This is a genomic window from Bacteroides sp. Phil13 (assembly GCF_001940965.1).
GTDB classification, from domain to species: domain Bacteria; phylum Bacteroidota; class Bacteroidia; order Bacteroidales; family Bacteroidaceae; genus Bacteroides; species Bacteroides intestinalis.
Window position 1 is genome coordinate 155,785 of sequence record NZ_MSHA01000081.1, and the last position, 48,132, is coordinate 203,916.

A 48,132-nucleotide genomic window follows, 5' to 3' on the forward strand; every position below is an offset into this window, starting at 1 on the left:
TCGCCTGCCGTATGGGTAGATTTATAGAGCAGAACAACGGAAAGCAATGCCAATATGGTCATCGTAGCAGAGAAATAGTTGATATAGATATACGCCTGATCTCCAATAACATTCCGCAACGGGTCAATCACTGTTTTTCCGGTAAATGCACCAATATTCACCATCATATAAAAGATGGAATAACCGCGTGCGCGGTTTACCTCCGTAGTTTCTTTTGCCACCGAAGCCGAAATGATAGATTTGATAAACGATCCGCCCACCATGATAACAAACAGTACAGGAACGATCATCCAGCGACTATCGCTATCCGGCAGTCCGGTGAAACGGGCTGCTTTGCCATATTCCACTAGTCCGGCAGCTTCCAGCAGGGTAGGGAGAATTCCTAAACCCAGATATCCGACAGACAGCAGCGAAAAAGCAACAATCATGGATTTCCGGAAACCTATTTTATCGGCATAGGCACCCGTGAAGATAGGCAAAAGATAAAGACCACCGGAAAATAAACCGGAAATCATACTCGCTTCAAAGTCGTTGAAGCCTAAAATAGAAGAAAGATAAATGGTGAGAACGATAAAAACGGCATAATACGCCATACGTTCGAACAGTTCGACCGTGTTGCTTACCCAAAAGGCTTTAGTGAACCCTTTAGATACATTTTTGGGTGATTGAGTCATCCTAATATTATGTTGTTAGTGAAAAATTAAACGCAAAAGTACATTTTTATGAAATTATATGCAAATATCTTTTATATTTGCATATTGTAAAAGGGAGAGAACGCTTTGTTTTCTCAATAAGATTCGTATCTTTGTTCTGTAATTATTCAGCATAAAACTATGACAATAGCAGTTGATTTTGACGGAACTATAGTAGAACATCGCTATCCCCGTATCGGTAAAGAAATCCCTTTTGCAACGGACGCCTTAAAGCTGTTGCAGCAAGATCAGCACAGGCTCATCTTATGGAGTGTGCGCGAAGGTGAGCTTCTGGAAGAAGCCGTTGCCTGGTGCAAAGAAAGAGGAGTGGAATTCTATGCTGTCAATCGTGATTATCCCGAAGAAAAGCAGCAGGACTGTGGATTTTCCCGTAAACTGAAAGTAGACCTTTTCATTGACGACCGCAATCTGGGCGGATTGCCCGATTGGGGACTTATCTATCAGATGATTAAAGAACATAAAACGTTCCGGGATATCTATACGCAAGGTAATATTCCTGCGGAACAGGACAAAAAGAAGAAGTGGTGGTTTTAGAAAATACCGTCCGGACTTTACCTAACCTATGAAAGTCCGGAACAGTATCTTCATTGAGAAAAAAAAGTGAGATGAAAAAATGAGTGTATATTACTTATGCTTTTTATGAGTATCTCTGTAACCATAACTATCTCCGTAGCCATATCCGTAACCATATTTCTTTTCCGCCAGATTACCAGCATTCACTACCAAAGATATTTGGTTCAGTTGCCCTGACCGCTGTATCTCTACAATTTCAGACAACACATTCTTGTGCGTATAATTCATGCGGCACACATAGAGTGTGAAATCAGTCACCTTGCTTAGGCTCAGTGTATCACTAACCAATCTTACCGGAGCCGAATCCACAATGATATAATCAAACTGTTCACGAAAATACGCGAATGCTTCTTTCAATCGGGCTCTCTCCAACAGTTCTGCCGGATTAGGAGGGATAGGTCCGGCAGGCGCAACGAATAATTGTTCGTGTACCCCTGATGGGAAGATTATATCTTCCAGCTTTATCTCATTGTCCGAAAGGTAACTGGTCATACCTACATGACTCTTTATTCCGAAGTACTCCGCCAGTCTGGGACGACGGATATCCAGACCTACTACCAGTACCCGGCATCCCAGAAAAGCAAAGGTCAGAGCCAGATTGATGCTGATGAAACTTTTTCCTTCTCCGCTGATAGTGGAGGTCATCAGGATACACTTTTTATCGCCATCTTCGGTTAGAAAGCGCAGATGGCTTCTCATGCGGCGAAAAGATTCTTCCATGATACCGTTTTGTCCTTCTTCAATGCGATCACCTTCTTTGGTATAAGGAATAATCCCCATCACAGGGATTTGTGTACTCTCAACTTCTGCTACCGACCTAATTTTAGTACGGAAAATTCCTCCGAACAAAATAACTCCTGCCGTCATAACACATGCCAGAAACAGACTTCCGGCATAGATCATCATACTTCGCGGAGCTATCGATCTGTCAGCAGATAGGGGAGCATCAATCACTCTTGCTTTGTTCATTGTGGCTGCCAAAGAAATAGTTGCCTGTTCACGCCGTTCAAGTAACATCAGATATAGGTTTGCCTTAATTTGCTGTTGACGGTCTATGTTATTGAACTCCCTTTCCTGCTTCGGCATATTTCCGATACGGGAGTTGAAATAATCGGTTTTACGTAGGATGTCAGTGCGCGCGATGCCGAGTCCGTCTTTTACACCGACCACAGAACTCACCACATTTCTTCTCAGCGCATCAATGCGAATATCCTGATTAACAACCGTCGGATTATCTGCCTTCATGGTGTTCATCAGCCGCTCACGTTCCAGCAGTTCCTTGTTATATTCGTTAATCAGTTGCATCAGCTCCGTATCGGCGATACCCGTATTCACCGGTAGTAGAGAGAAACGGTGTTTATCATCCAATAGATAATTATAAATATAGTTAGTCATATTTAGTTGCATCTCCACATCCAGCAACTTCTTTTCGTACTCATTGTTTGTATTCAGATCCAGAGTCATGTTGGTTTTCAAATCGCTCAGACGTTCTTTTTGTTTGTATTGCTCCAGATGCTTTTCTACAAATCCCAATTCGTTGCTGATACTGTCCAAACGTTCTTCCAAAAAGATGAGTGTATTTCCTGTCACCTTATTCTTATCATCCATTGCATCCCGGTTATAGACTTCGATCAACTTGGCAAGAAAGGATTCCGCACGATCCTTATCCGTATCCTTGAAGGTCAGACTGATGATGGAAGTTTTCTTCGAAGTAGTAGTGACCACCAGCTGACCGGAATAATCGTTCACGGCATCGATAGGGCGGGAAATGCTTATCTTTATGGCTTCGGAAAACTGATGTCCGGGCAGTAATCTTAAAGTACATCGTCCGGCAGGAGTTTCTACAAAAGCAGGGAAACCTGTGAAAATCTCCGTTACACATATATCGTCCAAGGCACTGCTCACGGTATAGCGTTCACCTGCCTTCTCCACTTGTATCAGCAACGTTCCGCTCAATGTATCCATGGATGCTTTATCCATAGAAGCAATGATGGGCGGCATAGTGGTTTCATTATAGAAAAGTCCATCTTTCACCTTGTACTTTGTATGCAGATTCAGCTCATTAATCACTTGTAGCAGGATAGAGCGTGAACGCAATATCTCCATTTCATCTTCAATCTGTGTATTTGCAGAGGTGAGGGAAGAAGGAGCGACTTTCTGAAACAACTCGTCGATGGCCTTATTGCTTCCTTCCGAATCCTTGATGACAACAGAAGCCGTTGCCTGATAGACGGGAGTGGTTACATGTACATAAATGTATGCGCCGGTAAGTGCTACCACAGCAGCTAGCAGAAACCACCGCCAGTGCGCCAACAGTTTGTAGAAAAGTTCAATCAGGTCTATTTCTTGTTCCTGCATTTGATTACTGTCCATATGATTGGTGTTCATATATAGATTGTATTAGTAGTGATTTATACTTTTTATCGTAAAATGTTAACCATTAACCCCGCCAGGGATATGAGAATAGAGGTTATGGAGATCAGAAGATTGGTGGAAGAACCAATGTTGGCACTCTGTTTCTTTGCCTTGTTCGGCTCCACGTAAACGATGTCATTCTGCCGTAGATAAAAGTCGGGGGAATAAATAATGTTTTCATCATTCAGGTTGATGGTGACAAGATTTTGTTTGCCGTCTACAGTGCGGATAATGCGTACATTATCACGCTTCCCGTATATGGTCAGATCACCCGCCATTGCTACAGCTTCAAAAACATTCACCTGTTCGTTATTTACGGTATAGACTCCCGGGCGGCTTACTTCTCCAATTACGGAAATCTTATAGTTTACCAACCGGACAGTCACGATGGGACGCTCTTTCAAGTAACGTTCCAGTTTCCCCACAATCAGTTCAGAGGTTTCCTGAGTAGTCATTCCGCCTACTTTCAAAGTGCCGAGCACAGGAAAAACTATTTCCCCCTGATTATTCACCAGATAGTTTTGCAGGGTAGGTTGTGAAACTAAATTAGTGGAATTAATTCCGGTTTGTGAAGCAGGTACCACTAAATTGAAAGGCAAGGCGGCTTCCGGTTCAGAACAACTGACGGAGATGGTAAGCAAATCTTTAGGCATAATGTGGGCATCATATTCTATAAGAGTGTCCCGGAATTCCTCATTCAGCTTTTGCAAATAGGATACTTGCCTGCTTGATGAACAGGAAGAACAGAGCAGGCACAGAAAAGTTGCTGCACATAAGGCAGATATAGTATTTCTCATCATGTATATCCGGTGTCGAAAGTCCCATACGACACCTATAAATAAAATGAAAGCGTGGGAACTGTTGCCATTATCTGTCAAAGAGGTATCGCCAAACACCCAAGACACAGATAATGAGGCAACAGCCCACGCCCTACTATACATTTAGATATACAGCGAGCATGAGCGTTTTGTTGCCTATTATTCTCGTGTCTTTTTGAAATTGGCGATTTCCTTTGACAAGAATAATATGGTAAACGCTTCTAACTATTTAATATGTAACGCCTTAGGAGTATATCAGAATAACCCTAAAGATGTCGCAAAGTTAATGAATAATTTATAAAAGCCAATAACATCGGAAAAAATTCTCTCTCGTATATATAATATCTCATGTAAGTCTAAAGGATATATCAGTTATTATTAAAAGATAATGCTACTTACACCCGGGTGTAAGCAACACTATTCTTTAAAGAAGCGATGGCTGCGTATAAAAGAAAAGGAGCGCATCAATATAACTTTGATGCACTCCTTGCTATGGGTAAAAAGTAATTCTTCTTTTAGAACTTGAAGAAATTCTTTGCGTTATAGTAGCTGATATCTTCAATCATCTGGTTCACGCGGTCCATTTCAGAAGCCGGAATTTCACCATTTTCAATATCACGGCCAACAAGATTACACAATGTACGGCGGAAATATTCATGACGCGGATAGGAGAGGAATGAACGAGAGTCCGTCAACATACCTACGAAACGGCTCAACAGACCCAGTACGGAAAGAGCATTCATCTGTTTCTCCATACCGTCTTTCTGATCGAGGAACCACCAGCCGGAACCAAACTGTATCTTACCCGGAATCGTGCCATCCTGGAAGTTGCCCAACATAGTGGCAATAACTTCATTAGCGCACGGATTGAGGTTATAAAGAATAGTCTTCGTCAACTTGCCTTTGGAATTCAAGCGGTCGAGGAATTTAGACATTGCCTTAGCAGTAGTAAATTCACCGATAGAATCAAAACCGGTATCAGCACCAAGCAACTTGAACATCTTACTGTTATTGTTACGGATAGCGCCATAGTGGAATTGTTGTGTCCAGCCTTTTTCCCAGTCCATTTCACCGAAGATAACCAGCATAGCTGATTTGAATTTCAGGATTTCTTCCTTAGCCAGTTCCGTTCCACCATATACCTTATTAAATATAGCTTTGATTTCAGCATCTGTATAGTCTTCTGCATAGAATTCTTCAATACCATGGTCGGACAATTTACAACCTTGTTCAGCGAAGAAGTCATGACGCTTGCGCAAGGCAGCTATCATATCATCGAAATTAGAGATAGCAACACCGCTTACTTCAGCCAGTTTCTCAACGTATGCACGGAAGTCAGCAGGAACTTCTACAGCCATTGCCTTGTCAGGACGCCATGTCGGCAACATCTTGATTTCAAAACCACTTTCGCGTGTTTGAATATGATATTCCAGAGAATCAATAGGATCATCCGTAGTACAAACAGCTTCCACATGATAACGGCGCATCATGCCACGAGCAGAGTATTCCGGTTGAGCCAGCTTCTCATTACACTCGTCATAAATCTCACGGGCAGTCTTCGGGCTCAGGATCTTATCGATACCGAACGCTGTCTTCAACTCCAGGTGTGTCCAGTGATACAAAGGATTACGGAAAGTATAAGGAACGGTTTCAGCCCACTTTTCAAATTTTTCCCAGTCGGAAGTATCCTTACCTGTGCAGAAACGTTCGTCTACACCATTGGTACGCATAGCACGCCATTTATAATGGTCGCCGCCCAACCAGATTTCAGTCAATGACTTAAACTGATAGTCGTCTGCTACCATTTTAGGGATTAAGTGACAGTGATAATCGATAATCGGCATCTTGGCCGCATGTTCATGATACAACTTCTGTGCGGTTTCTGTCTGCAACAAGAAGTTTTCATCCATAAATTTTTTCATTCTACTGTGTTTTTAGTATATAAAAATATTACTTTCTCTTTTCTATACCTATATAGTATTGATTGTAAAGCTAATAGGCAAGATATTGGTTTTTGCTTTTATTAACCGTTATCGAACACAAAAGTAGAAAATTTACTTGGAGAAACAAAATAATTCGTATCTTTGCCGCAAATATTTATAATATTTAAGTTTTAGACATTGAACCTTTAGTGCCTTAAAACGAATGAGACAAAGAATATGGAAAACAAGAACTACACCATTAAAGACATTGCCCGCATGGCGGGTGTTTCTGCCGGAACTGTGGACCGCGTGTTGCACAATCGGGGAGATGTTTCTGTTGCCAGCAGGGAGAAGGTTCAAAAAGTGCTTGATGAGATAGACTATCATCCTAATATGTTTGCCATTGGTCTGGCAGCCAAGAAGCGCTACCGTGTTCTGTGTATTATACCTTATTATGTGGAACATGACTATTGGCATTCCGTTGCAGAAGGTATCAACCGTGCCGCACAAGAGTTGCGTCCTTTTAATGTAAGCGTGGACTTTTTGTGCTACCATCATGCCGACCGGCTTTCTTATGAAAAAGCCTGCGCGAAGCTCCGCAAAGAAATAGTGGATGCCGTATTGATCGCCCCCAATTTCCGTGAAGAGACAATATCGCTGACATCTTATCTGGAAGGGAAAAAGATACCTTACGCATTTGTCGACTTTAATATAGAAGACACCCATGCACTCTGCTACATCGGCCAGGACTCCCAAACAAGCGGGTATATGGCTGCTAAAATCCTGATGCGCAAGTACAAGGAAGGACAGGAACTGATACTATTTCTTAATAATAAAAAGAATAGTCCGGCAGAAATACAGATGCAACGACGCATGGACGGTTTCATGAATTTTATTGCACAGGAACATGAGAATCTGGTGGTTCACGATGTAGTACTGAATAAAGAAGATGATGAAGCCAACCGCCGGACATTGGAAGATTTCTTTGCCGCACATTCCAAGGCAGTATTAGGAGCCGTTTTTAACTCACGTGTCTACCAGGTGGCAGGATATCTACAGGAAACAGGACACCATTTGGAAGGATTGGTTGGATATGACCTTCTGCCCAAAAACGTGGAATACCTGAAATCCGGTGAAGTAAATTATCTCATTGGACAACGCCCGGGACTGCAAGGATACTGCGGTGTAAAAGCTCTGTGCGACCATGTCGTATTCAAACGTCCGGTGACCGGTGTAAAGTATATGCCTATCGACATCCTGATGAAAGAAAACATCAATTTCTATTTTGAATTTGAATAAACATCATAATATCAATCATTTAAAAAACGTTTTTTAAGCATGAAAGCATTAAACAAACAGACCGCTTCCAAGGCTCAGCGCCCGGAACGTATCATTCAATTCGGTGAAGGAAACTTCTTACGTGCATTTATCGACTGGATCATTTATAACATGAACGAAAAGGCTGATTTCAATAGCAGTGTTGTAGTAGTTCAACCTATCGAGAAAGGTATGGTAGACATGCTGAATGCACAGGATGATCTTTATCACGTAAACCTGCAAGGATTGGATAAAGGAGAAACTGTCAATAGCCTGACAATGATCGACGTTATCAGCCGTGCACTGAATCCTTACACTCAGAACGATGAATTCATGAAGTTGGCTGAGCAACCGGAAATGCGTTTTGTAATCTCCAACACAACGGAAGCCGGTATCGCTTTCGATCCCTCCTGCAAACTGGCTGACGCTCCGGCTTCTTCTTATCCGGGCAAACTGACCCAACTACTGTATCATCGTTTCAAGACATTCAACGGTGATAAGGGCAAAGGTCTGATTATCTTTCCTTGCGAACTTATCTTCCTGAACGGTCACAAGCTGAAAGAAACCATCTACCAATATATCGAATTATGGCAATTGGGTGATGAATTCAAGACTTGGTTTGAAGAAGCATGTGGTGTATACGCTACGCTTGTTGACCGTATTGTTCCGGGATTCCCGCGCAAGGATATTGCAGCAATTAAGGAAAAATTACAGTATGATGATAATTTGGTGGTACAGGCTGAAATTTTCCACCTTTGGGTCATCGAAGCTCCACAGGAGATTGCCAAAGAATTCCCTGCTGACAAGGCTGGTCTGAATGTATTATTCGTTCCTTCTGAAGCACCGTATCACGAAAGAAAAGTAACGTTGCTGAATGGCCCTCACACTGTTCTTTCTCCGGTAGCTTACTTGTCGGGCGTAAACATTGTGCGTGATGCTTGTCAACATCCGGTTATTGGTCAGTACATCAATAAGGTAATGTTCGATGAGTTGATGGAAACATTGAACTTGCCGAAAGATGAGTTGAAGAAGTTTGCGGAAGATGTATTGGAGCGTTTCAACAATCCGTTTGTTGACCATGCCGTTACCAGCATTATGCTGAACTCTTTCCCGAAATATGAAACTCGTGACCTGCCTGGTTTGAAGACTTATCTGCAACGCAAAGGTGAATTGCCTAAGGGGCTGGTTCTCGGTTTGGCCGCTATCATCACATATTATAAAGGTGGTGTTCGTGAAGACGGTGCTGAGATCACCCCGAACGATGCTCCGGAAATCATGCAATTGCTGAAAGACCTGTGGGCAACAGATGATACTCAGAAAGTAGCCGAAGGCGTACTTGCTGCAACTTCTATCTGGGGCGAAGATTTGAATAACATCCCGGGACTTACCGCTGCTGTAAAAGCTAATCTGGATTCTATTCAGGAAAAAGGAATGTTGGAAACAGTAAAGGGAATTCTTTAATTAATCTACAAGTATCACAAAGGAGATAGGGCGGGGCGGAGGCTTCGCCCTATTTTTTTATGTTAAAGAACAGAACTGTGCATTTCATACTCAAATAAATTCTCTTTGTCACTTCTTTTGGGTATATTTAGAGCGTTAACTATTAAAAATCAAATGACTATGGGAAAGACATTACGTACTGTTCTCGTGGGGTTCTTATTCCCTTTATGTGTTTATAGTCAAACCTTGAACACATCTTATAATCTCCCTCGCTCAGGAGACAAACTAATGAAATGTCAGATAACCACTATTCAACCCAATAAAGGTACAAGGGGAAACATATTCATTTATTTATAATGGAGAACAACCGTTGCCATATAAAACATCCTTCGCTATGGATTATTGGGGATTTTACAATGGCGCAGAAAATATATCTTCACTTACCGGTTACCGCCACACACTTATACCCTCTATTGAAGGATTAGGAATTAATCAAAACGCACTTATAATTCAGGGACAGGAGCTACCAGCACAAACAGCTGTCAGGAATGCGAGTCGTAAATATATAACGGCTAATATGCTAAAAAAAATAACATACCCGACGGGAGGTAGTGTAGAATTCGAATTTGAACCTCATACTTTTACTAATGCCAAAGTCATTTCAAAAGAAGATTTAGAAAAGTATGCTCCTAAATTGGCATATTTAAATACGGTGAATAACAATAATGCAGAGTTTTCCACTCCATTTGTAACTTTCAATATTCCATTTGCACAAACTGTAACCATAAATGTAACAGTCCGTTTTGATGATTATTCAGCGAGTCAAGTCGAAGGTTCAGGAACAATTATCAGGCAGGTTGGTTCTACCGGAGGAGGTATTCTAAAATCATGTGACATCACAAAATGTAACTGATGAACATTCATATCATGTTGTTGAATCATTTACATTGGAAGCTGGGGATTATGTAATGTCATCTACTTTAGCGTCAACAGTTCCCAATCAAGGTTACACCGCCCGTAATGTTAGCGCTGCAACATTAACTTACAAATCACAAATATTCAATGTAGATATAGACACTTTGGAACATATTGGTGCCGGAGTGAGAATAAAAACTATTACCCAAAGGAATAATACAGGAGAAATCTTAGAGAGAACCAAATATCTTTACAAATTGGATAATCATAAAAGTTCCGGTCTGTTGATGATTCCTATTAACTTTGTGACTGATCATAATATCCGTCATGGTCTGGATAATTGTCCTATACATAGCATAGTAGACCATCAATTTCGCAGATATGATGCACAAACAGATGCTACACTTTGCTATTTTCCAGAGAACTACAGTGGACGCTTAATCAGGAAAAGTACATATGATGCAAATAATAAACTCGTAAAAGAAGAAATTAATGAATACTCCATTGCCAATAAGGCTAAAGAATTAGTCAATATAAAAGTCATAGACAATTATGTTGGTCCTGTAAATCATTGCCTTTCAATTGAAGCACATCCTTATTATAATCCATACATATATAATGGACGTTTTTTTATAACTTTATATCCATACATTGCTTATGACATCCAGTTAACTCAACAAACAGAAACTGAGTATTTCAATTCAGTACCAATAAGCAAAGAAAAACTTTATACATATAATCAACGTAATCAAATATCAACCTGTCAAACAAGTACCAGTCGTTCCGACTACATTCAGGAGACATATAAATATGCTGCCGATTCTTCTTTCTATAAAGATCACTTGGACTATAATGTACTTACTGCAATAATGGGATATAAACGTACATCAGGCAGTTCAACAGCCATTTTAGAAAATAAGTATGGAAATGCATTTACTAAATTCACATTGCTTTCAAGTACGGAGTCAAGCAATATATCACCCAAAAGACGTACTGTTTCATATAAGTATGATAGTAAATGGAATCCTGTCGAAGTAACCTATCAAGACAGTTCGTCGGTTGTTTATTTATGGGGATATAAATATTCCCGGATTATTGCAAAAATTACTAATATTACATATGCCAAAGTACTGTCTCGATTAGGAGAAAGTTCGTTGAATACTCTGTGTAGCTCAAATATCCCCAATAGTACTTCACTCTATAATTTGCAAAATATATTTTCTGATTGTGAAGTTACCACATGGCTTTATAATCCATTATACGGAGTTAGTGAAGTAAGGTCACCCAATGGATTAAAAACATTCTATGAGTATGATGCTATAGGCAGAGTTTCTGAGATAACACCACTTCTTCTCCATTAAACTGTCTTAATTACATGGTTAATGACAACGGAGCTTTGGTGTCCAGCAATCAGTATTACGCCGCAGGACAGTTATATGTAACCAAAAGTACTGATGAAGATAATAACGTTGGGTATACTTTTACAGATAAGTCGGGACATACCATATTAACACGACAAATCTCAGGAAGTCAAATTCTTGATACATATTATGTGTATGATGGACTTGATAATTTACGATACGTTCTTCAACCGATGTATCAGACAAATGCCAATCTGAATATGTATGCTTTCCAATATAAATATATGGGAAGACAATTGTGCATAGAGAAAAAGATGCCGGGAGCAGAAGCTATTAAATATGTATATGATAAGTTGGACAGACTCATATTCTCGCAAGATGGCAATCAACGGTTACAAAACGAATGGACTTTCTATTTGTATGATAGGTTGAATCGTCTTACAATACAAGGCATTTGTATGGAAATAGACCGGCTAAATTTAATTCCCGATGTAGTAGTAACTTGCTACAGAGAAAATAGCAATACAGGTTTGGGGGGAAGTGGATATTATTCTACATTTATACCGATTGATAAGGTCAAAGAAATACATATTGTGAATTATTACGACGATTATAAGTTTTGTTCATTAACAGGATTTTCCGGTGTACCACATTTCTCAATGGGCAGCAATGCCAAAGGCTATCTAACCGGTAATGTCGCTACTATTTTGGAAGATGGTAAGAAACTATATTCCGCTAATTATTACGATGTCAAAGGCAGAATGACAAAAAAGGTCTCAAGCAATCATATGAATGAATATGAAGTGGATAATATTACTTATTCTTTTACTGATAAACCATTAACAGCAAGTCATACACATACAGCAATAAATGCAACAGAATTATATACTTATGTTTATGATCATGCAGAACGCCTGCAAGAAGTAAGACACAAATTAAATGAGAATAGTGAAGTAAAGCTTGCTATCAATACCTATGATAAGTTAGGGAGATTAAAAACCAAAACACATCATGGCACTTCAGGACATAAGCTGACTTATGAATATAATATACGTAATTGGTTGACCCAAATCAGCGGAAGACTTTTCGAACAAAATCTTTATTATAACACAGGGAGTGGAAGTCAATGTTATAATGGCAATATTGGAAGTATGACTTGGAAGAGTGGGGAAGACGGTATACGTGGTTATAAGTTTACTTATGATAATATGAGTCGCATGAGAAATGCTATTTATGGCGAAGGAACAAGTATCACTCCTCCTACAGGAAAAAATTTCTCAGAGAATGTGATCGGTTATGATTATAATGGAAACATTACCGGTCTACAAAGATATGGTAAGGTAAGTGGAAGTACTTATGGAAAGATTGATGATTTATCCATAACGTATGTGGGCAATCAACTTAATAATGTGACCGATGCCGCAACAGATCCTCTTTATAATGGTGCATTTAACTTCGTTGATGGCAATAAAACTTCTATTCAGGAGTACAAATATGACTCTAATGGTAATTTAGAACAAGATTATAATAAGAAAATAGCTAAGATTCAATATAATAGTTTAAATTTGCCAAGTACACTACAATTTGCAAATGGTAATAGCACGAATTACTTATATGGTGCTGATGGTATGAAACGACGAGTAACCCATAAAACAGCAATTGCCAATATTTCCGTACCAATGGGACAGATAAAGGAATTGGCAAGTAGTCAGATTTCTCAGACTAATACTACTGACTATTGTAGTAATGTGATCTATGAAAATGGAGTTCTAAGCATGATTCTCACTGAAGAAGGTTATGTGACGTTAAGTGGAGATGCTCCTATTTATCATTATTACTTGAAAGATCATCAAGGCAATAATCGGGTTGTCATAAATCAGGCAAGTACGGTTGAGCAGATTAACCATTATTATCCTTTTGGCGGTTTGTTTGAGGTAAATACTACTACTTCAGGTATTCAGTCTTATAAATATAATGGGAAGGAATTGGATAGAATACATGGGGTTGATTGGTATGATTATGAGGCGAGAATGTATGATGGGGCATTAGGGCGATTTACGACGGTGGATCCATTGACGGAGAAGTATTATTCAACAAATCTTTATGCTTATTGCAAAAATAACCCTATTAACAGAATTGATCCAGACGGAAAGGATGATTATCTTTTAGAACCTAGAGGTAGATTGCATAATTGTACCCCTTATGCACAAAGAGGGAAAAGTGGCGTTGATAAACTCCATAGTTATTCAGGAAATAGCAAAAGCCCTATGGGGAAAAGTATTACAGTAAAATCCGGTTTACTCTCTCAAATGTTAGAAGTACAAAAGAAAGAAGAAGGATATAGTACTTATGGTAGCACTCGAAATATAGAGGATGCTGCAGAAGTTTTCAAATTTGCCGCAGATAACAGTAAGGCTGAATGGAAGTTCGATGTATACAATGATGATGGTGCATTTACAGCTGTTGTTGCTACGGATCAGAAAGAAAACAATGTTCAAAATGGAGATTACGCTCAAAAAGAATTGTCTGTAAATGGTACAAAAGTAGTAAATATTCATTCTCATCCTGATCCTAATGGTACTAAGGGAGGCTCTGATAAAGATATGGAGAATGCCAAGCGAAGTTCTGCAAGAAATGGTGTGTATTTTAAAGCTAACCAAACTTTATATGAATATAATGGTACCCAATCGAACATTAGAGAGATACCCATTCAAAGTGCAGTTGACCTTTTAAGGCAGTTAGGTATTTATTAAAAAGATATTGATCATGGATAGAACAAAAGCTATATTAATTTGTCTGTCGTGCATTCTTTGGGGCTGCACTTATAGGTCGAATGATTTCTATCAGAGGGCTATTAATTATGTCATTCCCCTTGTAGATAGCGGATATATCGTTGATGACTATATTCATCTATATGAGTTGGCAACGAACGATTCAAATAGTGTCTACGAAATCTCTGGCATGAATAGTCCGTTCAGTAGACCGGAATACCCGTCTAAAATAATAAGAGAGAAAGGTAAATACTTTTGTTTTACAGAATTGGATGAGCCAGAATTATCTGCAGAGCAAGTATATAAGTTAACTAATCAATACAATGCAACTTTTGAAAGTTCAAACTTAGATTTCTGGCTTCTAGGTATTTCCAAATATAAAAAAGATAGAGTATTAATCAAAGATAGTACAGTACGTGTTAGACTAATTGAGTATTCCGATCTTTGGCCTTATCTTTCAGGAGGTAAACCGAACGATAACGCTCTTTTCATGTGTTTGTCTTCTCACAACTTGGTGCTTTCGAGATCAGATACTTTAATTCCTGATAGTCTGATTTTTTATATACAAGAGGTTTCAGGCGAAATTGATATCTATAATAGAACCGATTCTGCATTTGTTTTCTTTCCTGATAACCAAGGGAGAACCTATACAGTCGTAAATGGAATTGATATACTTGAACTTTTTATACAAGAATCATTTCCTGTAGAAGTCGCTCCTCATGATTCTCAAACATTGCACTATGTAAGCAAAAAGAATAAGTCTTTTTTTCAGAATCTATCAACTAATCATACGTGGGATGCCTTATACAGGCTATTTTCTGATTCAACATTCTGCTTTTTGAAAGCAAATGGTGAAAATGTATCTATTCGTTTATTACACAATGATTTTCGTATTTCTAGTAAGATTATGGATGATTCTGGAAAAGTTTTAGATGAACTTTGGAATGAAAGAGTATTTAATAAGGAAGAACGCTTGCAAAGATTTTTTAGCTATTAAGAGAAAGTAGAAGAGTGATGATTGAGAGATTACAAAGATATGGCAAACTTAATGGCAATAATAGCGAGAATAATGCAGTGTTTATTCTTTGAGAGCATGAATAATCCTATTTTCTTTAAGTCACTACCCCAACAAGAACCATGGTATAAATTATATAATTTGCTTCGTGATTCAACTTTTTACTTTCAAAATGAAAAAGGAAAGTATATAAAATATTCTATTCCTTTTGGTGATACCTATTGGCTTTTTGGTGTAAAGGATAGTCTAGGACATAATTTGTATGATCTCTATAAAAGAGGGGTAAAAGAGAATTTGAAGAATATAGAAAGTTTTGATGAATGGGATTCTAATTGATATCATACAGGTATTCAGAAAACGTCATGGAGATTTGGGAAGCTTGATTACAATTGAATATTCATTAGTTATTGATTCTGTTGATGTGTCCGGACGTTATATTCCCGAATTATCAGGTATCCATTTTTTATATAGTCGAGACAGTTTAATCAACAGACAAACAAATGAAAAATATTACAATCAAAAGTTCGTAAAAAAATAGAAAGCATACACTAAAAGCTACTAATTGTGACTAAAGAATACATCTGAAGGAGGTTATCAGGGAATTCAGCGATCAATAAAAAGTTGGCTCAGGTTACTCTCACTACTCTCACTATTAAAGTAGCTTATTGATAATTAGACTATTAAGTGTGGGTGAGAGTAAAAATCCGGCGTGAGAGTAAACCGCTTACTCTCACTTTCTGAATTTGCATTTTTATGGATTAACTTATTATTTTACAATGAAATACCCAGTATTTAGTATCTATATTGAGGCTGTCTGTAATCTGGTGTTTTTTTAGACTTTTCTCCCCGCGTAAACGATGAATATGTCACATTGCTATGATTTACTTGAGAAACTTGAATGAGGGATTAATAGGTTTTACATGAGAGATTGTATTATTCTGTCTTAAGGAAGATCCTGTTCAGCCTTAGGAATTATCAGCTATCAACCTTGGTTAACAGGCCTATCAACCTTGGTTAACAGGCTCGTCAACCAAGGTTGATAGAGTTGTTAACCAAGGTTGACACCTTTTCAGAGTTACTGCAAATACACAAAATCAATGAGGTAAAGTAAAGTGAAGCCTAGTTGCTATTCAGTTAGCATCAAAGCTTCTGCCGCAGAATGAATGGGCCAACTATTCCGCCGTACGCAAAATGAACGTCGTAGCTCCAATGGTAACAATGGCTCCGTCTTCAATGCGAATGCGATCTTTATTTCCTAGTATTTCATTATTCAGGAAAGTTCCGGTCAGACTGGGAGCATCCTGCAGAGTATAAACAAGCACGCCTTGCTTATTGCGCTTCACGTTAATAATGCAGTGACGACGATCCATACTCATATCCGAAGTTTCAATGGGAGTATTGATATTAGTACCAACACAACGACGCCCAATCACATTATTGCCCTCCTGCAAAGGTAACACTTGCTTAAATCCGAATACATTCTCAATCACCGTAATGCTACCGAAAGCATCCTTGAATTCTTCTTCGTCAGGACGTTCTTCTTTTTGAGGAGCACGCATTTTGGTTTTTCCCAGACGAATACTAAATTGCTTACCACAATGCTCACAAACGAAAACCAAAGATTGGCCTTCGCTATATTTTGTTTCATCAAATAAAAGATAGTTCTCACATTTAGGGCAACGGATACGCTTCATGACAATTACAAATTAAAGAATTAAAAATTAAAGCAAAGTAAATGCTTCCTACTTCTTCAAAACCCAAGCATTCTTATATGTTTCATCCTGGCGAATTCTAGCCAATGCTTGATAGGCCTCTACTTCCGTCCCGCAAGATTCAATGCTAACACGCATTTTACCATCACCGACAATCGCTTTTGCACCCTTAAAACCTTTAGAAATCAACTGAGCAGCCATTGTTTCTGCATCTTGTTCAGTTCCAACGCTGGCAATGATAATATGATAAGGTCTTTTAGGAGTTGCAATAACCGGTTTAGCTGTAGCAGGCTGTACATTCTGCTTGGGAGCTTCAGTCGTTGTAGCTGAATGGGAGGCTTCTTCCTTCACTTTTGTTTCAGAAGCAACAGCTGGTGTTTTGCCAACCTTAACTTCTCTGACAGCAACAGGAGCTACAACTTTCTTAGTTCCGGCTTGTTTATCTGTTGCAGATTTGCGTGTAGGAGTATTCTGCTTTACAACAATCGGTGTAATGGCCAGAGATTGTTTTTCTATTTTTTCAAATAATTCATCCGGAAGTAATTTTGCATAGTTTTCCTCTATCACTTCTGTATTTTCTATCGGAGTAGAAAAAAAGAAAGAAAGCACTATAGCAGCTACTACTGCAGCAGCATTTGTCAGATATGCACGATTAATTTTGATTGCGAAAGTACGCTTTTCTTCCTTAACAACAGTAGGCATTGAATAAGAAACAGCCTTTTCTGCCTGTGGCTTTCCCAAAGCAGATAATTCCTTCATTTCAAATGCATCCAAGCCGTATAAATAGGGAGTTGTGATTTTATTATCGTATGGTGCGAAGTCGAAAGTGTTATGAATCGTATAACGTACTTCGCCAACATTGGGCAAATCAACCTTACCTTCTTCGTGTAAAACAGAAATCAATTCATTCACTTTACGTTCTACCATCTTGGTAGCATCAGAAAAGTTGGTTCCATATACAGACATATAAGATTGAACCAGCAAACCGTCATTCATCTTCAGTTGTGGGTTAAAACCGATGATACGGGTAGGAGGCAGGAAAATATTCTCTTCTTTCACTCTCGTAGACGGAGCATAATGAGCAACAAATCCTCCCAAACCCGGAACAATGACGCAGTCATTTTCCAATAACAAAGTTTCTATATGTTGTGCCAATTCAATCATGGTACAAAAGTAACGGAAATCTCGGATATAAGCCAGTTTCAGGGCATTTTTCTTTCAACAACTTATCAACAATATGGAATAACACAATGCTTTCTTTGAATAAAAGCCAGCTAATTCGTTAATACCTACACGAAAATACTATATTCTACCTTGGAGCATTAATGCACAAATAATAGACAATTCAACAATAAACTCATAAAACTAACGTTTATTGGCATAAGAAAGCTATTTTTGCAACCGATCAATCTATAAAATATAAAAATATACGATGAAGATTAAAACGCTGATATTTGCTTTTACTATTATATTATTGACGTCGTGCAAAACGACGACTAATAACATCACCTATTTTCAGGATTTGAATAACCAATCGGCAGTTACTACAGGAAAAGCTGTGAATTATACTCCGCGTATAGCTCCCGATGACCAATTATCCATAACTGTATCAGGTATGGACCCTAATGCAGTCGCCACATTCAACATACCACTTGCCAGCTATCTGGCACCTGGAGAAACAAATGTGACCTCCACACCTGTACTTCATACATATCTGGTCAATTCACATGGAGAAATTGACTTTCCAGTATTAGGTAAACTTCAAGTTGGTGGAATGACACGTAGCGAACTTACCGATATGATGACTAAAAGGATTTCTGCCTATGTAAAATCTCCAATTGTTACAATACAAATACGGAACTTTAAAGTCTCTGTATTAGGAGAAGTAAACAAACCAGGAACCGTAAATGTACCTAATGAGCGCTTATCTATACTTGATGCTCTTGGCATGGCAGGTGACTTGACAATTTATGGAAATCGCACCAATGTGCTACTAATTCGCGATAATAATGGACTAAAAGAATATCATCGTTTTGACCTTACTTCTGCAGAAATGCTAACATCTCCTTATTACTATTTGCAGCAAAATGATGTTCTCTATGTAGAACCAAACAAAGCACGAAAAGGAAATGCGAAATATAGTCAAAATGGGCAGTTTAACGTATCATTGGCTTCAACTATAATTAGCGCTTTATCTGTATTAGCATCACTAGGTATCGCATTGTTAGTAAAATAACCTCTTTTGTTTATGAATGACGAAAATATACATATTGGAAAGCTATTAAAACAGTTTCTTTGCTATTGGAAGATCTACATACCCATTGGAATTATCTGTCTGATTACCGCTATATGCTTTCTGATAGTCACACCTAAAGAATATGAATTTACTGCTCGGATGCGACTAATTGGCAACAACCATGGTATGATGTCTGAGTTGAAAATGTTAAAAACCAGTGGTATTAGTGCATTACTTGGGGGTAGTACTTCAGGCATTAGTATAGAAGATGAGATTATTGTACTAACATCACGTACTAACATGACCAAAGCCATTCTTCAAACTAATTACCAAATGGAGATACGGCAACAACGTGGTTTGAAGAAAGTATTACTTTATGGAAAAGATGTCCCCTTTACCGTTCTTTTTCCTGAACAGTTTTTAGATACTATCAGTGAACCGGTAAAGATAAAAATGACATTATCAAATGGAATGATGCAGTCAGCAAAAATTCAATCAGAGCTATTTGAAACCATGAAAGTGCAAGATCAATCTTTACCTTGTCGCTTACAGCTTCCGGTTGGTACAATAATGCTTGCTCCCAATAGTGAGATTTCAACTTTTGACAAACAAACATTCAATATAAAGATCACTCCGTTGCAAAAAGTTTATGAAGATCTATATAAAAAGATAACAGCTGGGGCAGAAGAAACTATTTCTGATATCATATTATTGAGTTTTGACAACGAAAACAAACAGCGTGGACGTGATTTTCTGAATGAATTAATGTCTGTTTTCAATCAATACTCAAGAAATGTAAAAGTACAAGAAGCGGAACTTAACGCCCAATTTGTAAGAAGTCGCTTGGATACAATCACTACGGAACTTGCCTATCTGGAACATAAAATTGAAACTTACAAGAAACTGAATAACATTCCAGAACCCACACTGTATGCCAAGGTTGCCATGACAGGAAAACAAGAATTAGAAAGTGTGATTTTAGAAATTGAAGCACGTATAAAAATGATGGATTATGTAGTGGAATATATGCAAAATCCAGAAAATGAATATGCTTCTATTCCTGCCTTTGAGGGAATAGGAGAGAAATCTATCGCTTTGTATAATCAATTAGTACTTGACCGTGAACGTCTACTACTTGCTTCTGAAAAAGGGAATCCAGCCTTATTGCTTGCCGATAAACAATTGGCAGAACAACGTAAAATGTTGTTGGAAACAATCGCTGCAACTCGAAATAGCATCAAAGCCAGTCTAAATGAACTCAACAAGAAAAATCATATATTCAACAGTCAACTGAGTGAACTGCCCACACAGGAACGAGAATATATTGAGATGAAACGCCAACAGAAAATCAAGGAAACGATTTACCTGTTCCTCATGCAAAAATTACAAGAAAAGAGTTTGATAAACTCTCCAGATGAACAAGCTGGAAGAATAGTGGATGCTGCTTATTGTTCGGCAAAACCCGTTTTTCCCAAGAAATTGATTGTATTGGCAATAGCTTTTATAATAGCTTGCATCCTTTCCTTAATTAGTATTTATTTGAAAGTATTCGTTTTTACAAAAAGATAATCTCATGCTTTCACAGCTAGTCTGCTCAAAAAACAATTTATTCTTTGCCTTTCTTGTGGCAGGCTACATCTTTGGTGTCATCTTATATGATTTCATAGAATTTAAATATACTGATGAATTAATGGCACTTTTCCTATGTTTATTTGCAGGCATTGTGGTTTGGGAAAGAAAAGCATGGAAAGAGCTGATTCCTGTGACGATTGTTGTTTTCATCTTCTTTTTTTATACCATTTATTCATTTATAATACAGAGTAATATTCCGAAAGCCATTCTTACAGATTTACTCATTCAGATAAAACCTTTTCTCGGATTTTATTGTGCCTACCTAATTGCTCCACAGCTTTCATCTTCTCAAAAATACTTTATCAGCATTCTTTGTTTAATAGTAGGAGGATTATTGATTATTGTTGGGTTATCAGGTCAAATTGATTTCGTGTTTGGACATCCTTCCCGTTTTGCAACTGCGGCTATTGCTACCGCTTTTTTATTTCTTTATTGCAGCACTTATAAATGGAGTGATATCCTTATATTCCTATTTTTGCTAACCATAGGCTTTTTCTCTACCCGAGCTAAATTTTACGGTTTTTGGGTAGTGGCTATCAGCCTTATAGTATTTACTAAATTAGGCGGCCAGATGCGCTTAAACTGGAAAAGTATTGCAGCAGGTATCCTTATATGTCTACTCGCCATTTGGTTTGCCAAAGAGAAAATAATAATTTATTATGTCGATGGAATGATGAATTCCCGCGAAATGTGGAGTCGGCCTGCCATGTTATTTACATCTGGACAAATTTTTTATGACTATTTCCCATTTGGATGTGGACTAGGAAGTTTTGGTACTTTTGCATCAGCTGAATATTATTCTCCTATTTACGAAATGTATGGACTTAACCATATATGGGGGTTATCAAAGAATATGCCTATTTTTATTTGCGATGCTTTTTATCCGGAATTAGCCCAGTTTGGAATAATTGGAGCTATATTATACTTTTTTTTCTGGTATACAATTATCCGGAAATCAGCTTCCCAAAACATACAAAAGAGTACCTGTATCTGGATGATCTTTATATTCTTTCTTATTGAGGGTATAGCAGACTCCACTTTTACACATAATCGCGGATTATTTATTTTGATAATATTAGCCCTCATGATAATAAGAAAAGATGAAGTTGAACAGCGAAACATATAAAAAAGGTGCCATTCATTCATCTTTCTTTAGTGTGCTGGCTAAAGGGGTGGCATTTATGCAACATTTACTGATTGCTTATTATTTTGGTGCCAATACCGGAACTGACTTATATTTCTATTTATTTAATCTGGTAATAATGATAGGAGGAATGATACAGACAATTACAACTTCAATCCTCATACCACAATCTATGCTATTACGACATTCTATTTCTACAAAAGCTGAAATGAAATATCTGAATGCTTTTATGTATAGCTTTATCTTTATTATTTTCTTACTCATATTTCTTGTAAGTCTTGGAGGAGATAAAGTACCGGAATTAATAACCAATTTCCCAACAGATGAGATAAAAAAATACATATCTATTTATTATGCATCTCTTATATTGATGATACTTATGGCCACCAATCTGTATCTGACAGAAATATTAGTTTCATTCAAATTTTTTTCTTTACCTTTAGTTTGCAATTTGTTACTGAATGGAGGAATTATCTTTGCTTTACTATTATTTAATAATACAATAGGTGTCGTATCTATGATATATGGAAGCTGTATAGCCAGTGTAATTAATATAATAATACTAATTATTCTCATGAGGAGGAAGTTACAGTGGAAGTTCTTTTTAGTTGATTTTTCTGTTATTTCCTCCCAATGGAAATCCATAACTGGACTAGCTATTAATCAGGGAGTGGTCATTTTTTCTTCTACTTTTCCTATGTATTTGTTATCCTATTATCAACCGGGAGTCATAACCATAATCAATTATGCACAAAAATTCATCCAGGCTCCTTTAGCATGGATACAACAATTTACAGCAGTACTACAAATAAAACTCAATAATTTAAAAAGCAATAGGAAAGAAAATGAAATCTACCAATCAGCTTCTCAGATAGCAATTCGCTTATTCTTACTCACTTTGTTTACATCACTAGTAATATTCTTATTACGTGATTTCATTGCCGAAACTCTTTTTGGATTAGGGAAAATGCCTATCGAAGCAGGAAATAAACTATCTCATCTTATCGGTTTACTAACATTCAGTATGCCTTTTACAGCTATGAGTTTAGCCTATATGAAAGTATTTTTCACGCAGGGATATATTCGGCAATATATTAGTATTATGGTATTTGTAAATATCATATCTTGTATAATGTATGCCGTCTCCATTTATTATTGGCAAGAAAACGGATATGCTTTTGTATACATATTCATCGAAATGCTTACCACATTGATAATATGGCTCTATTTACAGAAACGATTAGAGAAGAAAATACATCATTTATAATTTGAGAATATATGAACTATATTGTTTTTGATAATTTCCATGATAATAATGGATATATAGTCGAAGCACTGAGAAAAAAGGGAGTCGACATAGAAGAAATATATTCTCCAGATAGCAAATATAAATGGATTGCATGGCTAAAAGGAGTATTGAATGCTATTCTAAAGTCTTCTTCTGGCGACACATTAATATTTTGGTATGATTTTCAGGGTATTATCTTTTGGGGGGTATGTAAACTACTTTGGACAGAAAGAAGAATCATAATTCTGAATCTCTTATTGAAAAACAAACCGACTTTCAAAAATAAAATTGTATCATACTTATATAAATCAGCATTACAAGCAAATAATGTAGAAGCCACAGTAACATCCCTAGAATATGGTGAAGCACTAAATAGTCAACTAAGAATTAAAAGTTCATATATGCTTTTGCATGATGTCTATCCTTTTGACGAAAAGGAAGAAACAGAATATAAAAACTATGGAACCAAAGTATTTTGTGGAGGAAATAATGGTAGAGATTGGGAGTTAGCTATAAAAATTGGTCAAAGTATGCCGAATGTACAATTTACTTTGGTTATGCCCACTTTTATTCAAAAATATTATTCAAAAATTAAAATATCCGATAATATACACATTTTGGGGAATGTATCATTGGTTGAGTTTAATAAATTGCTACAAGAGTCATCCATTGTAATGCTTCCACTTAATACTGATGCACCTGCAGGACTCATTGTTATATTCCAGGCTGCATCGCAACAGAAAACAGTCATAACAACATCCACTCCAGTAACCAAGGAATATATTGATAACAAAACAGGAGTACTTTGTGAAAACAATATTGACCAATTTAGAAAAGAGATAGAGTATCATTTGCAACACCCTGACATTGCTAAAGCGAAAGGAAAAGCGTTGTATAACAAACTAAGATCAGAGTGCTCAAAAGAACTATATACCAGTAAACTTTATAATATTTTACTTCATAATGAAAACCGTATCGGTCATACTTGCATCCTATAATGGCGAAAAATATATAAAAGAGCAAATAGATTCTATCCTTGCCCAAACTTACCCTATTTATGAAATACTAATAGGAGATGACGGAAGTGCGGATAATACGATGAGCATTTTAAATGATTATGCATGTAAATATGGGAATATTAAAATCATATCATCGAATGGCAAGCATGGAGTCAATTATAATTTTAAGCGATTAATGGATACTGCATCTGGCAACTATATCGCTATATCAGATCAAGATGACATATGGTTTCCTGAGAAAATAGAAATAATGATGAGAGAAATAGGAACTCATGTACTTGCCTATAGTGATGCTATACCTTTCTCTGGAATGCTCATTCCTTATAATAAAGAGCAAAGTGTTGAATTTGACTCATATATACCAGAAAATAGTATTGAAGATATCATGTTTAATAATGTAGTATCAGGACACCGAATGTTGGTAAAGAAGGAATTTATCAATGAAATTCATGAATGGAACTTTGATGTTTACTACGATTGGTGGTTAGCTATTTCAGCGTCATATCGCAATAGTATAATCTACATTCCTTGCCCTTTAGTTTTTTGGCGAAGACACGATCACTCTATGACACTTCTTAGCCCCAAGAGAGAGAAAAAAATATTTAAGGTGTTTAAATTTATAAGAAGAAGACATTCATATTTTCAATCTTTGCTAAAGCTATTCAATGATTTAGGTATTGAAAATGAGAAGCAGCTTATAATATATAAATTAGCCCATAAATTTGCCTCAAGATCTGTATGCATTAATCTATATGGTTGTTTTTACTATTGCATTAAGATAAAATCAAGACTATCATATAGTACCTTTATAAAACCACTAAAAATGTGGTCTAAATGAATATATAAGCTATGAAGATTCTACTTGTCAATAAATTCCTTTATCTTCGAGGCGGAGATTGCATTCATACCCTGAATCTTGGCCAGATGTTGCGCAAAATGGGACATACCGTTCGCTTCTATGCTATGGATCATTCAAAAAACATAGAAAATGAGAATAGATTTTTTTATGCAAAAGAAATTAATTTTTCTTCTACTAAGCTATCTGGTAAATTTGAAGCTACCAGACGTATCTTATGGGGAACAGGAATAGAAAATGGGTTCCAAAAATTATTGAAAGATTTTCATCCAGATATAGTACATTTAAATAATATTCATTCTTATCTTTCACCTCTGATCGCCAAACTTGCACAGAAACAGGGCATTAAAGTGATCTGGACACTTCATGATTACAAATTGATATGTCCAACCTATAATTGTCTTTGCAAAGGAAAAATTTGTGAGGCCTGCTTCAGTAATAAAACGAATATAATACTTCGTAAATGTATGAAGAATAATCTTTTAGCAAGTGTATTAGCATGGGGAGAAGCCGTAAATTGGAATAAGAATAAACTTTCTGCATGGACAGATATATTTATTTGTCCCAGTCACTTTATGGCAAAGAAAATGCAGCAAGGAGGTTATCCAGCAGATAAATTGCAAGTTATTAGTAACTTTATAGGGGAAGAACAAGCAGAATATATAAAAAATACAACTTATCCCGCACAAGAGAAGGCTTATGCATATATAGGACGGCTTTCAAGAGAAAAAGGAATTGATTCGCTTTTAAAGGCTGCATCCCAACTACCTTATAGACTATATATTGCAGGTACCGGTCCATTAGAAGTAGAGTTGAAGAAGAAATATACTACAAATAATATTGTATTCCTTGGACACTTGACAATGGAAGATACTATAAATCTTCTAAGAAAAGTGTGCTTTACTGTTATTCCATCAATTTGGTATGAAAATAATCCCCTCAGCGTAATTGAATCTCTATGCTGTGGTACTCCTGTATTAGGTCGAGATATTGGAGGAATACCTGAATTATTAGAATCAGATAACTGTAACCTTCTTTTTACACAAGATGAAGAATTGCCGGCACTTATCACTAAAATGTTTGATACGGTTGTCTCTAATAATCGAAATGAATTATCTGCCACTTCACTACGACGTTTTTCTAGTGAGCAATATTATCGAAAGTGGCTTAAGATTGTAGAATAAGAAATAATGTTTTCGTAAATTAATAAATAGTATATATACATGAAATCTGCTATAAGTTTGCCTACTGATATGTGTATCATCGTTACATACCGCTGCCCGATGCAGTGCCAGATGTGTAATATATGGCAAAATCCTACAGATCAGCACCAGGAGATAACTCCTATGGAAATGGAAAGACTTCCTAAAGTTAAGTTTATTAATATAACAGGAGGAGAACCATTTGTCCGGGAAGATCTTGAAGAGATTGTAGAAGTCGCATTCCGCAAATCTCCCCGTGTTGTTATATCTACTTCGGGATGGTTTGAAGAACGAATCATTCGTTTGGCCGAGAAATTTCCTAAAATAGGAATACGTATTAGTATCGAAGGGCTGTCTCTAAAAAATGATGAGCTCCGGGGGAGGAAAGGAGGTTTTGATAAGGGGCTCCGCACCTTATTACGTCTTAAAGAAATGGGAGTGAAAGATATAGGTTTCGGCATTACGGTATCTAATTCTAATTCCGCCGATATGCTTTCTCTATATAGATTGTCACGTTCGTTGGGAATGGAGTTCGCAACTGCCGCCTTACATAATTCATATTATTTTCATAAAACAGATAACACAATTACTAACCAAACAGAAGTTTGTGGAAATTTCAGTAAACTGATAGAATGGCAACTAAAAGAGAAGCATCCCAAATCTTGGTTCCGTGCATATTTTAACTGGGGGCTAATCAATTATGTAAAAGGGCAACCACGATTACTCCCTTGCGAAGCTGGATTGGTTAACTTCTTTGTAGATCCGTACGGTGATGTTTATCCCTGTAACGGACTGGAAAGCAAATACTGGAAAGAAAGTATGGGAAATATCCGAACTATGACCTCCTTTGAAGAACTATGGAGAAGTGAACAGGCTGAACACATCAGAAGTTGTGTGCGTAATTGCCCTAAAAATTGCTGGATGGTAGGCACTGCTGCCCCTGTCATGAAGAAATACGTGGCAATTCCCATGAAATGGGTAATAAATCAAAAAATACAATCGTTATTGGGACATCCCATAAACTTGGAGAATAAAGAAAAATGAAAATTGTTGTCACAGGTACCAGAGGTATTCCCGGCATACAGGGTGGGGTAGAGACACATTGTCAGGAACTCTATCCCTTGATTGCGGATGAACAACACGAGATCATCGTCATTCGTCGTCCCAACTATGCTGTGGATCGTTCTGTACAAATCTATAAACAAGTTGCTATTAAAGATATCAGCGCGCCCCGCAGCAAACACCTGGAAGCTTTTGTTCATACCTTTAAAGCTGTGATTTATGCTCGCAAAGTGAAAGCTGACATCGTTCATATTCATGCTGTGGGACCAGCTCTGATGACTCCTGTCGCGCGTTTGTTGGGTATGAAAGTCGTGATAACACATCATGGTCCCGATTATGACCGTGATAAATGGGGACGTTTTGCCAAGTGGATACTATGTATGGGAGAAAGAGCAGGAGTCTATTATGCCAATCATATAATTGTAATATCAGAACATATACGGCAAATAATATATCATCAGTATTCAGCAAAAAGAAACGTCACGCTGATACACAATGGAGTAAATGTACCAACGCGTGTAATTGGTACAGAATATCTTGAAAGTTTAGATTTGACAGAATATGGATATGTTTTGGCTGTAGGACGTTTTGTGAAAGAAAAAAACTTAGACCAACTGGTTGAAGCTTTCACGCAACTTTCTTCACCTTCTATGAAATTAGTAATAGCCGGAGATGCCGACTTTCAAGATGAATATGCTCAAAAGCTAAAAGAAGTATGTTGGAAACAGAAAAATATTTGCCTGACAGGTTTTATAAAAGGAGATAAACTAGCACAATTATATACATATGCAAAAGTATTTGTATTGCCATCCACCCACGAAGGTCTACCTATTGCATTGCTTGAAGCGATGAGCTATGGTTGCCCGGTACTGGCAAGTGATATTCCTGCCAACAAAGAAATAGGACTGCCTGATGAATGTTATTTCAGAAATGGCGATTTTAGTAATTTGCTTCACACCCTAAAAGAAAAGATAGAAATATCTCAGAGCAAACGGATTACTTATGATCTATCATCTTATAGTTGGCATCACATTGCTCAACAGACTAAAGAAATCTATGATTCTTTAATTGTCTAAAACAATATAGGCAAAAGTTTACCGTTCTATAATTCAAAGTACGCTATATTTTAAGAATGAATATACAGTCTCCATTATATAATTTTCCGCTGCAACGGAAAGGTAACCAATTTATAAAAAGAACTCTCGATATTATATTTGCATCGATAGTTTTGATTCTTATATATCCACTGGCTTATATCATTATTGGGTGTTGCATCAAAATAATGATGCCTGGTAAAATAATCTTTTCACAAAAAAGACATGGACAATATGGGAAAGTATTTACCTGTTATAAATTCCGTTCTATGTTGCCAAATGGTGAAGCTGATATACAGCAGGCATCTCATGAAGATCCGCGTATCACTCCTCTTGGGCGTTTCTTACGTATCACCAGTCTTGATGAATTACCTCAATTTTGGAATGTTCTCAAAGGAGATATGTCTATAGTAGGACCACGTCCTCATATGCTGATACACACGGAGCAATATTGCAATATTATTCCTGAATACAACAAAAGGCTTATGGTTAAACCGGGAATAACGGGCTGGGCACAGATACACAACTTGCGTGGTGAAACGGAAAAGTTGGACAAGATGAAGAAAAGAGTGGAATATGATATATGGTATATTGAGCATTGGTCATTCTTATTAGACCTAAGAATAATGCTGAGCACAGCGAAAATCATATTTCGATAAGCCTATGCGTAAAGTCTGCTACATACTCACAATCCTGTTTTGTTTCTCTGCATCCTCCGTGATGACAGCACAAAATGGCCTGAAACAACAGAATGTTTCATCTTTCGTTGAATATGGAGCATCTGTCCACACGGGCGATAATACTCCTTTATGGCAAGTAAGTAATCAGCATGGGCTTTCCTCTATCGACAATAATACTTACTTAAGAGGTGGTGCTTTCTATACAGATACAATCCGCCAATGGAGGTTGGAAGGTGGACTGGATATGGCAGTGGCTGCAGGATTTACATCTACCTTTGTTTTGCAACAGGCATACGCAGATATTCGATACAAATGGATAGGATTACTTATTGGTAGTAAAGAGATTAATTCCCCTTTATTAAACCGAGAATTAAGTAGCGGAGGATTACTCTGGTCAGGAAATGCAAGACCCATTCCGCAAGTATGGATAGGCCTTCCTGAATATGTACAGATACTGCCACGCCTTGCCTTGAAAGCAGAAATATCATACGGATGGTTTACTGACAATAAATACCAAGAAGAAAAGGTTGGAGAAGATTTCTGGTATACCAAGAGTATCAAATACCATCACAAGAGTGGATTTCTCCGCATCGGTGTACCACAAGGTAAATGGCAACTGGATTTAGGTATGAGCCTGGATGTACAATTTGGCGGTTACAAAAGTGCCGGAATAGATGCAGGAGATTTGGGAAATAGTTGGAAAGATTATTTCAAAGTATTTATCCCGACTCATGGAGATGACAGTAGTCCGGAGGGTGAACAGATAGCTTATCAAGGTAATTTTATGGGCAGTGAGCATATCCGGATGACCTATCGTCACAATGATTTCTCAATTAGTGCCTATATGGAAAACTATTATGATGATTTCAGCGGAATGGGTAAGCTCAATGGATTTGACGGATTGTGGGGAGTCGAGTATAAATCCAATCATAAGCAAGCTATCAATGGTTTCGTTCTGGAATATTATCAAACTACCAACCAAAGTGGTCCGATGCATGGGTTAGACTTCAGTGAGGTAAAGAAGACAGGGGGAGCCGATGACTACTATAATAATGATTGGTATCCCGGTTGGGTACATTGGGGGATGAGCATGGCCAATCCGTTGATAGCTTCTCCTATTTACAACAAAGATGGCGATATGACCTTCAAATATAATCGTGTACGAGCTATGCATTTAGGCTGGAGTGGAGACATCAGCAGTGAATGGACATACCTCGCAAAACTGTCATATAACAAAACTTGGGGAACTCCTTTCAAACCTATACCTGATATATTAGAAAATTTTTCTACTTTTGCATCAATTATCTATACTCCTCGTAAATGGAAGGGATGGAGGTTCAATGCTTCTATCGCTTTTGATACCGGAGAGATATATGGCGACAATTTAGGTTGCCAGTTGAAAGTACGAAAAATATTCTAAAGAAATGAATTACATACAGACGGAAATTGATGGCGTATGGTTGATTGAGCCAAAAGTGTTTCGCGACGAACGCGGGTATTTTATGGAAGCCTTTAAAGAGGAAGATTTTAAAGCGCACATAGGTGATGTACATTTCGTTCAGGACAATGAATCGAAATCCTCTTTCGGCGTGTTACGCGGACTACACTATCAAAAAGGAGAATACTGCCAGTCGAAACTGGTACGTGTCATTAAAGGAAAAGTTCTGGATGTGGCAGTAGACCTGCGGCGGACATCCCCGACGTTCGGCAAATATGTCAGCGTGGAACTGAGTGAAGAGAACCAACGCCAGTTCTTCATTCCCCGTGGTTTTGCACACGGTTTTCTGGTATTAAGCGACGAAGCTATTTTTACGTATAAAGTGGATAATGTGTACGCTCCACAGGCAGAAGCATCCATCCGCTTCAATGATGAAACGATAGGCATTGACTGGCCGGTTGCCGAAGAACATTTACTATTATCTCCTAAAGATAAAGCTGCTCCTCTTTTTAAGGATGCAGTATATTTTGAATAAAGAGTATGAAGATAGCTATTGTCGGTACAGGATATGTCGGTCTGGTGACTGGAACCTGTTTTGCAGAAATTGGTGTCAACGTTATTTGCGTAGACACGAACAGTGAGAAAATCGAAGCACTGAAGAAAGGTATCATTCCTATCTATGAGAGTGGTCTGGAAGAAATGGTAAACCGGAATGTGAAAGCCGGACGCCTACACTTCACAACTTCGCTGGAAAGTTGCCTGAATGAAGTGGACGTCATTTTCAGTGCCGTTGGTACTCCTCCTGATGAAGATGGAAGCGCTGACCTTAGTTATGTACTTGAAGTTGCCCGTACTATTGGCCGGAATATGCAAAAGTACATATTGGTAGTTACCAAAAGCACAGTTCCCGTTGGCACAGCTAAAAAAGTACGCGCTGCTATTCAGGAAGAATTGGATAAACGAAGCATTAACATTCAATTCGATGTAGCTTCTAATCCGGAATTTCTAAAAGAAGGTAACGCCATTAATGACTTCATGAGTCCCGACCGAGTAGTAGTAGGAGTAGAGTCCGAACGTGCAAAAAAGCTGATGAGCAAGCTTTACAAGCCGTTTTTGCTGAATAATTTCCGTGTTATATTTATGGATATTCCATCTGCCGAGATGACTAAATATGCAGCTAATTCAATGCTCGCCACCCGCATCAGTTTTATGAATGACATAGCTAATCTTTGCGAACTGGTAGGTGCGGATGTGAACATGGTGCGTAGCGGTATTGGTTCGGATACCCGTATTGGTCGTAAGTTTCTCTATCCCGGTATTGGTTATGGAGGTTCTTGCTTCCCAAAAGATGTGAAAGCACTCATTAAAACCGCTGAACAAAATGGCTACCAAATGCGTGTGTTGCATGCAGTAGAAGAAGTAAACGAACTGCAAAAAAGTATCCTTTTTGATAAGCTTTGCAAGCATTTCGACAATGACCTGAAAGGTAAAACAATTGCTTTGTGGGGGCTGGCTTTTAAACCGGAAACTGATGATATGCGTGAGGCACCTTCACTGGTCTTGATAGATAAATTACTTAAAGTCGGATGTAAAGTGCGCGCTTACGATCCTGCTGCAATGGACGAATGCCGCCGCCGGATAGGAGAGAGCATTTACTATGCAAGAGACATGTATGATGCCGTACTTGATGCTGATGCTTTGATGCTGGTTACTGAATGGAAGGAGTTCCGGTTACCGTCCTGGGCAGTTATCAAAAAAACAATGGAACGAGCTGTAGTGCTGGACGGGCGCAACATCTATGATAAAAAAGAAATGGAAGAGCAAGGATTTATTTATTATTGCATCGGACATTAAGAACATAAAACAGAGGGAGTTATGATAAAGTGGGGTACTATTTCTATAGTGCTCGTTATTGTGCTGACATCTTGCAATAACGTCAAAAGTGGAGAGACTTCCAGCAAGGAAGATCTGACCGCAAAGGAAATGTTGCAAGGTATCTGGATAGATGACGAGACGGATATGCCGTTAATGCGTATTAGCGGTGATACGATTTATTATGTCGACCCTCAAAATATTCCAGTTTATTTCAAGGTACTTCGCGACACAATATATGTACGAGGTAATACCCCTATAGCTTATAAAATAGACCGGCAGACAGAATACAGTTTCTGGTTCCATTCGCTTTCTGATGAAATCGTGAAATTGCATAAGTCAGAAAACCCGGAAGATACACTGTCATTCTCCAGTCAGAAAGCGGAAGCCATTCCCACTATCTCTGAAGTGGTGCAAAAGGATAGTGTGGTAATGTATAAAGGAACACGTTATCGGGGATACGTCTATATTAATCCTTCCAAGATGAAGGTAATCAGGACTACCTATTCAGATGAAGGAATTGGTATCGATAATGTATACTACGACAATGTGATTCATATCTGTGTCTATGAAGGCAAGAATTTACTGTACGGTCAAGATATAACCAAGAAAATGTTCCATACTGTCTTCCCGGAAGAAGTACTCAGCCAAATGATCCTTACTGATATGGATTTCATGGGAGTGAATGGAAAAGGCTATCACTATGAAGCTACGCTCCGTATTCCGGAAAGCTCCGTTTACCACCTTGTGGACCTGACTATTGATGCTAATAAAGAGCTACATATAAAAATGGTGGAGTAATAAAACTTCACCATTATTTCTTTTCAGGAGCTCTACCATTTCTTCCTTTTGGAGTTCCGCCTTTCTTCTTATTCCCAGCACCTTTATTTGTATTTCTGCCTCCCTTGGACGAGCGGAAGTTTCTCTTGCCTCTGCCATCATAACTACGTGGTTTGTATTCAGGTGCTTCGCCTAACTCCTCGGGTACAGCTATCTTATAAATCTCTTTCTCCAGGAAATTCTCTATTTGCTTGAAATTGCTTTGCTCCTTTTCGTTGATGAAAGTCAAAGCAACACCATCATTATTAGCACGTGCTGTACGGCCAATACGGTGAACGTAATCTTCGCTATCATGGGGAACATCGTAGTTGATCACAAGACGGATATCATCAATATCAATACCACGTGCCACAATGTCTGTAGCGACCAGAATGTTTACACGTCCGGCTTTAAATTCATGCATCACCTCCTCACGTTGAGCCTGTTCCAGATCTGAATGCATTTCACCCACATTCAACTTCATCATTTTTAGAGCTTTCGTCACCTCTTTTACCTTCAGTTTGGATGAAGCAAATATAATAACGCGTTCCGGTGTCTGCTCAGCAAAAAGGCTGCGAATGATACCCAATTTCTGATTCTCGTAACAAACATACGCTGCCTGTACGATCTTTTCAGCAGGACGGGAAACGGCAAGCTTAACTTCGGCAGGATTGTTGAGGATAGTGTTAGCGAGTTGCTGGATCTTGGCAGGCATGGTGGCAGAAAACATGATTGTTTGCCGTTCCTTGGGCAAGTATTTCACTATCTGCATAATGTCGTCATAGAATCCCATATCGAGCATACGGTCGGCTTCATCAAGAATGAAATAGGAAACACGCGAAAGATCAACATAGCCCAAGCTAAGATGAGCAATCAAGCGTCCCGGAGTAGCGATTACAACATCAGCTCCCAGCATCAACCCTTTTTTCTGTTGTTCAAAAAGTACTCCGTCATTACCACCATAGACAGCTACACTACTGACAGGCATAAAATAAGAAAAACCTTCCATCTGCTGGTCTATCTGCTGTGCCAACTCACGCGTAGGCGACATAACAATACAGTTGATAGCATCTTCCGGATGGTTACCCTCCGATAGTTTATTCAATACAGGCAGCAGATAAGCGGCTGTCTTACCAGTTCCGGTCTGTGCTACGGCTATCAAATCTCTGCCTTCAAGTATAACGGGGATGGATTTCTCTTGTATAGGTGTGCACTCGTCGAAGCGCATGGCTTCCAGTGCATCAAGCACCTGATCATTCAGTTGTAGTTCGGAAAACTTCATGTTTCTTTTTATTTAGCCGCAAAGATAGGAAATAAAGTGATTAACACAAAAGAATGAAGCGACTTTGCAATCCATTCCTTTAATAGCCCGGATGCTGCTCCCATCCCAGATTCATCTGTCTGATTTTCTCTGGGATAGGGAAGACGGTAGTATATCCGTTTTCCTCATCAGGCAGTTGCGGACGACTGCTGTAAGTACGGGTAAATTGTCTGAAACGAATTAGGTCCTGGCGTCTCCAACCTTCCCATGCAAATTCCAACTGACGTTCAGCAAGAAGATTTTCTAAAGTAGCAACACGTTCCGGTGCTCCTACACGAGTACGCACTTGGTTCAGTTCTTCATCTCCATCACGCCCGTCACGAACCTTAGCCTCACTCTTCATCAATAACACATCTGCATAACGGAATAAGACAATATCATTTTCCATCAGTTTACCATCTTTCATTGCTTTATCATCAATCTCATATTTCTTCATTCGGGCGCCGGCAGTCTTTTCGTAAGGTTCATCGGATATATCTAACTTTACTTTCCACGGCTCGTAAACCAAAACAGTTCCATCATCCAATTTTACAACGTTACCTTTCAAATCGTAGACTATACCTGCATAATAGCAGAAATCAAAACGAGGGTCTTGTAGATCGGTATCATATCCAAAGGTCTGCAGGGCTTCAATGGTAGCACTCGATCCGTTTTCACCGGATAACCCTAATGCTTTGGCATGATTATAATGGCGTGAACGGAAAAGATATTGCATCTGATTGGCGTACAGCGTTTTGCTCATAGGTATAGTAAAGATATTCTCAACGGAACTCTCATTGTATACAGCAAAATTAGCTGTATAATCCGGCTCGAGGCGATAGCCAAACGCTGTAATCTTATCACAATAAGTTTCTGCAGTCTGCCAGGCATTTAATGTAGTGCCATCTACTTCGAAAAAGATATTCTTTCCATCAGGACGAACACCATCTGTCCAGTTATTGTCTGTGTAAATTTCGGCATTCAGTGCCAACTTTGCCAGCAAAAAGTATGCAACAGGACGTGTCAAACGTCCGTAATAATTGCCGGAACGGTTGCTGAACTGGGCGGGCAGGAGTGGAGAGGCCTCTTGTAATTCCCTGACTACAAAGTCGAATACATTCTTACGCTCGCTCAACACTATATCTTTTGAAGCAACATTGGAGTGTAAAACCAGTGGTATACGTCCAAACAGATCCATCAGATAGTAATAGTACATTGCACGAAAAGCACGTACCTCGGCGCGATAGCCGGGGAGTTCCGCATCAGAGTGGGTTAGAGCATAGGTTTCTATATGTTCCAGAGAGTTGTTACTAAGCATAATTACCTTATAAAGATATTCCCAGGTGGCCTGTATTGCATCATTGTTTACACCCCATTTATGTAGAAATAATCCTTGCCAGAAACCACCATCATACCAGTCGCCACCTCGGGTAGGCATAATGGCTTCATCAGTGGTAAAAGTATTCAGGTCATAGATACCACGGCCGGTTCCTTGCAATCCCTGGCTATCAGCATTTCCACCTATGTAATTGTAGAGGGATGCCACTGCATTGAGATAGAGTTCAGAGATATTACTATAACCTTCCTCTTCGGGCAGTGCATCACGAGACTTTTCTTTCAGAAAACCGTCGCACGAAGCCATTCCCCAGCAAAGGGCAACTAAAATACAAAACGAACAAAATATAGAATTACGTTTCATGGCTTTAAGGTTTAGAAGTTTACACTAAGTCCGATAGTATATATGCGGTATAGAGGATAATTGCGTTTATCATCTATTCCCAGAGTAGCATTTACAGACGAACTGTTTATCATAGGCGTTAAGCCTGAGTAACCTGAAATTGTCGCCAGATTGTTAACAGTCAGGGACAGCCGGAGCGACTGCAAGTAACGGGTATTCTTCAACGGAACATTCCAGCCTAACGTAACATAATCGAAGTTAATGTAATCGCCATCTTCCAACCAGTAATCCGTAGCTGTCTGGTCTTTAATGTTCTGTGCAGGCGCTTTTTTCATGACGTTATAATCGGGGAAACTGTTCATATTCATATAAGTCAATGAGGTACCATTGTACACTTTATGGCCGAATGCACCGTTTATCTGTAGCGATATATCAAAATCTTTATAACGGAAACTGATATTGGAACCAAGTATCGTCTTTGGCACAGCCTGTCCTGCCACATAACGGTCTTCACCATCTTCCAGACTGACACCACCGCCATTCAGATCGGCAATCTGATAGGTATATCCACCATTTCCATCGGATACCAGCCCTGTACAATGGGGCAGATAGAATGCACCCAGAGGCTGACCCACAATCTGATAAACAATATGATTGTATCCACCGTGGAATCCAGCACCATCCAGTCCGGCGAGGCTCTTATATTCTGTAGCTGAAATATGTTCGCCCTGGTAGTTTCCGTCAAGAGAAAGTAATTTGTTTTGCTGGAAAGTCAGATTGGCATTGATATTCAGTTCCATGTCTTTGGTCTTCAGCGGAGTAATGCCGATAGATAGCTCTGTTCCATAATTACGCATAGAACCAATGTTTGCCAGTAAAGTATTATAAGTAAAAGGTGGTACACTCACGTTATAAAGATAAAGCATGTCCTTCGTCTTGGAATTGTAATAATTGGCAGTCAGCAGCAATCGGTTACCCAGCAAAGCTACTTCTATACCGGCATTGAATGTCTGCTTCACTTCCCACTTCAAATCCGGATTCGTATTCCTCAACTTATCCATTGTGACTACAGGTGTAGAACCTACCGGTGCAATACCATTAGGTCGCATCAAATTCAACGTAGTATATGAATCAATGCCGTTTTGATTGCCCGCCAAACCATATCCTGCACGGATTTTCAGATTATCGATAAAAGAAAGTTTTTCCATAAACTTCTCTTTACTAACTACCCATGCAACAGATACAGCCGGGAAAAATCCCCATTTATGATTACTGCCAAACTTGGAAGACGCATCCCCACGGGCATTCACCGTAAGGATATATCGATCATCATATGTATAATTCACGCGCCCCATAAAAGAAACCAAACGAGGGTCTTCGTAGTAGGAATTAGTTCCATCCCACGGACGAATGGCACCTCCCTGAAGATTATCATAACCTAATTTGTCATTACTGAAATTTGTAACTGTAGTATAAAATCCGGAATATTTGTCTTTCTGTATCTCTGCCAGTCCTAAAACATCAAAGAAGTGTTTCCTCCATTCTTTTTTATAAGACAGCATCAGGTTGCCCAGCAATGATTCCATTTTCTTGTCTCCTCTGTATGCCTGCCCTTGTGCCCAGACAGCAACTGGCAGATACTGCGCATTTTCTACTACATTATATGTATAGGAACCGAAAAAAGTCAGTTTCCATGCTTCGGCCAGATTGAATGTCAACCGGGCATGCGTACTGATATGCGATGTAGCATTCTTGTCTTTCACATCCATCCATGCCAACGGATGTGATAACTGGCTGGCATGAGCATATCCATCCCAGTTACCGGTCTCCGGATTCTTGTGATTCGGGAAAGTAGGATTATACGAAGCAGCAGAATAGAATACTTTGTGCAGATTCACCAGATTACGTTCCTTTTGTACGGAACCAAACATACCAAGATCACATTTAAGGAAATTATCGAATACATACTGTGTCATATTCATATTCGATGTGAAGTTCTGCAACTTTTCATTGACAATCACTCCTTCACGATTCATTAGAGCGAGTGAAACACGATAATTGGAAGTATTCGTTCCTCCCGAAAACGCAATATGATGATTATGCTGTAATCCCGTTTGCTCAATCTCTTTCTGGAAATCTGTATTGTTTCCCATATCCAAAATAGAGATGCCACGCTCCTGGGCCAATGTCCGGAATTCATTTCCATTGAGCATCCTCACTGTTTTATAACTCGAGGCAATGCCGAAACTTCCATTATAGTTAACGCTTGTACGCCCACTGACACCTTTTTTTGTAGTAATCTCAATCACACCCGATGCTCCGCGCGAACCGTATTGTGCAGTTTCCGAAGCATCCTTCAGGATAACAAAGCTTTCAATATCCGCCGGATAAATAGATGTAAGCATACTCAGGTCACCAAAAACTCCGTCTACAATAATTAACGGGTCATTTCCAGTAGTCAGGGAGGTAGTGCCACGCAGACGGACAGCGTCCAGCGCAGCAGGTCCATTCGAACCTTTCAGAATCGTCAATCCCGGTACCCGTCCACGGATGGCATCCAGCGGATTGGTAATCTGGTCTTTATTCATCTGATTTTCAGTAATTCTTTCCACCAGGCCAGAAAGATTTTTACGAAGTCCGGTGGCATATCCAACAGTGGTTATCGAATCAGGGAGGGGAACATGAAGTTTTGTTTGTGCGACAGCAGGTAAGCCGACTGCAACTAAAAGTAAAGAGAGACAGAATAGGTTCCTTATTCTCTTCATAGTATTCAAATTTAAGAGATTCCGCAAATATATATGTCACTATATGAAACAAATATATTTGCGGAATAGTTCAACTCATTTCGGCAAATCGATATATGAGTCTTTAAAGCCTAAGAAATAGAGTACCCCATCCAAACCAATCGTGTTAATAGATTGCTTTGCATTGGCAACCACTTTCGGTTTGGCATGGAAAGCAATGCCCAATCCAGCAACACCCAGCATCGGAAGATCATTCGCTCCGTCACCCACAGCAATGGTCTGAGCAATGTCTACCTTCTCTACCTGTGCAATGAGGCGCAACAATTCAGCTTTTCGCTTACCGTCTACCACATCTCCCAGATAACGGCCGGTCAACTTACCGTCCACTATTTCCAATTCATTGGCATATACATAATCAATGCCATATTTCTTTTGAAGATATTGCCCGAAATAAGTGAAACCACCGGAAAGAATGGCTATCTTGTAACCATACTTTTTCAATACATACATCAGGCGATCTACACCTTCCGTAATGGGCAGATTTTCTGCTATTTCCTGCATGACAGATTCATCCAGGCCTTTCAACAGAGCTACACGCTCACGGAAACTTTCAGTAAAATCTATCTCACCACGCATAGCACGCTCAGTGATGGCTTTCACCTCATTGCCCACACCAGCGCGTATAGCCAATTCGTCAATTACTTCCGTTTCAATCAGAGTCGAATCCATATCGAAACAGATCAGTCGGCGCATCCGGCGATACATATTATCAAGCTGGAAAGAGAAATCCATTTCCAGTTCGCTCGCCAGCTTCATTAACTCTTCCTGCATAGCAATACGGTCTTTCGGAGTTCCCCGGACAGAAAACTCTATGCAGGCACGTGTACGCGAATCACATTCATCCAATGGAATACGCCCCGTCAGGCGTTTGATGGCATCGATATTCATCCCCTGTTCAGCAAGAATACGGGTAACGGCAGAGATCTGGCGGGCAGATAATTTACGCCCCAGCAGAGTAAGGATATAGCGGTTCTTTCCCTGCATATTCACCCAATCTTCATATTCCTTTACTGAAATAGGATAGAAGCGAATCGTCACTCCCAAAGAAGACGCTTTGAAAAGCAACTCTTTCATAATGAATCCTGAATGTTGTTCCTCTGTCTTGCATAAGATACCTAATGACAGTGTATTATGGATGTCGGCCTGACCAATGTCAAGAATAGTAGCGTCGTATTTAGCTAAAATTTCTGTAACAGATGCAGTCAATCCCGGACGATCTTCGCCCGTGACCCGGATAAGTATAAGTTCTGTGCTCAATGGTTGCATAAAAGTTGTTTATCTAAATTAATGAATAACACGATGCAAAAGTAGGCAAAATTTCTTTTGCGCCATTCATTAAACAGTAATAGTTCTGAAAGGTTCCCTCTTTCAGCCTAATGCTAATGAGAAAAACACACCATATCTATTCATCAAATGCATCATATATATCATGCTGAGAGATATCCTGAAATGCAAAACATGTTATATAACATGAAAAAGTTAACCGTTTACTTGATTTTCAATAATAATGTTGTACCTTTGTCCCCGATTTAGAACAAATGGTTCTATAATCTTAGTAAACGTTGATCGTATATTTGTTTGTTAAGACGTTATTTCATCGTCCGACAAACACTTATAAATCAACTAGTATTAACCAAAACCGCCTTACATGAAGCATGTAAAATGGATTTTTGTTGTATTACTAATTAGTTCCTTGACTTCTTTCGTAGAAAAAGACAAACCTACCGGAGGTTTAAATGTGGGTGACATAGCCCCTGATTTTAAAATCAAAGCTATGTCGACTGAGCAACAACCGACTCAAAATCTGTCAAAGATGAAGGGAAAATATGTGTTACTCAGTTTCTGGGCAAGTTACGACGCGCAATCCCGGATGCAAAACGCAAGTTTAAGCAATGCACTTCGTTCAACTTCTCAAAACAATAATGTGGAAATGGTTTCCGTATCATTCGATGAATATCAATCTATCTTTGAGGAAACCATTCGTAAGGACCAAATAGTTACGCCCACCTGTTTCGTGGAAACTAAAGGCGAGTCGTCCGGCATCTTTAAAAAATACCGTTTAGGCCGGGGATTTACTAACTATTTACTGGATGATAATGGTGTGATTATAGCCAAAAACATCTCTGCTGCAGAACTTTCAGCTTACTTGAATTAAGCTTTCACTGCACATTGCCATGAAAGATTTAAAGAACATGTAAGACGAAAGTGGGGTTGCTTCTAAATACACATACGATGAGAATGCATCGCTAAAGTTATGAAGAAGCAAAGACAAAAGAGGAAATGGATACAACAAAAAAGCCCCTCCTGCACTTGTGGTAACACAAGGAGCAGGAGGGGCTTCTTATTTTTATTCATTCGGTTATTCCTTATTTCGGTGCTTTCTGATACAAGTAGAATGCTATGAAAGCATAGAGTATATTCGGTATCCATACGGCAACTACCGGAGGTACATTACCATTTACAGCAAAAGTAGAAGCGATCGTTTGGAAAAGGATATATGAGAAACTTAATGCCAAACCTATACCCAAATGCAATCCCATTCCACCCTTGGTCTTTTTCGAAGAAAGAGAAACTCCGATCAGCGTAAGGATAAACGATGCAAACGACATGGCAATGCGCTTATGATATTCAAGTTCAAACTCCTTGATATTGGCAAATCCACGCTGCCGCTGCCTGCTAATATATTCACTTAATTCGGGACTGGTCATCATTTCCTGTTGATTTTTCATAATAAGGAAATCAGCAGGCTCCATGAAAAGGATACTGTCAATACGATCACCCTTAACTATATTTTCTTTCATGCCGTCCATCTCGCGTATCATGTAATCCTTAATGGTCCATTTATGAACAGATGCTGTATCATAAGTAATGGAACGAGCCGTAAGATGAGACACCAACTGCTTATCTTTAAATTTATCCAATGAAAAGCGATATCCTGTCTTACTATAATCTTCAAAACGTTCAATATAGGCAATCACCCCCGAATCCACTTCCAGCTGAATATTCCGGGCAGTATTTGATTTACGTTGCTTATAGTACTTATCCTCAAAATTGATACGTGTCACACTACCCTTAGGTATTACATAAGAGCCTAAGCAAAAAGTTACTACCGCAATAATGGCAGCCGATACCATATAAGGCCGGAGCATCCGCTTAAAACTCATTCCGGTAGAAAACATCGCAATAATCTCCGAGTTCTCGGCCAGTTTTGAAGTAAAGAATATAACCGAAATAAACACAAACAGCGGACTGAACAGATTGGCAAAGTAAGGAACAAAGTTCAGATAATAATCAAAAACTATGGCTTTCCATGGCGCTTCGTGTGACATGAACTTGTCCATCTTCTCATTAAAGTCGAATACCACTGCAATAGAGATAATCAATGCAATGGCAAACACATAAGTTCCGAGGAACTTCTTGATAATGTAGAAGTCGAGCCGCTTCAACCACTTCCAGTTATCCGGCAACTTTATACCTTTTATTTTCCAGTTCAGTTTTCTCATAACCTTGTCGATACGCGTTTTACCATCATCGGTTTCCATGTAGAGAAGTCACCGGCAATGATGTGCTTGCGAGCTTCACCCACCAGCCACAGATAAAAAGCTAAATTATGGATAGATGCAATTTGCATAGCCAGCAATTCTTGTGCATGGAACAGATGGCGCAGATACGCTTTACTATATAAGGTATCTACAGCAGAAGCTCCGTCTGCCTCAATAGGAGAGAAGTCCGTTTCCCATTTCTTATTGCGCATATTGATAATACCGTCTTTGGTAAACAACATACCATTCCGTCCGTTTCGGGTTGGCATCACGCAGTCGAACATATCTACACCACGCTCTATACCTTCCAGGATATTTACCGGTGTACCTACACCCATCAGATAACGGGGTTTATCTTTCGGCAGAATCTCGTTCACCAACTCAATCATCTCATACATCTTGTCTACCGGTTCACCTACCGCCAAACCACCGATAGCATTACCATCCGCACCCTTCGATGCGATGAATTCCGCAGATTCCTTGCGAAGATCAGGATATACACATCCTTGAACAATGGGGAAGAGCGACTGTTGGTATCCATATTTTGGTTCTGTCTCATTGAAACGCTGAATACAACGGTCCAGCCAACGGTGCGTCAGTCCTAATGACTTTTTGGCATACGCATAATCCGAATCTCCCGGAGGGCACTCGTCAAAAGCCATCATAATATCTGCACCAATCGTACGTTCGATGTCCATTACCTTTTCGGGAGTGAAGATATGCTTACTACCATCAATATGTGAACGGAATTCTGCACCTTCTTCCCGTAATTTACGAATACCCGACAATGAAAAGACTTGGAAACCACCACTATCCGTCAACATCGGACGGTCAAAGCCGTTGAACTTATGAAGTCCTCCGGCTTTTTCCAATACATCCAATCCCGGACGCAGATACAGATGATAGGTATTTCCTAATATGATCTGCGCCTCGATATCTTCTTTCAGTTCGGTTACATGCACACCTTTCACCGTTCCTACGGTACCTACCGGCATAAATATAGGTGTTGCTATCTGCCCGTGATCGGTGGTTATCAATCCTGCACGCGCGTTACTTTTACTGTCTGTATATTGTAAGTCGAATGTCATTCTGCTTTCTTTTCTGTCTTTTCTTTCTTTACGGACAGGTCAATGGCATCGGCTACCTTTTCATTGGTCAGCGCAATGGCAAATACTTCTTTCACATCTTTCACGTAGTGGAAAGTCAATCCCTTGAGGTAGATTTCCTGTATTTCGTCAATATTCTTACGATTCTCTTCACTCAAGATAATGTTCTTGATGCCGGCACGTTTGGCAGCCAGAATCTTTTCCTTAATACCTCCTACGGGAAGCACCTTACCACGAAGTGTTATTTCTCCTGTCATAGCAAGATTTGCTTTTACCTTACGTTGGGTGAGGGCAGAAGCAAGAGATGTGGCCATCGTAATACCGGCTGAAGGTCCATCCTTAGGAATAGCACCTTCCGGTACATGTACATGAATATTCCAATTATCAAAGATTTCTTCATCCAGATTTAACAAAGAAGCATGTGCCTTGATATATTCCAAAGCCAGCATTGCAGATTCCTTCATGACGTCGCCCAGATTTCCGGTCAATGTCAGACGTCCGCCTTTTCCACGACTTAAACTGGTTTCTACAAACAAGATTTCTCCGCCTACGGCAGTCCATGCCAGTCCGGTGACTACACCAGCGTAATCATTACCCTGATATTTATCACGGGTATACTCCGGTGCTCCGAGGAATTCATATAAATCTCCCGGCTTAATCTCCTGTTTGGCAAAATAACCATCTGTAGCATACTGACGTGCTGATTTACGAAGTATCTTACCTATTTTCTTCTCCAGTTCACGTACGCCGCTTTCACGAGTATACGACTCGATAATTGCCTCCAGCGTATTCTTCGGTATCTTGATATCATTCTTCTTCATACCGTTAGCTTCCAGTTCTTTCGGAACCAAATGGCGGCGGGCAATCTCTATTTTCTCTTCGGTGATATAACCACTTACCTCAATCAACTCCATACGGTCGAGCAAAGGTCCGGGAATAGTATTCAGGTTATTTGCAGTAGCTATGAACATCACTTTAGACAAATCATAATCTACATCCAGGAAGTTATCATGGAATGTTGTATTCTGTTCCGGATCGAGTACTTCAAGCAGGGCAGAAGAGGGATCCCCCTGACGGTCTGAGCTAACTTTGTCAATTTCGTCCAAGATAAACACCGGATTTGATGAACCTGCCTTGATCAGACTCTTGATAATACGTCCCGGCATAGCACCGATATATGTCTTGCGGTGTCCACGGATTTCAGCTTCATCATGCACACCACCCAATGACATACGAATGTACTTACGCTTCAAGGCAGCAGCGATAGAACGTCCCAAAGAAGTTTTACCCACTCCCGGAGGGCCGTACAAGCAGATAATAGGCGACTTCATGTCACCTTTCAACTTCAATACAGCCAAGTGCTCCAAAATACGTTCTTTCACCTTCTCCAAGCCATAATGATCTTTATTTAAAGTCTTTTCGGCATTGATCAGATTGAAATTATCCGTAGTATATATTCCCCATGGCAAACTCAACATAGTTTGCAGATAATTAAGTTGCACACTGTAATCAGGGGATTGCGGATGTGTACGCTCCAATTTATCCACCTCTTTCATAAAGGTGTCTCTCACTTCTACACTCCATTTAGTAGTGAGTGCTTTGCGGCGCAGCTCTTCAATTTCCTGTTCCTGGCCACCGCCACCCAATTCATCCTGAATGGTTTTAATTTGCTGTTGCAGGAAGTATTCACGTTGTTGTTGGTCAATATCTTCTCGTGCACGCATCTGTATGGACTCCTTAATCTCGGCAAGCTGCACTTCCCGGTTCAGTATCTCTAATAGACGGTAAGTACGTGCCCGCAATGAGTCAATACGTAGCAACTCAATCTTTTCATCTTTCTTCAATGGAAGATTCGTGCAAATAAAATCTACCAGGAACATAGGATTAGTAATGTTCTTGATAGCAAATGCAGAATCCTGCGGGAACATATCAGATGATTTGATATATCTTATAGTCAGATCCTTACAAGCTTCCACCAAAGCATGGAACTCTTTATCATTCTTATCGGGAATATCTTCTTCCAGTGCCCTTACTCGTCCTTTCAAATACGGAGTTGTATCTACAATTTCTTCCAACTCCATACGTTTGACGCCTTGCAGGATAATCGTTGTTGTCTGATCAGGCATCTCCAGGATACGGATAATCTTACCGATCGTACCAATGGTATGCAAATCTTCCAACATTGGCATTTCGGTTTCAGCCACTTTCTGACAGACTACTCCGATATATGCACTCTTCTTTTCTGCTTCACGCACTAATTTCATGGAAGTCTTTCTCCCGACAGATACCGGCATAAACACGCCTGGAAATAAAACCATATTCCGTAAAGGCAATATCGGAAGTATCTCATTCACTTCAATATCCATCAATTGTTCCTCATTCCCCTCAAAATCAGCAATTACTGAGAAAGAGTTTCCTTCTTCTCTCGTCTCCATATCTTTTAGGTAAAGTCTTTTCTTCATTTTGTTCTTTTTAAGTTTATGTCACACTGACAGGGCTTACAAAGCGCCTGCAAAGTTAATCTATTCTTCATTAATATAAAGCACCTTTTCTATAAAAAGACAAAAACAGTGCCAAATTAGTCGTAATATTCCCGACTTTGCCTATTTTTGCCCTCAAATAATAACTATAAACGATGCCAAATCCTTATTTTCAGTTTAAACAATTTACTATATGGCATGATAAATGTGCCATGAAAGTAGGTACAGATGGAGTTCTTTTGGGTGCCTGGGCAGAAGCTGGAAACCCTCAACAAATTCTCGATATTGGTACCGGCACAGGATTGATAGCTTTAATGTTAGCTCAACGTAATCCGCTTTCACAAGTTACAGCTATAGAAATAGATGAAGCCGCGGCAACTCAGGCAGAAGAAAACATAGCGCGTTCTCCATGGGCAAATAGGATAAAAGTTATCTGTAATGATTTCAGTTTATTTCAAACAGATAATAAATATCATCTGATAGTTTCTAACCCTCCTTATTTTGTTGATGCTTTAAATTGCCCTGACAAGCAACGCAATATGGCACGTCACACCTGCGAACTGAATTACGAGTTACTTTTCCGGCGTTCGGCACACTTTCTTGAAGATCAGGGGAGGATATGTATCATCATTCCTACTGAAGCAGAGAAGTTAGTAATTGATACAGCTTGGAAATACAAATTATACCCTTCACGACGCCTTCATGTTTTTACCAAGCCAGGCAAGCCTAGCAGGAGAGTACTTATCGCATTCGGACATCAGGAACAAAAATGTATGGAGGAAACTTTATGTATTGAGGTGGAACGCAATCAATTTACACCGGAATACATTGCGTTGACAAGAGAGTTTTATTTAAAGATGTGATTATATTACTTCTCTTTTTTTTCATAAAACAGTAAACCTACTCGATTTATATGGTCTCCAATTGGAGTACCGATATTCTTATTATAGTCAATAACATCTACTTTATACAGCAACCCCAAATCTTCTATTTGAATATTTATATCCATCAATTGATTGAAAGAAATATCATTCCCCACTATAGCAAGATCTATATCCGATCCTTCTCCATAGTTACCTTTAGCTCGTGAACCGAAAATTACAGCCTTTTCTATATTAGCATGCTTCTCAAGCACACTACAAATATCAGCAATGACAATATCACTTAATCCGTACATAGTTATTCCGGATAAATATTATTTTCTATATTTGATTTCTCTTGAGTTAACCTAATGTTCAATTGCTTTAATAGTACAGCGTATTCTTCAAATATATTTTTTACTATTTCGATAGCTTCACCCTCATTATAAGTATGCGAGGTTGTTACTCTTGCTTTAGCCATTCTCCGCCAAGCATCATGATTGGAAATCAAACCATCTTCAAAGGCTTTTTGAAGGGCACCGTTAGGACCTTGCATAAACTCATACCCTTTGTATTTTAAAAAATCTTGTAATACCTTCCATGCCAGTTCAAAAGTATATTCAAATCGCTGTATAAGTCCCTCTTGCTCCAATTCTGATAAATCCTCCGGGGATTTGTCGGACTCAGTGATTTCAAGTACTCTTTTACAAGCTTTTTGAAAGCTATCATAACGCTGCAACCAACGAACATCTTGATTCTCCTCCATGATATTACATTTTTAGACACTTATCCATTCGCAGTAAATATAGAAATAATATACACTTTAGAGAAATATATTACTTCACTTTTTATAATAAAATGATAAGATTAATAGAAAAAGTGCCCAGTTGTTTAAAAAAAAAGAAGGTGTCATTTATAACACCTTCTTTCACCTTACTGTCGGGGTAGCGGGATTCGAACCCACGACCCCCTGCTCCCAAAGCAGGTGCGCTAACCGGACTGCGCTACACCCCGAATGCCTTATTTCTTAAAAGCGAGTGCAAAGGTA

39 protein-coding genes and 1 tRNA gene (1 of these 40 only partly in view) are annotated in these 48,132 nt (G+C 39.0%); 24 read left to right on the plus strand and 16 right to left on the minus strand.

What is annotated here, in order from left to right; genetic code table 11:
* On the minus strand, positions 1–674 hold the beginning of the coding sequence (locus BWI44_RS15435; protein WP_118294724.1) for an MFS transporter. The gene continues 715 nt to the left of window position 1, outside the view; only the first 674 of its 1,389 coding nucleotides appear in the window; it begins with the start codon at positions 672–674; its stop codon lies off the left edge, out of view.
* Positions 675–833: 159 nt separating this feature from the next.
* Between BWI44_RS15435 and BWI44_RS15440 the strand changes: the two genes are divergently transcribed.
* Positions 834–1,247, plus strand: coding sequence for a BT0820 family HAD-type phosphatase (locus tag BWI44_RS15440; RefSeq protein WP_195209426.1), 414 nt, complete (start codon positions 834–836; stop codon positions 1,245–1,247).
* Between the two features lie 90 nt (positions 1,248–1,337).
* Here the strand turns inward: BWI44_RS15440 and BWI44_RS15445 are convergent, their stop codons facing one another.
* From BWI44_RS15445 to uxaC, 3 genes are all read right to left on the minus strand, one after another.
* Entirely contained in the window at positions 1,338–3,674 is a 2,337-nt protein-coding gene (locus tag BWI44_RS15445; protein WP_195209425.1) for a GumC family protein, read from the minus strand.
* A 32-nt stretch (positions 3,675–3,706) separates the two neighbouring features.
* A complete protein-coding gene (locus BWI44_RS15450) occupies positions 3,707–4,411 on the minus strand; it encodes a polysaccharide biosynthesis/export family protein (protein ID WP_007662638.1) in 705 nt (234 codons plus the stop codon).
* A 623-nt stretch (positions 4,412–5,034) separates the two neighbouring features.
* Positions 5,035–6,441: a glucuronate isomerase gene (uxaC, locus tag BWI44_RS15455; protein WP_007662636.1), complete on the minus strand. Its 1,407-nt coding sequence runs from the start codon at positions 6,439–6,441 to the stop codon at positions 5,035–5,037.
* 237 nt (positions 6,442–6,678) lie between these two features.
* Here uxaC and BWI44_RS15460 point away from each other — a divergent pair, with 237 nt between their 5' ends.
* From BWI44_RS15460 to BWI44_RS15490, 7 genes are all read left to right on the plus strand, one after another.
* Positions 6,679–7,740: a LacI family DNA-binding transcriptional regulator gene (locus tag BWI44_RS15460; protein ID WP_195209424.1), complete on the plus strand. Its 1,062-nt coding sequence runs from the start codon at positions 6,679–6,681 to the stop codon at positions 7,738–7,740.
* 39 nt (positions 7,741–7,779) lie between these two features.
* A complete protein-coding gene (locus tag BWI44_RS15465; RefSeq protein WP_195209423.1) occupies positions 7,780–9,219 on the plus strand; it encodes a tagaturonate reductase in 1,440 nt (479 codons plus the stop codon).
* 373 nt (positions 9,220–9,592) lie between these two features.
* Complete coding sequence (locus tag BWI44_RS15470; protein ID WP_118422614.1) at positions 9,593–10,111, plus strand: hypothetical protein; 519 nt, start codon at positions 9,593–9,595, stop codon at positions 10,109–10,111.
* Positions 10,089–11,474 carry a hypothetical protein gene (locus BWI44_RS15475; RefSeq protein WP_195209422.1) on the plus strand — a complete coding sequence of 462 codons (1,386 nt, stop codon included), beginning with the start codon at positions 10,089–10,091 and terminating at the stop codon, positions 11,472–11,474. Before BWI44_RS15470 ends, BWI44_RS15475 begins: the two co-directional genes overlap by 23 nt.
* Before the next feature lie 14 nt (positions 11,475–11,488).
* Positions 11,489–14,227, plus strand: coding sequence for a JAB-like toxin 1 domain-containing protein (locus BWI44_RS15480; protein ID WP_195209421.1), 2,739 nt, complete (start codon positions 11,489–11,491; stop codon positions 14,225–14,227).
* Between the two features lie 13 nt (positions 14,228–14,240).
* Positions 14,241–15,242, plus strand: a complete 1,002-nt coding sequence (locus tag BWI44_RS15485) for an Imm65 family immunity protein (RefSeq protein WP_195209420.1) — start codon at positions 14,241–14,243, stop codon at positions 15,240–15,242.
* Between the two features lie 39 nt (positions 15,243–15,281).
* Positions 15,282–15,596, plus strand: a complete 315-nt coding sequence (locus tag BWI44_RS15490) for an Imm65 family immunity protein (RefSeq protein ID WP_118422611.1) — start codon at positions 15,282–15,284, stop codon at positions 15,594–15,596.
* 836 nt (positions 15,597–16,432) lie between these two features.
* On the opposite strand, the gene BWI44_RS15495 is transcribed toward BWI44_RS15490, so the two are convergent.
* Positions 16,433–16,954 carry an FHA domain-containing protein gene (locus BWI44_RS15495; protein WP_007662631.1) on the minus strand — a complete coding sequence of 174 codons (522 nt, stop codon included), beginning with the start codon at positions 16,952–16,954 and terminating at the stop codon, positions 16,433–16,435.
* 48 nt (positions 16,955–17,002) lie between these two features.
* On the minus strand, positions 17,003–18,136 hold the full coding sequence (locus BWI44_RS15500) for an HU domain-containing protein (RefSeq protein ID WP_195209419.1): 1,134 nt from the start codon (positions 18,134–18,136) through the stop codon (positions 17,003–17,005).
* Positions 18,137–18,404: 268 nt separating this feature from the next.
* On the opposite strand from BWI44_RS15500, the gene BWI44_RS15505 reads away from it, so the two are divergent.
* The 14 genes from BWI44_RS15505 to BWI44_RS15570 all read left to right on the plus strand — a co-directional run bounded on the left by BWI44_RS15505 (position 18,405) and on the right by BWI44_RS15570 (position 33,296).
* On the plus strand, positions 18,405–19,208 hold the full coding sequence (locus tag BWI44_RS15505; RefSeq protein ID WP_007662622.1) for a polysaccharide biosynthesis/export family protein: 804 nt from the start codon (positions 18,405–18,407) through the stop codon (positions 19,206–19,208).
* 12 nt (positions 19,209–19,220) lie between these two features.
* Positions 19,221–20,777 carry a GumC family protein gene (locus BWI44_RS15510; RefSeq protein WP_021967696.1) on the plus strand — a complete coding sequence of 519 codons (1,557 nt, stop codon included), beginning with the start codon at positions 19,221–19,223 and terminating at the stop codon, positions 20,775–20,777.
* A 4-nt stretch (positions 20,778–20,781) separates the two neighbouring features.
* Positions 20,782–21,966: a hypothetical protein gene (locus tag BWI44_RS15515; RefSeq protein ID WP_007662619.1), complete on the plus strand. Its 1,185-nt coding sequence runs from the start codon at positions 20,782–20,784 to the stop codon at positions 21,964–21,966.
* On the plus strand, positions 21,941–23,251 hold the full coding sequence (locus BWI44_RS15520; protein ID WP_195209417.1) for a lipid II flippase MurJ: 1,311 nt from the start codon (positions 21,941–21,943) through the stop codon (positions 23,249–23,251). Before BWI44_RS15515 ends, BWI44_RS15520 begins: the two co-directional genes overlap by 26 nt.
* A gap of 11 nt (positions 23,252–23,262) precedes the next feature.
* Positions 23,263–24,270, plus strand: coding sequence for a glycosyltransferase (locus tag BWI44_RS15525; RefSeq protein WP_195209416.1), 1,008 nt, complete (start codon positions 23,263–23,265; stop codon positions 24,268–24,270).
* Positions 24,236–25,129 carry a glycosyltransferase gene (locus tag BWI44_RS15530; protein ID WP_007662616.1) on the plus strand — a complete coding sequence of 298 codons (894 nt, stop codon included), beginning with the start codon at positions 24,236–24,238 and terminating at the stop codon, positions 25,127–25,129. The genes BWI44_RS15525 and BWI44_RS15530 overlap by 35 nt, the downstream gene beginning before the upstream one ends.
* Before the next feature lie 11 nt (positions 25,130–25,140).
* Positions 25,141–26,331, plus strand: a complete 1,191-nt coding sequence (locus BWI44_RS15535) for a glycosyltransferase (RefSeq protein WP_195209415.1) — start codon at positions 25,141–25,143, stop codon at positions 26,329–26,331.
* A 39-nt stretch (positions 26,332–26,370) separates the two neighbouring features.
* Positions 26,371–27,393, plus strand: coding sequence for a radical SAM protein (locus BWI44_RS15540; protein ID WP_195209414.1), 1,023 nt, complete (start codon positions 26,371–26,373; stop codon positions 27,391–27,393).
* Positions 27,390–28,487 (plus strand): glycosyltransferase family 4 protein, encoded by a 1,098-nt coding sequence (locus BWI44_RS15545; protein WP_195209413.1) that lies wholly within the window; start codon positions 27,390–27,392, stop codon positions 28,485–28,487. Before BWI44_RS15540 ends, BWI44_RS15545 begins: the two co-directional genes overlap by 4 nt.
* Before the next feature lie 56 nt (positions 28,488–28,543).
* Positions 28,544–29,164: an exopolysaccharide biosynthesis polyprenyl glycosylphosphotransferase gene (locus BWI44_RS15550; RefSeq protein WP_007662612.1), complete on the plus strand. Its 621-nt coding sequence runs from the start codon at positions 28,544–28,546 to the stop codon at positions 29,162–29,164.
* A 61-nt stretch (positions 29,165–29,225) separates the two neighbouring features.
* Positions 29,226–30,605, plus strand: a complete 1,380-nt coding sequence (locus tag BWI44_RS15555; RefSeq protein WP_195209463.1) for a capsule assembly Wzi family protein — start codon at positions 29,226–29,228, stop codon at positions 30,603–30,605.
* Positions 30,606–30,609: 4 nt separating this feature from the next.
* Positions 30,610–31,158, plus strand: a complete 549-nt coding sequence (gene rfbC, locus BWI44_RS15560) for a dTDP-4-dehydrorhamnose 3,5-epimerase (protein ID WP_007662608.1) — start codon at positions 30,610–30,612, stop codon at positions 31,156–31,158.
* A 5-nt stretch (positions 31,159–31,163) separates the two neighbouring features.
* Positions 31,164–32,477 carry a UDP-glucose dehydrogenase family protein gene (locus BWI44_RS15565; protein WP_007662606.1) on the plus strand — a complete coding sequence of 438 codons (1,314 nt, stop codon included), beginning with the start codon at positions 31,164–31,166 and terminating at the stop codon, positions 32,475–32,477.
* Positions 32,478–32,498: 21 nt separating this feature from the next.
* The gene (locus tag BWI44_RS15570) at positions 32,499–33,296 is read left to right on the plus strand and encodes a DUF4738 domain-containing protein (protein ID WP_118216915.1); all 798 of its coding nucleotides are present in this window, start codon (positions 32,499–32,501) and stop codon (positions 33,294–33,296) included.
* 13 nt (positions 33,297–33,309) lie between these two features.
* Here BWI44_RS15570 and BWI44_RS15575 read toward each other — a convergent pair whose 3' ends face one another.
* The 4 genes from BWI44_RS15575 to serB form a co-directional block, all read right to left on the minus strand.
* Complete coding sequence (locus BWI44_RS15575; protein WP_007662596.1) at positions 33,310–34,596, minus strand: DEAD/DEAH box helicase; 1,287 nt, start codon at positions 34,594–34,596, stop codon at positions 33,310–33,312.
* A gap of 79 nt (positions 34,597–34,675) precedes the next feature.
* Positions 34,676–36,313 carry a RagB/SusD family nutrient uptake outer membrane protein gene (locus BWI44_RS15580; RefSeq protein WP_394368919.1) on the minus strand — a complete coding sequence of 546 codons (1,638 nt, stop codon included), beginning with the start codon at positions 36,311–36,313 and terminating at the stop codon, positions 34,676–34,678.
* Positions 36,314–36,324: 11 nt separating this feature from the next.
* Positions 36,325–39,057, minus strand: coding sequence for a SusC/RagA family TonB-linked outer membrane protein (locus BWI44_RS15585; RefSeq protein ID WP_286814969.1), 2,733 nt, complete (start codon positions 39,055–39,057; stop codon positions 36,325–36,327).
* A gap of 75 nt (positions 39,058–39,132) precedes the next feature.
* Positions 39,133–40,362: a phosphoserine phosphatase SerB gene (gene serB, locus BWI44_RS15590; RefSeq protein WP_007662590.1), complete on the minus strand. Its 1,230-nt coding sequence runs from the start codon at positions 40,360–40,362 to the stop codon at positions 39,133–39,135.
* A 382-nt stretch (positions 40,363–40,744) separates the two neighbouring features.
* On the opposite strand from serB, the gene BWI44_RS15595 reads away from it, so the two are divergent.
* Positions 40,745–41,251, plus strand: a complete 507-nt coding sequence (locus tag BWI44_RS15595; protein WP_007662588.1) for a redoxin domain-containing protein — start codon at positions 40,745–40,747, stop codon at positions 41,249–41,251.
* A 211-nt stretch (positions 41,252–41,462) separates the two neighbouring features.
* Here BWI44_RS15595 and BWI44_RS15600 read toward each other — a convergent pair whose 3' ends face one another.
* The 3 genes from BWI44_RS15600 to lon are packed head-to-tail and all read right to left on the minus strand — an operon-like array spanning position 41,463 to position 46,206.
* Positions 41,463–42,599 carry an LptF/LptG family permease gene (locus BWI44_RS15600; RefSeq protein ID WP_007662587.1) on the minus strand — a complete coding sequence of 379 codons (1,137 nt, stop codon included), beginning with the start codon at positions 42,597–42,599 and terminating at the stop codon, positions 41,463–41,465.
* The gene (gene tgt, locus BWI44_RS15605; RefSeq protein WP_007662586.1) at positions 42,596–43,726 is read right to left on the minus strand and encodes a tRNA guanosine(34) transglycosylase Tgt; all 1,131 of its coding nucleotides are present in this window, start codon (positions 43,724–43,726) and stop codon (positions 42,596–42,598) included. Before tgt ends, BWI44_RS15600 begins: the two co-directional genes overlap by 4 nt.
* Entirely contained in the window at positions 43,723–46,206 is a 2,484-nt protein-coding gene (lon, locus tag BWI44_RS15610; RefSeq protein WP_195209412.1) for an endopeptidase La, read from the minus strand. Before lon ends, tgt begins: the two co-directional genes overlap by 4 nt.
* A 173-nt stretch (positions 46,207–46,379) precedes the next feature.
* Here lon and BWI44_RS15615 point away from each other — a divergent pair, with 173 nt between their 5' ends.
* Positions 46,380–47,087 (plus strand): tRNA1(Val) (adenine(37)-N6)-methyltransferase, encoded by a 708-nt coding sequence (locus tag BWI44_RS15615; RefSeq protein ID WP_195209411.1) that lies wholly within the window; start codon positions 46,380–46,382, stop codon positions 47,085–47,087.
* A 5-nt stretch (positions 47,088–47,092) separates the two neighbouring features.
* Here BWI44_RS15615 and BWI44_RS15620 read toward each other — a convergent pair whose 3' ends face one another.
* The 3 genes from BWI44_RS15620 to BWI44_RS15630 form a co-directional block, all read right to left on the minus strand.
* Positions 47,093–47,401, minus strand: a complete 309-nt coding sequence (locus tag BWI44_RS15620) for a nucleotidyltransferase domain-containing protein (protein WP_007662583.1) — start codon at positions 47,399–47,401, stop codon at positions 47,093–47,095.
* A gap of 2 nt (positions 47,402–47,403) precedes the next feature.
* Complete coding sequence (locus tag BWI44_RS15625) at positions 47,404–47,850, minus strand: HI0074 family nucleotidyltransferase substrate-binding subunit (protein WP_007662581.1); 447 nt, start codon at positions 47,848–47,850, stop codon at positions 47,404–47,406.
* Positions 47,851–48,023: 173 nt separating this feature from the next.
* Positions 48,024–48,098, minus strand: a tRNA-Pro gene (locus BWI44_RS15630).
* Between the last annotated feature and the right edge of the window lie 34 nt (positions 48,099–48,132).

Excerpts from the sequence above, each read along its gene's own strand:
- BWI44_RS15555 (WP_195209463.1), top strand. The coding sequence starts at position 29,226 with ATGACAGCACAAAATGGCCTGAAACAACAGAATGTTTCATCTTTCGTT.
- BWI44_RS15595 (WP_007662588.1), top strand. The coding sequence starts at position 40,745 with ATGAAGCATGTAAAATGGATTTTTGTTGTATTACTAATTAGTTCCTTG.
- uxaC (WP_007662636.1), bottom strand. The coding sequence starts at position 6,441 with ATGAAAAAATTTATGGATGAAAACTTCTTGTTGCAGACAGAAACCGCA.
- BWI44_RS15535 (WP_195209415.1), top strand. The coding sequence starts at position 25,141 with ATGAAGATTCTACTTGTCAATAAATTCCTTTATCTTCGAGGCGGAGAT.
- BWI44_RS15490 (WP_118422611.1), top strand. The coding sequence starts at position 15,282 with ATGGCAAACTTAATGGCAATAATAGCGAGAATAATGCAGTGTTTATTC.
- BWI44_RS15585 (WP_286814969.1), bottom strand. The coding sequence starts at position 39,057 with ATGAAGAGAATAAGGAACCTATTCTGTCTCTCTTTACTTTTAGTTGCA.
- BWI44_RS15575 (WP_007662596.1), bottom strand. The coding sequence starts at position 34,596 with ATGAAGTTTTCCGAACTACAACTGAATGATCAGGTGCTTGATGCACTG.
- BWI44_RS15540 (WP_195209414.1), top strand. The coding sequence starts at position 26,371 with ATGAAATCTGCTATAAGTTTGCCTACTGATATGTGTATCATCGTTACA.
- BWI44_RS15565 (WP_007662606.1), top strand. The coding sequence starts at position 31,164 with ATGAAGATAGCTATTGTCGGTACAGGATATGTCGGTCTGGTGACTGGA.
- BWI44_RS15570 (WP_118216915.1), top strand. The coding sequence starts at position 32,499 with ATGATAAAGTGGGGTACTATTTCTATAGTGCTCGTTATTGTGCTGACA.
- BWI44_RS15580 (WP_394368919.1), bottom strand. The coding sequence starts at position 36,313 with ATGAAACGTAATTCTATATTTTGTTCGTTTTGTATTTTAGTTGCCCTT.
- BWI44_RS15460 (WP_195209424.1), top strand. The coding sequence starts at position 6,679 with ATGGAAAACAAGAACTACACCATTAAAGACATTGCCCGCATGGCGGGT.
- BWI44_RS15510 (WP_021967696.1), top strand. The coding sequence starts at position 19,221 with ATGAATGACGAAAATATACATATTGGAAAGCTATTAAAACAGTTTCTT.
- BWI44_RS15600 (WP_007662587.1), bottom strand. The coding sequence starts at position 42,599 with ATGAGAAAACTGAACTGGAAAATAAAAGGTATAAAGTTGCCGGATAAC.
- BWI44_RS15525 (WP_195209416.1), top strand. The coding sequence starts at position 23,263 with ATGAACTATATTGTTTTTGATAATTTCCATGATAATAATGGATATATA.
- BWI44_RS15495 (WP_007662631.1), bottom strand. The coding sequence starts at position 16,954 with ATGAAGCGTATCCGTTGCCCTAAATGTGAGAACTATCTTTTATTTGAT.
- BWI44_RS15485 (WP_195209420.1), top strand. The coding sequence starts at position 14,241 with ATGGATAGAACAAAAGCTATATTAATTTGTCTGTCGTGCATTCTTTGG.
- BWI44_RS15465 (WP_195209423.1), top strand. The coding sequence starts at position 7,780 with ATGAAAGCATTAAACAAACAGACCGCTTCCAAGGCTCAGCGCCCGGAA.
- BWI44_RS15445 (WP_195209425.1), bottom strand. The coding sequence starts at position 3,674 with ATGAACACCAATCATATGGACAGTAATCAAATGCAGGAACAAGAAATA.
- BWI44_RS15615 (WP_195209411.1), top strand. The coding sequence starts at position 46,380 with ATGCCAAATCCTTATTTTCAGTTTAAACAATTTACTATATGGCATGAT.
- BWI44_RS15505 (WP_007662622.1), top strand. The coding sequence starts at position 18,405 with ATGAAGATTAAAACGCTGATATTTGCTTTTACTATTATATTATTGACG.
- BWI44_RS15625 (WP_007662581.1), bottom strand. The coding sequence starts at position 47,850 with ATGGAGGAGAATCAAGATGTTCGTTGGTTGCAGCGTTATGATAGCTTT.
- BWI44_RS15470 (WP_118422614.1), top strand. The coding sequence starts at position 9,593 with ATGGATTATTGGGGATTTTACAATGGCGCAGAAAATATATCTTCACTT.
- BWI44_RS15515 (WP_007662619.1), top strand. The coding sequence starts at position 20,782 with ATGCTTTCACAGCTAGTCTGCTCAAAAAACAATTTATTCTTTGCCTTT.
- BWI44_RS15500 (WP_195209419.1), bottom strand. The coding sequence starts at position 18,136 with ATGATTGAATTGGCACAACATATAGAAACTTTGTTATTGGAAAATGAC.
- lon (WP_195209412.1), bottom strand. The coding sequence starts at position 46,206 with ATGAAGAAAAGACTTTACCTAAAAGATATGGAGACGAGAGAAGAAGGA.
- BWI44_RS15620 (WP_007662583.1), bottom strand. The coding sequence starts at position 47,401 with ATGTACGGATTAAGTGATATTGTCATTGCTGATATTTGTAGTGTGCTT.
- BWI44_RS15480 (WP_195209421.1), top strand. The coding sequence starts at position 11,489 with ATGGTTAATGACAACGGAGCTTTGGTGTCCAGCAATCAGTATTACGCC.
- serB (WP_007662590.1), bottom strand. The coding sequence starts at position 40,362 with ATGCAACCATTGAGCACAGAACTTATACTTATCCGGGTCACGGGCGAA.
- rfbC (WP_007662608.1), top strand. The coding sequence starts at position 30,610 with ATGAATTACATACAGACGGAAATTGATGGCGTATGGTTGATTGAGCCA.
- BWI44_RS15545 (WP_195209413.1), top strand. The coding sequence starts at position 27,390 with ATGAAAATTGTTGTCACAGGTACCAGAGGTATTCCCGGCATACAGGGT.
- BWI44_RS15440 (WP_195209426.1), top strand. The coding sequence starts at position 834 with ATGACAATAGCAGTTGATTTTGACGGAACTATAGTAGAACATCGCTAT.
- BWI44_RS15520 (WP_195209417.1), top strand. The coding sequence starts at position 21,941 with ATGAAGTTGAACAGCGAAACATATAAAAAAGGTGCCATTCATTCATCT.
- BWI44_RS15530 (WP_007662616.1), top strand. The coding sequence starts at position 24,236 with ATGAAAACCGTATCGGTCATACTTGCATCCTATAATGGCGAAAAATAT.
- tgt (WP_007662586.1), bottom strand. The coding sequence starts at position 43,726 with ATGACATTCGACTTACAATATACAGACAGTAAAAGTAACGCGCGTGCA.
- BWI44_RS15550 (WP_007662612.1), top strand. The coding sequence starts at position 28,544 with ATGAATATACAGTCTCCATTATATAATTTTCCGCTGCAACGGAAAGGT.